This window comes from Microcoleus sp. S13C4, from assembly GCF_036700865.1.
Classification (GTDB): Bacteria; Cyanobacteriota; Cyanobacteriia; order Cyanobacteriales; family Microcoleaceae; genus Microcoleus.
In genome coordinates this window covers 1-46,933 of the sequence record NZ_JAUBPS010000052.1, presented here as the reverse complement: position 1 = coordinate 46,933, position 46,933 = coordinate 1, and the positions used below count along the sequence as shown (strand labels likewise).

Sequence of the window (46,933 nt, the reverse complement as noted above, 5' to 3'; positions counted from 1 at the left end):
AATAATTAAGTGGGGTCGTAAAATCAAAAATAAGGGCAATGCGTGTATCACAGTTTAAATGTGCAACAGCTTACCGCTAGTGATAACAATCTCAATACATAAATCTGGAACATCTTTAATAGTTGCGAAACCATAAGACAAATCTGCCTGATACTCGACTTGATTTTCGACAATCTGACTATAAGTAGCGCTGGGAAAGAATACAATTCTTCTTTGCAGAAAATACTGTCCCATTAGCAAGCCCATCAAACACCTAATCGCTTCATGCAACCTTCCCGTACCCACAATTTCTAAAACTCCCTCACAATAAAATAAGCGTACATTCGCCACGTCTTCAAAGCCAGCTTGAATAGCCTTGAATTGATGCCATGTCAAACCGCGCAAAGTGAAACGTTGTTCGGCTGCGGGAGAGGTGGTTAAATTGTCTACAGTTTGAAGCATGATTGTTTTATTGATGTTCAAAATGGTAGCGCAGGAGTGGGCGGGTTTACGACTTTACGAAATCCTTCGTTTTAGGCATTGAGAGTTAGTAAAACCCGCCCCTACGTTTAATCTTAGCTTAGTGGCTCGATTCCTGCCAAATCCAAAATTTGAGGAATTAAATCTTCTCGTTTGACGGCCATCAAGTGAACTCCTTGACAAATCTGCCGCGCTAGCTTGACTTGTTCGGCAGCAATTTTTATGCCTTCCTGCAAGGGTTCTGGAGCTTTTGCTAAACGATCGATAGTCTCTTGTGGGATGTGAACTCCTGGCACGTATTTTTTAATAAATTCAGCATTTTTAGCTGATTTAAACAAAAATATTCCTGCTAAAACTGGCTTGTTGCAGCCCGCAGCAACGTGGTGCATAAACTTATCCAAAACTTCAAAATCTGTAATTAATTGACTCTGGAAAAACTGTGCTCCAGCCTCTACTTTTTTCTCAAATCGACTTTGCAAACCAGACCAACTGGGGGATTGCGGATCGACTGCTGCACCGACAAATAAATCGGTAACTCCGTCTGTTAAAGGTTTGTCATTCCAGTCTTGGCCGCCGTTCATTTTTTGAATAACTTGCAACAGCCGAACTGATTCCAAATCGAATACACTTTTTGCTTTAGGATGGTCGCCCGCTTTGACGGGATCGCCTGTAAGTGCCAAGATATTATGAATGCCTAAAGCGTGGGCTCCCATGAGATCAGCTTGCAGGCCAATTTGATTGCGATCGCGACAAGCAACTTGACAAATGGGCTCAATTCCGTGCTGCACTAAAATCGCCGAAACTGCTAGCGGGCACATTCGCAGCACTGCGCGACTCCCGTCGGTGACATTAATGGCGTGCACTCTGTTTTTGAGGCGTTCAGCCATTTGAATTGTGTGAGTTATGTCGCCACCTTTTGGGGGGGCAACTTCGGCGGTAATTATAAATTCTCCGGGGGTGGTGCAGGCTGTGCGAAAACGGTTCATGATTATTTGTCTGTTATTGGTTATTTGTTATTTGACAGTTGACAGTTGAGAGTTGACAGTTGGTAGTTGTTAGTGAGCAGTTGGCAGTGGTCATTGTTAACCAATAACCCATAACAACTAACAACTCACAACTCACAACTAAACAGGTAAAGAATAACCGAAAGCTGTCTTAACCTTAGTTAGAGTTTGATTAGCAATAGCTTCTGCTTGTTCTCTTCCGCGACGTAGTACAGACTCTAAATATCCCGGATCGTCCATTATTTCTTTGTATTTATCCTGAATTGGCTTGAGGGCATTAATTGCCGTCTCTGTCAGCAGGGGTTTAAAATCTCCCCAACCCATGTTTTCACACTCGGTTGCTACTTCTTCCTTAGATTTGCCGGAAAGCAGGAGATAAAGTGTCAGCAAATTTCTAGCTTCGGGGCGATCGGGGTCGTCAAAAGTCAAACCCCGCACGGCATCTGTTTTGCAGCGCTTGATTTTTTTGGCGATCGTATCTGGCGAATCCAGTAAATTAATTCGACTTTGTTCGGAAGGGTCAGATTTCGACATTTTGCGCGTGCCATCTGTCAAACTCATTACCCTCGCACCGTCAGTCCGAATTAACGGTTCGGGAAGTTTCAATACTGGCTTTTCGGGTGTGCCGAATTGATGATTTAATCGGATGACAATATCGCGGGTGAGTTCCAAATGCTGTTTTTGGTCTTCTCCCACTGGCACTTTGTCGGCATCGTAAAGCAAAATGTCTGCTGCCATTAAGACGGGATAATTTAGCAAACCGGCGTTGACATTTTCACCTTGTTTAACTGCTTTTTCTTTAAACTGAATCATATCTTCGAGCCAGTTAATCGGCGTAATGCAGTTGAGCAGCCATGCTAGTTCTGTGTGCGCCGAGACGTGGGATTGCACGAAAATAGTAGAATATTCTAAATCGATCCCGCAAGCTAAATAGAGCGCGGCAATCGTGTAAGTGTCGGAGGCTAGAGTTGCTGGATTGTGCGGGGCGGTAATTGCGTGCAAATCGACTACGCAGAAGTAATTTTCGTACTGACTTTGACCTTCTACCCAGTTGCGAATGGCACCGAGATAATTGCCGAGGTGAAGATTGCCCGTTGGCTGAACTCCAGAAAGAACGCGCTGTTTGCCCATGAGGAAAGAATAGAATTGAACTCACAGTTCTATATTGACACGTTATTTCAATTTCAGAGCCTCTAATTTTCTGGCGCTTGACTGTTGACTGTTGACTGTTGACTGCTGACAACTAACAACGGGCAACTGACAACTGACAACTGGCTAATTACCAATCTGTCAGCAACCTTGCTTTGCGTAGAACAAATGTCAGAACAGTTTCTTCGCCGGTAATAATATCGGCTCTGCCTTCCATTCCCGATTGAATCGAATACTGGCGGGGGACATTAGCTTGCGGGTTGCCGAAGAATTGGCTGTTGGCGGATTTGAGTTTTGTTAAATAAGTTTGTTCGGGCTTAATTGCCACTTCGTAATAAGCTGTGCCTAAATTATTAGTGGGATTTTGAGTGGCGATCGCATCTGGGGCGATTTCGCTGACAGTTCCTTTTAATGTGCCGTAATCGGGGAAAGGCAAAGCCGAAATTCTGATCTGTACGGGTTGGCCGATTTGGATGCGGGCGATGTCTTGGGATGTTACCTTGGCTTTGACTACCAGGGGTACGTCGCTGGGGACGATTTGGGCGATCGCGCTGCCGGCTTGTACGGTTTGACCAGTATTTTGTACTTCCAATCTGAGAATTGTACCATCAGCAGGCGCGCGGATTACGCTATTTTCGAGTTTTAAGTCAATTTGATTTAGTTCTTTTTTAGCTTGAATCAATTGTTGTTGAATGGACGATTGCTTGACGAGCAAAACCCGCCGACTTCGGCCGAGTCTTTCGGCGACATCCGGCAGCGATGTGGCGAATTTTACTAAAGCGGATTCGATTAATTCTTGTTGGGCGGAACTTTCACTTTGGATGCTTTTAAATTGGGCGCTGGCCAAAATTTGATTTTCTAAGTCGCGCAGTTGCTGGTTGATTTGCTGTGCTGCTGTTTGAGACTGATTAATTATTTCTTGTAACTGCTTTTTTTGAGCGCCCAAACGGGAAGCGTCTACAACTGCGATCGCATCTCCTTCTTTTACTGTCTGATTCTCGCTGACAGCAATGCTTTCGACGGTTCCTTCGGTGGCTGCTTGCACGACGCGCACTTCTCCCGCCGGACGGACGATCGCGTCTGCTTTGACTGTAGCGCTGTATTTGGTGACGCTAGCGAAGGCGATCGCCCCGCCAAAGGTGGCCACCATCAAAATTCCCCCCAAAGTTGTCCAGCGGCTGACAGGGGGCAAAAACTGGTCGTTATCAAAGGTTTCAGCGGGGGTGGGTTCGGGAGTGCGATACATAGCGGCAAGGGGGAGAGGGGAAGGCTTTGGAGTTTGGAGTTTTGAGTTGGGGGAGAGGGAGAGATCGATCGCTTATTTCTTTTGTCACCTTTACGATCCGCTTTCCGGAAACCAAGAATAGGTTTAGAAGTCTAAATCAAAATTCACAGGGTCAAGGTAAAAATCCGCACAGCTTTGCCGTTACCACCCACAAACTTCGCCAAATATCAAGACTGGTGAGGCCAGCGGGCAACACTTATCAAAATATGGCGTTTCAGCAATGAGTTTTTGCGCTGTTACCGGGTTTTTCATGTATGCGTAGGTAGTAAGTAAGTACATAGGTATTAATAGGAGTTCTTTATGTCAGAAAATCAACAAAATTCACTCTTCACCGAAGTAACCGATCAAGAATCTGCTACTGTCAGCGGTGGCAGCATTAGCATGGGTATCAGCGGCGCTAACAGCAACAGCGAGACCGATAACAGCAGCAGCTATGGCGTCAATATGCTGTTTTTCCGGCCGCAACCTAGCCAGCTTTATCTGTACGATCCGAGCCGCGATCGCCCTTACCCAACCCTAGTGGTTTAGATAGCTGAGTCAGGTTGTGCGATCAAGTAAATTTTGAAAATTTCTCCGTAATATTCCGGAGATCCCACCGCACTACCAGAAGTATTAGTCAGTATTTACACGAAGCCCTAGAAATTAGATAAGATTTCTAGTTTCCCTTCAATTTTATTAAGTTAAACGGAGTCCAATCATGAAAGAAACAAAGGACAATTCACTGTTTTCTGAACTCACTTCTGAAGAATCAGCTAGCGTCAACGGCGCTTACTATTATTCCGAACGATCCGATTCTTCGAGATACAACTGTTACCATCCCACGCGTCACATTGTCTACCGCCGCAATTGTGATGGTACTTTCAGAGCAGTAACTCGCTACTGGTAAAGTTTAGTGCTACTGGTAAAGTTTAGTGCTGTCAATTGAGATCGCTCTATTGATATGAATTAATAAAGCACCCATAAACTTATGGGTGCTTTGTTCTGATTGGCTACTCGGTGAGGAGTAATGTTCATTAGGCTCTACTCATTATTCATTTTGCCAAATGTTAAAGAACATTCCTTTTATCCCAGAAATGCCTTTCTTCGGACAAGTAAACAGGTTGATGAAATATCAGGTTGTTCTCCAGCAGAGCGAAGAAGATTGCGGTGCAGCTTGTCTGGCTTCGATCGCTAAATTTTATGGACAGAATTTTACAATTAGCCGCTTGCGAGAATTTGTCGGTACTGGACAACAAGGGACGAGCTTACTTGGCTTGAAACAAGGAGCTGAGGCGATCGGCTTTAATGCTCGATCGGTGCGAGCAGCCGCTGCAATTTTAGACAAGCTCGATGATGCCCCTCTACCGATGATTATTCACTGGAACGGCTATCACTGGGCTGTTTTGTACGGCAAACAGGGCAACAAATATGCGATCGGCGATCCGGCGGTCGGTATGCGCTATGTTTCTAAAGCAGAATTAGCAGCAGCTTGGACAGATTGGCTGTGCTTGCTAGTAGAACCCGATGCTGAGCGGTTTTTTGTGGCCGCAGAGGGTCAACCGCCCGCCAATTCGTTACAAAAATGGATGCGCCGGATTGGGATTTATCGCCCGATTTTAATGGAAGCATTTTTGCTGAATGCAGTGTTGGGTTTGCTGTCAATTGCTTCGCCTTTTCTCGTTCAACTGCTCACCGACGACATTCTGGTGCGGGGCGACAGACAACTCCTGGCAAGCGTGGCGATCGCAGTTATAGTTATGAACCTTTTTAGCAGCAGTTTAGGATTGGTACAGTCGAACTTAATTGCTCAGTTTTCCCAGCGTTTAGAATTGGGATTGGTGATGGAATTTGCGCGCAAATTCCTGCGATTGCCGTTGAGTTTTTACGAAACCAGACGCAGTGGCGAAATTGTCAGTAGATTACAAGATATCCAAGAAATAAATAAATTAGTTTCTCAAGTCGCTATCAGCTTGCCCAGTCAATTTTTTATAGCTGTAGTTTCTTTTATTTTTATGTTATTTTACAGCAAAGAACTGACGTTAGCAGCTACAGTGATTGCTCTGTTAATGACTGCCTCTACCGTGGTATTTCTGCCCGCATTGCAGCAAAAAACGCGCAGTTTATTGGTGTTGGAAGCAGAAACTCAAGGCGTTTTAGTAGAAACTTTTAAAGGGGCGCTGACTGTTAAAACTACTAGCAGCGGTCAGCAACTTTGGGAAGAATTTCAAACCCGCTTCGGCCGGTTAGCAAAGCTCACTTTCCGCACTACACAAATTGGCATTGTCAACAATATATTTTCTGGTTTTGTTGCCTCGGCTGGCAGCATTACTCTGCTGTGGCTGGGTAGCGGTTTGGTAATTGACAAGGTATTGAGTATCGGTCAGTTGCTAGCGTTTATTAGTATGAATCAAAACGTTACTACTTGGGTGAATTCCTTAGTAGGATTTTCTGACGAAATGACTCGCGTCCAGACAGCAACTCAACGGCTATCAGAAGTTATCGACGCTGAACCGGAAACTAAAGACGATACGAAGAAACCTTTCGTAACAATTCAGAGTCAGGACAATATTATTTGTAAGGCAGTGAATTTTCATTATCCAGGCAGACTCGATTTGCTGGAGAACTTTTCTGTCACGTTTCCCGGCGGTCAAGCAATTGCTTTAATTGGCTATTCGGGATGCGGAAAAAGTACGCTAGCTAAAGTAATTTCTGGTCTGTATCCCCTGCAATCTGGTAATATTAGAATTGGTGGTTACAACTTGCAGGATTTGTCTCTCGACAGCCTCAGACAGCAGGTGGTTTTGGTTCCTCAAGAAGCGCATTTTTGGAGCCGATCGATTCTCGAAAATTTTCGTTTGGGTAGTCCAGATATTAGCTTTGAACAGATTGTTAAAGTTTGCAAAATTGCGGGTGCGGATGAATTTATCAGCCAATTGCCTGATAAATATCAAACTGTTTTAGGGGAGTTTGGAGCGAATATTTCTGGCGGACAAAGACAAAGATTGGCGATCGCCCGCGCCCTTCTCAACAACCCCCCCGTATTGATTTTAGACGAATCTACCGCAGGGCTTGACCCCGCAAGCGAAGCGGAAGTTTTAGAACAATTGTTGATGTATCGGCACGGGAAAACGACGATTTTTATCAGTCACAGACCGCGAGTGATCGATCGCGCCGATTGGATTATCATGTTAGAACGCGGTCGGTTGAAATTGCAAGGGTCTGCTGCAAAATTGCGATCGATTCCCGGAGATCATTTAGAGTTTTTGCATCCTTGAGCGAGTTAATAAAACAACAGGTTGAAATCTGTCGCTACAGAAACAAAACCCGCCTGCGTGGTTCGACACCGAGTCAATCGATTGTAGATTGTAGATTTTAGATTAAAGAATTGAAGCATTGACCCCACGGATAAATTCGGGGGCTCCTTTATCGGATACAGGTTTTTTATTTCTCCGTCCTGAGTCTGCGAAGGAATGAATCCGGGGGCTTGTATCCTGGATGCTTTCGGTCAACAGTCAACAGTCAACAGTCAACAATCATTTCGCTCGTCCAACCGGAATGGATATCACTCATGACTAATAACTTCTCTAAGATTCTTGAGCTAAAGTACATCGATCGCACAATCCGAAAAACTCCAAAGTGTGATAATAAATTTTGAAAGAATGAGATTGTTGTAGTTGGCTTTCTAAGTGGTGGACGGGGCATTCGTCGATCGTAATGGAGGTGCCACATTCCAGACAAGTTAGGTGATGTTGGTCTTGGTGGGCGGCACCGTAGAGAGACTCGCCACTAGCGAGGGTTCTGACGTGAACGAACCCCTCTCGCTTTAAACCGTCGAGGGAGCGGTAAACGGTTGCTAAGCCCATGCTGTGGTCGCTGTTACGCAGTTCTAAGTAGATATCTTGCGCTGAGAGCGATCGATTCAAGTGCTTGAGCAAGTGTAAAATACGCTCCTGACTGCGGGTGTGGTTGGTTCTCATAATTTTTTTCTCGAATCTGCTGGAATCACATCTGTCCCTATTTCTAGGCTATCTTACTTGGGCGAACCAAATGGCGATCGGCGCGCAGCTCGGTTGTAGAATACAATGGGGCTAACTTTCACATCACCTACCGCAACATTCCCGTGACTCAGAAATATCTTGCCCAAATCTATGTTACCCTCCGCCCTTCTGTTTTAGATCCCGCCGGAACAGCCGTACAGTCTGGTTTGCAACACATGGGATACGACAATGTTGAGGGCGTTCGCATCGGGAAGTATGTTGAATTGACGCTGACTGCTGCTGGTGAGTCGGAGGCGCACGAACAACTCGATCGCGTTTGCGACCAACTTTTGGCCAATCCAGTGATTGAAAATTATCGTTTTGATTTGACTGAAATTCCTGTTGCTGTGGAGACAGCGGCGGCATAAATGCGATCGCCCCTAGGGTGTTTTTAAACCCGGAGATCCCCCCTAACCCCCCTTATTAAGGGGGGGACAAGAGCATTCAAAGTGTTTGTTAAAAACGCGGGGACAAGAGCATTCAAAGTCTTCGTTAAAAGCACAACAACTCGGAACACTCAAAGTCCCCCTTCTTAAGGGGGATTTAGGGGGCTCTAGACTTCGATACAAGAGAGAAAAACATAAGATTTTAGTCTTATGTTGACACCTCTTCCTTCTTCCCTCTTCCTTCTTCCTTCTTCCTTCTTCCTTCAGCTTATGAAATTTGGAGTTATTGTTTTTCCGGGTTCAAATTGCGATCGCGATGTGGTGTGGGTGACTCAAGGGTTACTCCACCAACCAACTCGCATGATTTGGCACGAAGATACCGATATTTCGGATATTGATATCATTGTAATTCCCGGTGGTTTCAGTTACGGAGATTATTTGCGGTGCGGCGCGATCGCCCGTTTTTCTCCGGCGATGCGGGCTACTGCGGAACACGCGAAAAAAGGCAAACTTGTATTAGGCATCTGCAACGGTTTTCAGGTGTTGACTGAAGCGGGTTTGTTGCCCGGTGCTCTGGTACGGAATGCGGGATTGAATTTTATTTGCGATCGCGCTTCTTTGAAAGTCGAACGCGGTAATACTCGTTGGACTGCGGCTTATACTACGGGTGAAATCATCGATTTGCCGATCGCCCATGGTGAAGGCAACTATTATGCTGATGCGGATACATTAGCAGAACTAGAAGATCACAATCAAGTGTTGTTTCGCTACTGCACTCCGGCGGGCAAAATTAGCGATGCTGGGAATCCCAACGGTTCGTTAAATAATATTGCCGGTATTTGCAATCGCCAAGGCAATGTGTTAGGAATGATGCCGCATCCAGAACGCGCATCCGATCCGATGCTGGGCGAAACCGATGGGGTGAAATTGTTTCAAAGCTTGCTGATGGCAAGTGTTGCTGCTGTTTTGTAGTTGCAATATTTGAGTTATTGCATTTGCAATAACCGCCAGGGTTTAAAACCCCTGTCTCATAGCGCAAGTCCTCGCAATGAGGACTAAAAACCTTTTGATATCAACTAACTTTTCAGTCGGTTTCAACCGGCTTTCACTATGAGGCGGGGGTTTTAACCCCCGACGGACTAAACGCAAGCGTGCAAGATATAATTACTACCAACTTTTGAAAAGAAGAATATTTATTTTATGCCACTAATTGACTTAGCTAATTTTAAAACTAGGGTTATTGGATGCAGTGCCGTGATGGCTATTGGACAAGTTATTTCAAATGCGATCGCCAATCCGGCAACTCAAGCAGCAGCGGGTATGATGGGCGGCCCGATCGCACTTGGGGGAGTTTCTATTTTAGCAGCGATTGCTGGTAGTATCGCTGAGACTATGGCCGCTGATGAACTGGCAAATCGGATGACGGAAGGGTTGAGCAAAAATCCGAGGATTCTCGATAATCACGATTTGATTAAGGCGGCGGGTGAGGCGATCGGCTATATTTTGAGAGAGGTTGCGAAGTCAGATAAATTAATTGCGATCGCCGAAACCAAAAATTTGCCTTATCCAGAAACAACACTCAGTCAATTAGCCGAGAAAACTCCTGAATACTGGCTGGATATTAACACGAATACAGCCGACTTGTCAAGGGGTTTAAATATTTCCGAAGACCAGTTAACCAAGATTTTTTCTGCGGATGCCGAGGAGTTCGATCGAGTTACCGGATTGACAACGGCAGATTGGGCAAGTTTCCTCAACGAATTCGCGGCCAGCGAGGGGAAATCCTTCGATGCGGAAATTGTGGAATTTGTGGCGGACAAGCTGTACGCAACTTTCCCGAAAGCGTACCGCGAAGTGCTGAAACTGGATGCGGCGAAGGGAGGAGAAAAGTTTGCCGCGATGCTGTTGAATCTGCACCAAATTGCTTTGGCAGAACTCAAAAATTTGGGGCTGCAAAATGGGGAAATACTGCAAAAGTTGGAGGCCGTGGCGACTGGGCAGCAGATTTGTCAAGTGATGGGGAAATTGGAATCCATAGAAATTGGCATCCGATCCGATTTGGCGCAAGTTCAGAATTGGCTGGAACGATTTGTTGATACTTCCGCACCCCGATTGCCGCTTCCCTACGAGTGCGAAACGATTATTCAAGACCGCACTCAAGACTTTACGGGCCGCCGATTTGTGTTTGAAGCAATTATCGATTTTTTGGAGAAAAAGCCCAAAGGATATTTTGTTTTAGAAGCCGATCCTGGTGTGGGTAAAAGTTCAATTATGGCAAAGTTAGTGCTGCTGATGCAGAGGCGCTGTGTTGTCCATTTTAACTCGCAATCTCAAGGTACTGTTAAGGCAAAGCAATTTCTGGAAAATGCCTGCACTCAGTTAATTCAAGCCTTTAAACTGGATTACCCAACATTGCCAGAAAATGCGACTACAGATGGCAATTTTCTCAGTCGATTGTTGGGGGAAGTCAGTGCTAAATTGGGCGGAAAAAAGTTAGTTTTTGTTGTGGATGCCCTCGATGAAGTCGATATGAGCGATCATGGGCGTGGCAGCAATGTCCTCTATTTGCCAGATGCTTTGCCGGATAATGTTTATTTTATTGTCTCGAAGCGACCGGAATCTCTGCCTTTGCCAAATCATCAGGTTTTCGATTTGATGCAGTACAGTGCAAAAAGTTTGGCGGATGTCAAGCTTTATATTGACAAACGCACCAGCAACAGCGCGTCAATTCAGAGTTGGATTAATCGTCAAAGTTTGCAGCGAGAACAGTTTGTGGCCGCGGTGGCGGAAAAAAGCCAGAATAACTTTATGTACCTGCGCTATGTGCTGAATGATATCGATAGCGGCAAGTACAGCGATGTGAGTTTGAAAGATTTGCCGAGGGAGTTGGAAGGATATTATGAGAAGCATTGGGCGCGGATGGAAATGGCGGTTAGAGATAGAGAATTGCGCCGCCGGAAGTTGAAGGTGATTTATTTGTTGACTAAAGTTCGCAAACCGGTTTCCTGCGATATTTTGGCGGATTTTGCTGAGGAAGATGCTTTAGATTTGCAGGAAGTTCTGGATGATTGGGAACAGTTTCTGCGCCGTAGCAGCGACACTCCCCCAGATTACAGTATCTATCACGCGAGTTTCCAAAGATTTCTGCATCGTAAGGATGTAGTGCAGAAAGCTGGGGTGTCGCTGCGGGATATCGAAACGGCGATTTCTGATAATTTGTGGGAGGATTTGTACGGCGATGGGTAAGTTTAAAGAACGGTTGAAGAAACTGTCGCCGAAAAAGCGGCTTTATGCTTTGGAAACTCTGCCGGGCCATTTGGCGGAGAGTGTTCAAGGGGAACGGCTGCATCAGTTGTTGACGGATTTTGATTTTATTGAGGCGAAGTTGGATGCGTTGCGGGTTCAAGCGTTAATTGAGGATTACGATTTGGCGAGAATTTCTGATTTGTTGCTGTTGGAGGGGCAAACGGAAACGCTGAATTTGATTCAAGGGGCAATTCGCAAGTCGGCGCACGTTTTGAAAAGGGATAAAACGCAACTGCCCGGCCAATTATTGGGGAGGTTGCTAGATTCTGAAATACCTGAGATTCAGGGGATCGTGGAACAAGCCAAGCAGTGGAAAGATAGTCTTTGGCTGCGGCCTTTGAGGGCTAATTTAGAACGGCCGGGAGAAGGATGTCTGCGAACCCTCACCGGTCATACTAACTCGGTAAATGCAGTCGCGATCGCACCCGACGGCAAGAGAGCGATTTCCGCTTCAGACGATAACACCCTGAAAATCTGGGACACCGAGACAGGTACCGAAGTTAGAACCCTCATCGGTCATACTAGGGGGGTACTAGCAGTGGCGATCGCACCAGACGGCAAGAGAGCGATTTCCGCTTCATGGGATAACACCCTGAAAATCTGGGACACCGAGACAGGTACGGAAGTTAGAACCCTCACCGGTCATACTAACTGGGTACTAGCAGTGGCGATCGCACCAGACGGCAAGAGAGCGATTTCCGCTTCATGGGATAAAACCCTGAAAATCAGGGACACCGAGACAGATAAAGAAGTTATAACCCTCACCGGTCATACTGACTTGGTATATGCAGTGGCGATCGCACCAGACGGCAAGAGAGCGATTTCCGCTTCAGGGGATAACACCCTGAAAATCAGGGACACCGAGACAGGTACGGAAGTTAGAACCCTCACCGGTCATACTAGCAGGATACATGCAGTGGCGATCGCACCAGACGGCCTCACAGCGATTTCCGCTTCTGGGGATAACACCCTGAAAATCTGGGACACCGAGACAGGTACCGAAGTTAGAACCCTCACCGGTCATACTAGCGCGGTACTAGCAGTGGCGATCGCACCAGACGGCAAGAGAGCGATTTCCGCTTCAGACGATAAAACCCTGAAAATCTGGGACATCGAGACAGGTACCGAAGTTAGAACCCTCACCGATCATACTAGCGCGGTACTAGCAGTGGCGATCGCACCAGACGGCAAGAGAGCGATTTCCGCTTCATGGGATAACACGCTGAAAATCTGGGGCACCGAGACAGGTACGGAAGTTAGAACCCTCATCGGTCATACTGACTTGGTAAATGCAGTGGCGATCGCACCAGACGGCAAGAGAGCGATTTCCGCTTCAGACGATAACACCCTGAACATCTGGGACACCGATACAGATAAAGAAGTTAGAACCCTCACCGGTCATACTAGCAGGGTATATGCAGTGGCGATCGCACCCGACGGCAAAACTGCGATTTCCGCTTCATGGGATAACACCCTGAAAATCTGGGACACCGAGACAGGTACGGAAGTTAGAACCCTCACCGGTCATACTAGCAGGGTATATGCAGTGGCGATCGCACCAGACGGCAAGAGAGCGATTTCCGCTTCATGGGATAACACCCTGAAAATCTGGGACACCGAGACAGGTACGGAAGTTAGAACCCTCATCGGTCATACTAGCAGGGTATATGCAGTGGCGATCGCGCCAGACGGCAAGAGAGCGATTTCCGCTTCAGAGGATAAAACCCTGAAAATCTGGGACACCGAGACAGGTACCGAAGTTAGAACCCTCACGGGTCATACTGACTCGGTATTGGTAGTGGCGATCGCACCCGACGGCCTCACAGCGATTTCCGCTTCATGGGATAACACCCTGAAAATCAGGGATTTGCTTAGTGGCAAAGAAGTTGCTAGTTTCAGCGGAGATGCTGAGTTTAATTGCTGTACGATCGCCGCTGATGGGGTGACAGTTGTAGCGGGCGATTGGTCAGGCCGGGTGCATTTCCTGCGATTGGAGGGAGTTAGTGGCGGGCGATAATCGGATTTTTGGGTCGATTCGGGCGATCTAATTTTTTGTGTACGGGACTTACGCACTCCCACCAAAGAAACCGGGTTTTTACCGAATCGGTGGGCTGCAAAGCGTCTTGTCGTCAAAAACCAGGTTTCTCGGCCTCCATCCTAAGTCCTAATGTAGCGAGTTTTAGGGCGATCGAATTTGAGAGAAATGTGCGATCTGGTTTTTGTGTTGATTGGGGCGATCGAATTTTTGTGGATGGGCGATCGGGTTTTTTGTTGATCGGGTGATCGAATTTGAGAGAAATTTGCGATCGAATTCGATTTATTAGTCCGTTAGTTTGTCCACACAGGGAAGGCCAGTTGGTTGGCCCGCGAGTCCGCCAGGGGTTTCAACCCCCGGCGGACACTGCCACAAACTTATCACAATATTGTACCCATATCGAAATCCCCGACTTCTTCAAGAAATCGGTAATCTAATCATCCTCATCCAATCCCAGCGGCACAAAATATTGACTGTAAACCACACTATCCGATGCCCAAAGCGGCCGCCAATAAACATTTTGCATCACCGCCTTCTCCCCATCATCATCAGTAGGCCACTGAAAACTGACGATCGCAATATTGCTATATCCCACAATCTCATCACCCTCTTGCAGCCAGCGATTGCGCCACAACAGCGATATAAAATTCCACAACCTACGCCGCACAGACAATTCTTTATTTTTATGCGATCTATTTGACGGAGTTCCCTTTTCTAGCAGCAAAAACATCCGAGCTCTTTGCCGTTTCATCCAGTCAATCCGATAGCCCCAATCCGGCAGAGATTGTCTATTCCTGAGAGCAGCAGCCATAGCTTTCTTTCTGCTACTCCTGGGAATTTTCATTAATTCCAGCGGCTCATTCCATCCCAAACATTCGTGTGATCGCTCAGGAAACAGCGACTTAATCTTAGTATGAATTAAATGCGTTTTCCACTCCTCATTGATAAAAGCACTAGCAGTCAACTGCGCCAACACAGAATAGTGACAATTTGATTTATAAGTGGCCATATTCAAAGGCTCAATATTCCGCCTAGAATCGCCAAAATGACAATCAGACCAATAACTCAGCCGCACAGCAGCAGCATAATGAATATCCCCGCTCAACACAATTACCCGATCGCGCTGCTGAAAAAACTCCGACAACAGCTTCACAAAAGCTAACTCATGAAAATTCCAAGCATCCCCCGCATCACTATTAAAAACCTTCCCCTGTTCCACATCCCGTTTTTGAACCGCATCAATAATCCACAAACCCACCAAATTTGTCGGCACAACCACCAGCGTCGCCTCAATCTCAAACTCCCCAGTTTTATTCAGCAAATTAGTTTCATGCAAAGGCTGCTGAATTTGCTCCTCAAAACCTTTGTGAGTCAAAAGCATCGGCGGATCGATCGCGCTTTTCACCGGATACCCCCGCCAACTCCGCGTATCCAGCACAATCACCTCGTGCTTAAAACTTCTCACAGTAAAATGCCAATTCAAAACCTCACTTACACCCTCGCCATCCCGATCCAAAATAAAAACATCTTCATCTAATTTCAACTTAGGCAAATGAGTTTTCGGATCGAGCCCTGGAATTCCCAAATACGAAGCGGCATCCTCCCAAGCAGAAACATCTTTTCCCGCAGACTCCGACCATTTTTCAGCAGCCTTTAATAATTTATCTCCCGGTTTTTCGCGATCGAACTGTGCGGGCGTATTTCCCCAAGCCTGAAACACAGCGTAAGCCAGCAAAGCATTCTGCACCACCCGCCGGCCCAGCGGCTTTCCCAGCACCCGGTAACACCACTCTCGATTCAAATACAAATCGTCGCTAACATCATGGTCATCGCAAATCATATAACTAGGAATATTTGCTAGCGCCCTCCTCACCCTCCACAAATTGCGAGCAAAACCGTCAAGTTCAACAACTTCTCTATCCCAAACTTTTGCCTGCTTAGAATTTGGACAAATATCCTTACCCTTCGGAAAACGCTCGCACCAAAGTACAGGCGACCAAACTAACAAATACATCGCATAATATTCGCCCAAGCTAAACAAGTGACTTTTAGCCTTGTCCGGTTTATTCACCAACATCCCCGTAAAGCCGCCAAAATCTCTGGCAATATCGCTGCGAGTCCCCGGTTTTAACTCAATTGGTTTTTTGGACTGATATTCAGCATCAGACGGTTTCTGAAGAGGTGACTCTCTAAAAATTTCCCTCTCTTGGGCAACTACATTTTCGTTTTCCGAATTTTTAGGTATACTGATACACAAATTCTTTTTAATTTGGGCATCATCCATCAGGGGTAGACTCTCTTCCCAGCCCAACAGTGTATCGCCAGCATCAGTCAAAGCCCACAGCATCGCATCGGCAACGTCGTCGCCGTAAATTTGGTCGCCGGTTAAAAACAGTTGGTGGGGCCTGCTATTTGCCGTACCTGCAAACTGTTCGATCGAATTATCCAAGATTGGCAGCGCATCTCTGCCATCTCCGTGGGGCTTGCGACAAGAACCGTGAACTATACGCAAATAGTTTAAATCCTTCGGCGGCAGCGCAAAAGTCGGCAACTGGTGAGCGAAATAACTAATCGTCTCCGGCCCCAAAGCCGACAAATTAGGGGAGGCAGGCCACAGGCAAGAAATGAGATTTTCTTTCTCATTTTCTGGGACTTCCACCCCCGAGGGTGACGCGCGACTCCCAGCAAACTCGATGTCATAAGCATAAATTTGCCCGTATGTCAAGACATTGTTGTTAATTGGTTTAGCAGTCACCGCCACTACGTGCAGGTATTTGCCGAGCTGCACGGTAGAGTTCGCACCTTGGAGTAAGGGCCGATCGACAATTTCGCCGGTTCCGCCCTCTGTCGAATAAACCTTGAGTTCCACTTGGCGGGGGGCTTTCAGAGCTAGCCAAACTGTCACTGCCTGAGTTTCAGTCCGGCGCAAAATCGGGCCCGCAAGGATCAGCGGCAAGTGATGAATTCGATGACTTAAGGGAGTCCACGACATAGGATTTAAAACATAAAAATTAAATAAGGGCGCTCTAGCAATCAGATTTTAAGCGATCGAGCATCTGTCACCCGGTTAATTAATGCTAAGTCTGCCAACCCAAGTCTCCAAAATTGTAACAATTCATTAAGTAAAATTAATAATCATGCTACAAGAAGAAAAATTACAGCATTTCGTCAATTCAGCCCCTCAGTTGCCAGCAATTAAATCATCAGAAACCGCTGGACGGCCCAACAGCCGGCCCCTCTACTCCTCACCTTTAGATCAGGCGATCGACCGCCACCCCCTCACCGTGGCTCCAGAAACCCCGATCGCCCAAGTGTTGGCTCTCATGAACCCGATGCGCGTCTCCTGTCAGCTTTGTGGTGAAAAACAAAACGCTGTTGCTAGCGCAGCCAAGCGCAGTTGCGTCTTAGTGGTGGAAGATAATCGGCCGATCGGCATTTTTACAGAACGAGATATCGTCAAGCTAACTACCGTCGCAGCTTGTGCGGTAGGACTGACAATTGCTGACGTAATGACTCGATCGCCCATTACCCTCAAACAATCCGAGTCTCAAGATATTTTCACAGCTATATTCACCTTGCGCCAGCATCAGATTCGGCATTTGCCCGTAGTGGACGAGGACTCGCGACTTCTGGGCATCATCACCCGCGAAGCCATTCACGAAGCCCTGCAACCGGTTAACTTGCTAACCAATTTGCGCTGTGCAGCAGATGTCATGACCAAAGAAGTCATTTCGGCCCCAAAAACTGCCTCAGCCCTCGATTTAGCCGAACTCATGGTCAAGCATCGAGTTAGTTGCGTCGTCATTGTCCAAGAGCAAATTCAGCATCCCGAGCTGGCGATCGCGCCAATAGAAAATTACCAAATTCCGATCGGCATTGTCACCGAGCGCGATATTGTGCAGTTTCACGCCCTCGAATTAAACCTATCCCAAATATCGGCAACAGAGGCCATGAGTGCGCCTTTATTTTGCATATCTCCCGCCGATTCCCTCTGGAGTGCCCACCAGTCCATGCAGCGGCACGGTGTCCGCCGTTTGGTAGTAGTTGGCAGTCACGGAGAACTGTTGGGCATTGTCTCTGTGACAAGTTTGCCGCAAGTTTTTAACCAATCAGAAATGTACGGGACGATCGAGCTTTTGCAGCAAGCAGTTGACGATCGAGCCGCCCAATTGCAGAAAGCCAACGAACTTTTGCAGCAAGAAATTTTAGAGAGGCAGCGAGCCCAAGAAGCCCTGCGCCAAGCTCATGACGACTTAAAAAAACAAGTTGAAGAACGCACCGCTCAACTTTTAGAATCAAATGAATTGTTGAGACGGGATATTATCAAGCGCCAGCGAGTCGAAGAAGCGCTGCGGCGAAAGCAAGCTTGCTTGAAAAATCAAGCACAGCAATTAGAGCAAACGGTGCGAAAGTTGCAGCAAACTCAAACTCAATTAGTGCAAACCGAAAAAATGTCTTCTTTGGGACAAATGATTGCCGGTATCGCTCACGAAATTAACAATCCTGTTAATTTTATCTACGGCAACCTTTCCCACGCCAGCCACTACATCAAAGAATTGCTCCAACTTTTGGAACTTTACCAGCAGCACTATCCCGAACCAGTCTCGGAAATTCGGAAAGCAGCAGCAGATATCGAAGTCGAGTTTTTGGTCGAAGACTTATCTAAGATCCTGTCTTCTATGCAAGTAGGAACCGAGCGCATCCGCCAAATAGTTGTGTCGATGCGTAATTTTTCGCGATCGGATCAATCTAACATCAAGCTCGTTGACATTCACGAGGGACTCGAAACCACTTTGTTGATTTTGCAGCATCGGCTCAAAGCTCACGGCGCACATCCAGCTATTGACATTATTAAAAAATACGGTAATTTGCCCCTGATCCAGTGCTGTGGCGGTCAGATCAATCAGGTGTTTATGAATATTATCGGCAATGCTATTGATGCTTTGGATGAAGAAATCCAGAAAGGGGAATGGGCGACGAGAGAGGGGAAAAATTCACCTCCGTCAAATCCTAGTTCTCCATTGACTGTTCCCACAATTACAATTCGTACTGAAGTTGTTGATGGCGATTTTGTGGCGATCCGCATTTCCGACAACGGGCGGGGCATACCGGAGGAGATTCGCCGCCAATTATTTGACCCGTTTTTTACTACCAAACCAGTCGGCAAGGGCACTGGGTTGGGACTGTCGATTTCTTACCATTTAGTCGTCGAACAGCACGGGGGGCGGCTCAACTGCGTTTCGGAAGCTGGACGGGGCAGTGAGTTTGCGATCGAAATTCCGATCGTCAGTTGTCATTAGTCAGCAGTCAGAGGATTTTAGATTTTAGATTTTAGATTTTAGATTGAACAATTTAAGGATGGGAAATGACTCATGAAGCCCGGGGTTTGGATCACGGGTCTACAGTTGCATTCTTTTTTTCAACTGGTATCAGTAGTCAGGGGAAGACATCATATTCTCCCAATTCCCCACTCTCCCCATCCACTCTCCTCCTCCACTCTCCGTCTTCCCGACTCACTCCCCCACTCTGCAACTCCCCCCCACTTCCTAAAAATTTACAATTTTTTACAAAACACCAGAAGCCCAAGCAAAGTCAATCTTTCCCAATCTAAAATCTAAAATCTAAAATCTAAAATCCCATAACTTTGCCCTCCCCTGACCCAACTGATCCGAACTCCCTTCGAGTTGGCCTCATCCACTAGCGCCTTTATGACCGTTCCAGTTACCCGCACAAGCCATCAACTGCCTGCATCCTAGCCCCAAAGCCAAAAGCCCAGATTGTTTGAAAAGTTAATTTTTGTTTTATTTTTGTACCTCTTTATATTAAGAAAGTATTCTAAAACTGATTAAAAATCTAAAAAAATTCTAAAAATAGATTTTTAGCTTAAAAAACCAGTTAAGATTCCCAGAGGTGCAAAATAAACAAATTTACTAGCATTTTCATTTATAGGCCCCCTTTCTTTTCATCGCAAGTTAGCTAATAATGCTTTCAACGAGGTGACTAAGGGCGGACTCCAAAATTGGCCTAGCCCAAAGAAGGATACAAGCCCCAAACAAAAGTCGTCGAGATCGAAAAATTTTAGCCATTAGAGAGAACTTGCAGATTCATCTGTTGAGTCAATCTAAAATCTCAAATCTGAAATCTCACAGCGACTGACAGTAAGGGCATTGCAATTGGGCTATTGCAATTGGGCTATGGCAGTTGGGCGATCGAAAAACAACATGAAACCCCAGCCCTCATCGTTTTGATAGAAACCTATAGGAGAACAAAGAGTGAAACTCGCAGTTTACGGAAAAGGTGGAATTGGCAAATCGACAACAAGCTGCAACATCTCCGTTGCCCTAGCCAAGCGCGGCAAGAAAGTTTTGCAAATCGGTTGCGATCCAAAGCACGACAGCACATTTACCCTCACTGGCTTCTTAATCCCCACAATTATTGACACCCTTCAGCAAAAGGACTATCACTACGAAGACGTTTGGCCCGAAGATGTCATCTACAAAGGCTACGGCGGCGTTGACTGCGTAGAAGCGGGTGGCCCTCCCGCAGGAGCTGGCTGCGGCGGCTATGTAGTCGGTGAAACCGTCAAACTGCTCAAAGAACTCAATGCCTTCGACGAATACGACATCATCCTGTTCGACGTGCTCGGTGACGTAGTGTGCGGCGGTTTTGCAGCCCCCTTGAACTACGCCGATTACTGCATGATTGTTACCGACAACGGGTTCGACGCTTTATTTGCAGCCAACCGCATCGCCGCCTCAGTCCGCGAAAAAGCTCGCACTCACCCGTTGCGGCTCGCCGGTTTAATTGGCAACCGCACCTCAAAGCGCGACTTGATCGACAAGTACATTGACTCTGTACCGATGCCGGTGCTGGAAGTGCTGCCCCTGATTGAAGACATCCGAGTTTCTCGCGTCAAAGGCAAAACATTGTTTGAGATGGCCGAAAGCGATCCTTCCCTCAACTACGTCTGCGATTACTACCTCAACATCGCTGACCAGATTTTGGCAATGCCCGAAGGAGTAGTGCCCAACGACACGCCCGATCGCGAATTATTCGCCTTACTTTCAGATTTTTATCTAAATCCAGTGCAACCGGTGGTCAAGAAGGAGGAAGATGAGCTAGACCTGATGATGGTTTAATAGGTCTAGCGATCAGGATGAGGATAAAGAGGTTATGGCTTTTTTTGATACTTTTTCAGTTGCTCTCAAACAGAAGTGGTTGGACTACTACCAGGTAAATCGGGCTTGGCTGCTCCTGCACATGACGGCTGAGAACACGGTCGCCACACCCGACGGCGGGAAAAGGCCTGTTTCTTACCTCATCCTGGGAATTGCGGCTGCCCTGGAGCCGGAACTCCAGCAATTAATGCTGCCCTTCTCAAAACTTAAGCCGGATGCAGACAGCCTGATCGAAGTGTTGGGGCTAAATTTTGACCCGGACATCGCGCTGGGTATGCCCTCAAATATCGCGCCGCAGACGGCCGGCAAATCTCCAACATCCGCAGCCACTCAAACTGCAACTACTGCACCCGCAGCAGCTCCAACTGCCACTGCTGCACCCGCAGCAGCTCCAACTGCCACTGCTGCACCCGCAGCAGCTCCAACTGCCACTGCTGCACCCGCAGCCAAATCTAATAAATTGGGCGGTGCTGCCTTAGCAGCAGCCGGAGTAGTCGCCGGAGCCGCTGGTATGGCAGCAGCAGCGTCAGCACTGAGCACCGAGGATGAATCCTTCGATGAGTTTGAGGAAGAAGCGGTCTCCGATTTCGACATGGACGATGACGAGGAAGAAGCGGTCTCCGATTTCGACATGGACGATGACGAGGAAGAAGCTGTCTCCGATTTCGACATGGACGATGACGAGGAAGAAGCCTCGGCTTTGGACGGTCTAGGTATCGAGGACGATGAGGAAGACGCCGTATCGGACTTCGATATGGGCGACGATGAGGAAGACGCCGTATCGGACTTTGATCTGGGCGACGATGAGGAAGACGCCGTATCGGACTTTGATCTGGGTGATGACGAGGAAGAAGAAGCCTTAGCTTTGGGCGGTCTCGACCTCGGCGATGATGACGAAGAAGCCTCGGCTTTGGGCGGTCTCGACCTCGGCGATGATGACGAAGAAGCCTCGGCTTTGGGCGGTCTTGACCTCGGCGATGATGACGAAGAAGCTTCACAATTTGGGACTTTGACCTCTGGGGATCTCGAATCGGGAATATCCGATCCGTTTGGGGAAGAAGATGCAGAGTTTGTCGCCGAAGAAATACCCGATCCTTTTGGGACAGCGACCTCAGATGACCTAGATATGGATCTGGGCGACTTGGACGATGACGGTATTGACGATTTCTCTGTATCTGATGACGATGACCTCGACGATCTCGGACTCGACGATCTGGGGGAAGCAACTACCGGAGATCCGGATGAAGATGATTTAGATGCTCTAGGTCTCGGTGATTTGGATTCCGACGATGAGGATGAAGAAATTTCCGGCTTTTTATCTGATTTTAAGTGAGGTTGTTGCGATCGCCCGCATCTGTTCTAGTCTTGAAGTTGGCCGCTCTATTGGTGAGTTGTGAGTTGCGAGTTGTTAATTTTTAATTAGCTCCGACTCACAACTGCCAAAAGGCTTTTTGCCACGAGCGAGTTGAAGAAAACTAAATCCCTGCTGTGAGGGATTATAAGCCCTCGCGCAGAATTTTTTAGCCCAAATTTTGGATGCTGCGGCTGCGGAAATATTGAGTTTGTTGCATCTATTTTTCAGAGGAATTAGCCCAAAATCAGGTATTTCTATTTATTGTTCGCTGCGAAAGCGCGATCGCAAAAAACAGATTTTTTTTTCGCTCATGTGCCTGTTCGCGTTTGAGAGGAAAAACAACCTATTTCTCTCAAACGCGATCGCAGTCAGGCGATCGCAAAATCCAGGTGTTTCCTCGCTCCGCCGCAAGTCCTGTTTCAGACTAAAAACAATTTAAAGGGAGAAGATTTGAGATATGACTGCTATTACTACTAATGAACCGGAAGCTTTAAACTTTGAATGCGAAACAGGCAATTATCACACATTTTGTCCGATTAGCTGCGTAGCTTGGCTTTATCAAAAAATTGAAGATAGCTTTTTCTTGGTCATCGGTACCAAGACTTGCGGCTATTTCTTGCAAAACGCAATGGGCGTGATGATTTTTGCTGAGCCTCGCTATGCGATGGCTGAGTTGGAAGAGGGCGATATTTCCGCTCAGTTAAACGATTATGATGAGTTGAAGCGGCTGTGCTTGCAAATTAAGCGCGATCGTAACCCCAGTGTAATTGTCTGGATCGGCACTTGCACCACCGAAATCATCAAAATGGATTTGGAAGGGTTAGCACCGAAGCTGGAAGCCGAAATTGGCATTCCCATCGTCACAGCCCGCGCTAACGGCTTGGATTACGCCTTTACTCAAGGAGAAGATACCGTTTTAGCAGCGATGGCTGCTAAATGCCCTGAGAAAGCGCCCGTGATGGAATCTCAGAAACAAGAACGAAATGCTATCTCTCAACTGCTGAATTTCGGCAAGAAAAAAGAGGAAGTTGCAGCAGATGAATCGGAATATGTCAAGCACACACCGCTGGTACTTTTCGGTTCTTTGCCCGACCCGGTTGTTACTCAGCTAACCTTAGAATTGAAGAAGCAAGGAATCAAAGTGTCCGGTTGGCTTCCTTCCAAGCGATACACAGAATTGCCAGTATTGGAAGAAGGCTATTATGTATCGGGCATGAATCCCTTCTTGTCGCGGACTGCTTCTACGTTGATGCGCCGCCGCAAGTGTAAGTTAATTGGTGCTCCATTCCCGATCGGCCCTGACGGAACTCGCGCTTGGATTGAAAAGATTTGCTCAGTGTTAGGAATTGAACCAAAAGGTTTGGACGAACGGGAAGCGCAAATTTGGGCTGGTTTGGAAGATTACCTGCAAATAATTCGCGGTAAATCTGTCTTCTTTATGGGAGACAATTTGCTGGAAATTTCTTTAGCACGTTTCTTGATTCGCTGCGGCATGACTTGCCCGGAAATCGGTATTCCTTATATGGACAAGCGCTATCAAGCAGCGGAATTGGCGTTGTTAGAAAAGACTTGTCACGAGATGGGAGTTCCTACTCCTCGGATTGTGGAAAAACCAGACAATTACAATCAGCTTCAGCGGATTTACGAGCAGAATATTGACTTGGTGATTACTGGTATGGCTCACGCTAATCCTTTGGAAGCGCGGGGGATTAATACTAAGTGGTCTGTTGAGTTTACTTTTGCTCAGATTCACGGCTTTGGTAATGCGCGGGATATTTTGGAGTTGGTGACTCGTCCGCTGCGCCGGAATAATTCGCTGAAGGATTTGGGTTGGGGTGATTTGGTGAAGAAAGAAGCTAAGGTTTAATCGTTTTTAGTAAGAGAGTAAGGTGGGCGTTGCTCACCTTATTTTTTTAGGAACCGCTGATGTAGGCGGATTGACGCTTCGGAACGCGGATGAAGTGTGCGATCGATCTTTTAATTAGAAGATGAAAGTCAACTTTAAGTCTCTAGATTATTACTTGAGCCTGAAATATGCTATCAGTTTTTATCCAGAATCTGAAGGTTATACAGCCATAATAAAAGACCTTCCGGGTTGTATGTCTGTGGGGAAACTTTGTCGGAAGCGAGGGAGAACATTGAGGAAGCTAGGGAATTGTGGGTAGAGACTGCTTATGAGTGCGGCGATGAGATTCCTTTACCTACGGCTGATGTTTAGCATAAAGGACGATCGAGTTTGAGGGAGGGTTAAAGGGCGATCGCTCTTTTATTTTTTTATGAACCGCTGATACAGGCAGATTAACGCAGATTAACGCGGATGAAGAGTGCGATCGCTTTTTTATTTAATCGTCGCGGGTTACAAAATGTTGTGTATGCTCTCAACAACTTGCTCAATAAAATCAACCGCTTCATTAACTAATAGTTCATCAATAGGCCAGCGATCGCCTATTGGGTAGGAAGGATCTATGTCTGCTTCATGTGCTATCTTATTTCGGCGATCGACAATCAAAATTAGTTGTTGTTTTATATCTCGCTCGGACCTAACCATGTTAGTAGAAACTTCTTCCCACAACTTTTTATCGCAAATCAGCCGGATAGCATCAGCTATAGCATTTGGCTGCTGAAAACTTTTGTAGCTGTGGCGCTGTCTAATTTCATCTTCTAGCCAGGAATCAATATTTTGTCCTGCGTTTATACCAGTGCGAGCGCTACCCAATGAAATTTGAAACCGCGAGAATGCAGGAGGTTCAGGACGCTGCCCTCGATGAATTTCTAACATTCCTATCCTGACAACTTCGTGGATATAGTAGTCTAAAGCGCTAACCGCTAGAACAAGTGCAGCTCTGAGCATATCTGAAAGATCGAGAACACTACTAGCTTGAGCTTTTAGAGAATTATGCACAGCAATCAGAGCCCGAACGCGAGCAATACTGATGCGAAATAGATCAATTGCTGACTGCATGGCACGTTAAACCAATAATTCTGTCTGCCAGTTTGGAAAAAGCTTCTATGAAGGGTTTTTGTGCTTCTTGAGTGCCTGTTAAAACTATACCAACCTGCTCTATTTGCTCTGGCGTAAGAGCAAAAACAGGTGTTTGATGCTCTTGAGACTTACCAATCAGACTGTTAAAATCAGAAATTTTTGCAAGGCAGAAATCACTGCCGATGTCTTGAGATTCGTACATTTCTTTAGCCAGCAACATACTATTTGCTCGCAAAGATGGTACTAATCTATTAGAAACAGCTTCTTGAATTCTATCTATCCAATTCTGAAAAGCAGCGGCGGGTTCTTGACGTATTATTCGATAGTTTTGAACTATAGTCCCAAGCAAGCGCGGTGTAACTTTGGGAAATGGATAGGCGGCATCTTTCAAAATCCTCATTTCTGAAGCTTTTTGAGCCCAAGCATACCATTTTGGCAAAATTGTTGCCAAAGAATCGATCGCCATTACTGAAAAGAAGTCAGGACTTGTGGGAAGTATAAAAAAATCACTGGTCATCAGCAGGTTCTGATTAATTGAGCTTAAACTTGGACTCATATCAATCAAAATATAATCGGCCTCAAATTTATCTGCTGTTTTTTGCAAAAGAAAAGAAATTGAACCAGGTAAGTTTTGAAGTGCTTGAATTGAACCACTTAGCTCTTGTGCAATGCCTAATTGTACCTCGTATTCAGCAAGTCCAACATGACCGGGCAACAAAAACAGACCCTCGCACCTTTCTACTGGCAAACAATCTACAGCCTCAATTAGCTTAGGCCTTGATTCAAATGCAGGTGTTAAGCCTGATTTAATATTCTGGTTTTTTTGATATAATTCCTCTAGCTCTTCCTTAGTTGAAAACCCCAGAACCATTCCTGTGAGGTTGCATTGCGGATCGGCATCCACTATGATTACTTTTTTTCCCTTGGTGGCTAACATCCATCCTAGATTAAATGTAGTGGTTGTTTTGCTAACGCCGCCCTTGTGATTAAATAGAGCTATTTTCTGAACCATCTTTTTTTATACTTTTGGGGAAGTCAGTACCTGAGCTATAACTAAGGCTATGACTATTATACAGTCAGGGATGAAAGGGCGCACTTTTCCCCAACTTTTCCAGAATCTCAGGCCGCACGCCCGTAACACGATCGCACAAAACGCCGCCTATAATCAAAACTAGCCAGAAATTCTCATCTATTGAGGAACCGCCATGAGTCAAGACAAGGAAAAAATTAGCTATTCAGAGAAAACAGAACGTCTCAGAGTTATCGGTCAGTTTATCAAAACTGTCACACCGATGATTTGGACGATCGTAATTCTAGTAGTCATCATTCCCCTATTAGGTAACTTTCTAATTTCCCAGTCACTAACAAATACCGGAACCACAGCAGTTGTAGTCTCGCCACCGCACGATTTTAGCAAAGTCAACCAAGACATTAAAAACGCTATCCAACAATCCCATATAACTGCCGAAACTTTCGCGTCAAAAGAATTGGACAAATGGGAAACCGAAGTAATTGCAAGAGTTGATAACAGTTTTCTAGATTGGTACTTTGATTACTTCAATCAAAAAAAGATGGAGTTTACCGTACCTTTTAATTTCGTGAAATCTGCCGTACTCAACAGATTTGATATGACAGCAGCTTCTCAAACTGTTTCCGAAAAATTAACCGAAGACTTTCAAAGAGAATTTGCTAACCGCGTTCTGGTTCCCAAAAACGCCCAACTGCGATTTCAATTAATCACTCAAGATACTGCTAACTTGTACATAGCCGAAGTTAGCAAGAATGTGAAAGTAGTTCAAAACAATTATAATATACCGCAAGTACACTGGGACAAATATCTGAACGATATTGCCACCACAATTAGCGACAAAGGAAACGTCTCTAATTTATCATTAAAAGTATTAGTTGGGGGCAGTGGCTACTTAATTGCTAAACCCTTAATTTTGGGAGTAGCAGCTAAAGTTGGTAGTAAAGTTACCGCAAAAGTTGCCAGCAAAGCCGCCGCCAAGGTAGCCACAAAAACAGGCGGTACAGTGGCTAGTCAGTTGGGAGTAAGTTTAATCGACCCTATTGTCGGCATCGGGATTATCATTTGGGATTTGTGGGATTACAATCACACAGTCAAAGTAGAAAGACCGATTTTGCGGGAACATATTTTAGAATACTTAAAAGATGTCAAAAAGTCCCTGCTCACAAATCCTGAAAGCGGGATTATGGCTGCCATTTATCAGTTGGAAAGCGGTATTTTGAAGTCGCTCCAATCTTAATAAGTTCGTAGAGAGGACGGAAGTCCTCTCCCTTAGTTTTGAATCAATAAGCACTAAAATTCTTACTACAAACCTCAAAATTTATGTCCTCAAAAACAGTTTTAACCTCGTAAACACTACCACCATTAACGCCAGAATAGTCGTATATCCCAACCCCCTCAAAAACCCCATAAACGGATTGGTTGAAGTCATCTCAATAATCACCGGTTCCAATTTACTTAAAACCAGAATGGGCCAGATAACATTCGCAAATCCTGCATAGCCAATCATCGGATTTACCCCGTTATCAATAAACAACTGCAAAAACCATTTTCTTTGAAACACATCGATAATTATAGTCAACCCAATCAACAGCAAAATAGCCATTCCCGCCGTTAGAAACAAGTAACTTATCGTCGCTGAATCTTTCTTGATGCCACCTTCATAAGGTTCAAACAGCAAACCCAAAACCAGCCAATAAAACCCCCATTTGTAAAGGCGGTTCAAGAAATTTTCCGTGACATTCCCTGGCTTTCTCAACAAAACCAAAGCGCACAAACACAGCATCACCGTCACTAATGCAGTCTGCCACACCCATCTAGCTTGCAGTCCAATTAACAATACTAAATTGACAGCTAACATCAAAACCATAAGGCTAAAATAGCGCCAACTTTTCCAGCTAGCATAACTCGCCTCTTCCGGCGAACAATACTCTATCCACCGACCCAGCAAATCGCCCACAATCGTACCGGGAATCACCACAAACAAATACTTTAAATAATCAAATTGAAACAGCCAAGGTGCAGGAGAGTACAGCGAAACTAAATTAATCCAACCGTCAGTATGAGAAGACAGCCGCGCCGCCAACAGCAAGCCCAAAAATCCCACTCGCAACCACGTATTTGAACGAGTAAACAGCCAAATTAGCGAGCCGAAAACCGCCATATTTGCTAGTACAATCAAAATAATATCGCTACGGCTAACTAAAAATCCTATACCGTTGGGATATTTGATGTGAGATACGAAGCCAATCCCCGCACTCCAAGCAGCAAGGGTTAAGGATCTCCGCCGCCACACAGACCACCTAGACGGCCAGCGAACATACATCAAAAATAATATTAAAAATCCCAACAATGCCATCCACCACTTCTGCGGGATGGATGCGTCTGGGTTAATTATAGTCGGGCGAATGTGCTGGAGAAATATCGCAAATGACGCTAACAAAAAGCCTCTTTGCAAAATAGATAAAATCACTTTTTTTGTATCCCATCCCTTGGCGATGCGGCGCGACAAAGCTAGCGGTATCGCAGCCCCCATTGCAAACAAAAAGAAGGGGAAAACTAAATCAACCCAGGTTAATCCCGGCAGTTTGTTATTAAAAATGTGGTCGGGCGGTGGCAGTTGAGCGTGATACATCCACGCCGGCAATGTTTTCCGGGCTATTGTACCGGATAAAACCATTGCTAAAACTGCTAGTCCGCGCAGGGCATCCAGCGCGTCTGCGCGTTGGGAAACCGCAGCAACTGCTAAACTATTTTCTTGTTTCACCATGTCTTTTACCTCTGATGTTTGGGATTCTAATTTATATCAAGTACGGTTGGTTTACCGCAAGATATCGGCCGGGGCGGGTTTACTGGAGTTTTTGCGCTTTTTGATAGATAATTGTGAACCTAACCCCCAGCGGAATAACGGTTAATTTACTACGGCACAGGATATTACTACACATCTTTTTTCTTCACAAATAATAGAAGATCTCCGGCTTATTTGCCAATTAATTTGTGGAGCCAGCTTCCTGAAGCTAGGTTGCTGAGTCTTTTTGCGGAGTGTTTTTTATTGACTGTTAACCTGGAAATTCGGTATTTATTGGGTGGAAAAAACCGCAGTTTTAATTTTAAACTGTCGTACAAGTATCCTGATGAGAAATATTTGGCAACGTATTTGTCAACTTGTTTGTTGACAGCGCCAAACGGGTAGGCTATGTGTGAGGCGACTGTTCGATTTTGGTCTAAATCTTGGGTGCATTTCCTCAGTCTAATTTGATCTTCAGATAATTCTCGGTCTAATGCTGTCAGAGAAATTTTTGTTAAATTTTCGTGATTCAGTCCGTGGGATTGAATATCATAAAAACCTTTTTGCATTCCGTCTCTCAAGTCTTGACAAGTTACCTTTTTTATGAGCGAGTCCTGATGGCCCAAGAAGCCGGAGTTGATAAATACAACTACTTTGGTTTTTTTGCCGTATTTATTTTCGAGAGTTTCTAAAATCGGCAGTAAGTGCGTATAAATGCTTTTATTTCCGTCGTCAAAAGTAATCATGACTTTTGGGCGATCGCGATATTCACTCGGCACCAGTTTTTTAGGATTCGCTATGAAATACTCGTAAAGCTCTTGGGATGACAAAAACCAATAGTTATGGCTAACTAAATAATCTAAAAAAGGTTCCAAATTTTGCTGGCTGTAGTCGCCAGGAAATTCTCTACGCGGCGGTATTTCCTGGGAATTCCGAAGGTCAACAATATCGTGAAAGCCGAAAATCGGAATTTCTACTGTGATAATTTCTAGGATTACTTGATAAGTGATGAAAGTTAGGAGGAAGGCGAGTATAAAGCTAATAATGCGTTTTTTTCTGGGCGTCATACCGGGTTTAAAATACTCCGGCCATTTGTTCACTAAATAATTTACCATTGACAATTACAACCTCATGAAGTAAAAAGTTCGGGTGGGAATAAGAGGGTTTTTCTGGCTGATCTGCTGGGAGCATCTAGATTGTCGATCGCCCGCGTTTTCCCTAAAGATAAGCTGGCTCAACTTTAGCATGATAAAATTTTCTCGATCGCACTTATCCCGCAACCCCCGTTGACACGACAGAAGTGGTGGAGGAGTGGCAATCGTCCGCTGGCTAAAAAATCATCATTTGAGATAGATTAGGCAGTATGGGCGATCGACAGCAGCAATTCCGACAGCACCCTCCAACCCCTAAACTGCCCCCTGTTCAAAGGTTCCAAAAAGTCCAACTTCATCTTTGCACTTTCAAGGCGAAGTTGAAGTCAATTTTCTCAGCAGCAGTGAACAATACCTCTCCCCGCCAGCAATTTTTGTGATCGCTCCTAGCGCCTGGTTAATGACTGTTTTTCCTTTACTGCTTCTGTTGCTGCAAGTTGTTAATCAGGCCACTACTTCTATCAACACCCGCTACACATTTGCTGTAATTCCGGGGTTATTTTACGGTACAATCCTGTGGTGGTCGCAACATCAAGATAAATTCAAACCCAGGTTCCACCGCTTCTGGATTGGGTGTAGCGGTCTGTCAATACTGCTTACGTACACTTCCAATCCGAATCGAGCTTTGTATTTCATCTCTCCTTATTCTTTTCAACCTTGAGTTTATCAATCTTTGCCGGCTCAACTCGGACACGCAGCTAATGTCAAAAAAGTCTTAAGTTTGATTCCCCAAGATGCTAGCATTTCTACCAGCGGTTATATCGTTTCCCACCTTTCGGGCCGCCGGAACATCATCCGTTTAGAAGTGATACAGATGAAAGACGAAGAGAGAAAAGTAGTCAATGTCGATTATGCGTTGTTAGATTTGTGGCAGTTGCAGCCAAACAATTTAAAAGTTCCCGTTGACAGAGGTAGAGTTCTGGCGGGAGTGCGTTTTACCGATGAAGCTCGACGGCGAGGTTTGTACGGAATTGCTAAAGTATTGGACGGAGTTGTTTTAGTTCAAAAAGGCATAACTTCTAAGCCGGAAGTTTTGTCGGCTTGGTTGAAATTGCGACAAGAAATCGAACCGTTGATGAAATAGTCGAAAGTCAATGATCGAGTCGGCAGTTGCGATCGCCCCCAGAGAGTAAAATCAAGTAAATTTGCCAGTACTGGTCAATCAACCCCCGTTACTCGACTAGATTTTGATTAAAGGTTTGCTATACTCCAGAAATAGACACATATTAACCTTTGGAAAATCAATAGGCCGGAGCTATGACATCCTATGCAACCTCTACAGCAAGAGCCGAGATGAGTGAGATCCGGCGCTTGAAAAACATACTGCCCCCTGAACTCCAAAGTTGGGTAACAGTAGAAAAAACAATAGAAGTTAATCCTACCCTGATCCGCAGCGAAGAAATAGGCAAAGACCAGGTAGAAATCCAAATAGACCTGATCCGCTGGGAACAGCTAGCAATGGATCAGCGGAACCTCCTATTTTGGCACGAAGTCGCCAGAATCCAAAACGACACCATCGCCAGAGACGGTTGGGAAATGGCAGCCCTCGCCATTGGTTTAGGCGGCGCCGTCGGTGAACTTTGGGTGCAAGACGGCTTGCTGCTGTTACTAGCCCTATCCCTGTGCGGCGTCTCCGGCTGGAGACTTTACCAAAAAAACAACGGAGAGAAAAGTCTAAAAGAAGCAGTAGACGCCGACGAAAAAGCCCTCGCCCTGGCAACCCGCTTCGGCTACACTCTCCCAAACGCCTACAAAAGCCTCGGCAGCGCCTTAAAAACCTTAATCGAGCAAACCTCCAAAAAACAGCAGCGGGCTAAATACGAAGCTCGTCTCCAGGCTCTCAAACGCAACGCAGCCAAAGCCAAAGCCAAAGTCCAACCTATCACCCGCGAAACCTCCCAGTCAGAAAACGTGTACAATTCTTAACCTCATCCCCCGACGCTAGTTACGGGGGTTTTCCAGTTAACCGTTAACTGTTGACTTGTGTGTTAGCTGTTAACTGTTAACTGCGATGGCTAGCGGGTGCAAGACAGGCACAAAAATTATTAACGACAAGATTAATCGGCCTGAATCCACAAAAATCTTGATTCCGATGTCAAAGTTTGCCAGCGACTGCGTTCAAAAATCTGTGGGCCAAAACTGGCACGGGTAGACTTAAGTCTATTTTTGCCTTTGATATCATTCTCGGCGGGCGAGTTTGAAGGCGTTTTTGTAAAGTTTGTATAAAGCTAGCCTTTTGTTAACCATAATATTTGGTAAAGGTGGAGCTGCTAGGACAGAATAGGCTAAAGACATCAGCTTGAAATTTGAAACCAGGACTTCATGGTCAGTCACACCCCAGAGGCAGATTTTCGGGTAACGTACTCGGACGAGATTCCCTCAGTTCACATACCCGTGCGCTTGAGCGTACTTGAAGCCGTAAACTTCAAGACAACCTGCCAGCAACTTTTTTCGGGCAGCACCGTTCCCAGCAAGATTGTCCTAGACTTCAGTCAGACGACATTCATCGACAGTAGCGGGATCGGTGCTTTAGTCAGCAATCTGAAATTTGCCAAACAGCGGGATAGCGACTTGGTGCTCCGGAGCCTCAAGCCACAGGTGATGGCAGTATTTGCTCTCACCAGCCTAGATCAAGTGCTGACGATCGAGCAGCCCTCTGCAACCTCAACTCCCATAGAGACCAACCCCTCGGACAATCACCTACCGATGACCCACCCCTCAGTGCAATCGTGGGTGAAGCGGCTGATAGATGTCGTTGGAGCAATCGTCGGTTTGATGATTACAGGAATTTTGCTCGTACCCATAGCTGCAGCAATCACTATCAACGATCCAGGCCCGATATTTTTCGGTCAAACCCGCTGTGGCTGGATGGGCAGACAATTTAGGATTTGGAAATTTCGATCGATGTGTACCAACGCCGAAGCAATGAAAGCCCAAATCCAAAACCAGGCTTCTGGCGCATTTTTCAAAAATGACAACGACCCGCGGATTACCAAAGTCGGGCGCATCTTACGCAAAACCAGTCTCGACGAACTGCCGCAGTTTTGGAACGTGCTCAAAGGCGAAATGAGTCTAGTCGGCACTAGACCGCCTACCCCAGACGAAGTTGAGCGCTACGAAGTCCCTCAGTGGCAGCGTTTGGATGTCAAACCAGGGATGACAGGAGAATGGCAAGTCAACGGTCGCTCTCAAGTCCGCGATTTTGAAGATGTCATCCGTTTAGATTTAAAATACCAACAAAACTGGAGCCTGGTGTATGACCTCAAACTAATTGTCAAAACTGTAACAGTCCTGTTTAACAAAAATAGTGGCGCTGTGTAGGAACCCTCAACAACCCACCGCTGAACTTTGAGGTGCTGTTGCCGACGGGGGACGGAAACTCGAACTCGATACTTAGTCAAGCAGACGATCGCTAGCGATACCTACGTTAGCATTAAGTGTTAAAATTCACACGCCCAGAAAATGCACAGCTAGTTGCCAGCTCTGCAATCAGAGCATTAATAATTAGCAATTGGCGAGTTCGAGGTCATACTCGAATGATCCCAGCAGGATTTTCGAGGACGAGAAGAACTCACCTGTGTTTAGAAAAGTACCGACTGCTAAAACGATCGAAGCTTAAATCACTTCCTCGCAAGCTGACTCGGGAATTTTCCCTATTTAAACGCCCTACCGAGGCGGGTTACAGTATCAAAAGTCTCTCATTTGCTGTGCGAGTAAATGGTGCGAAAGGAATGCTCACCTTGAGGCAAAACGGGCTTCTTCAACTCAAGCTTGACTTAACTAATATGTTGCCAAGACCTTGCCCTCCTTTTTCTCTCCCTCCGGCGCTGAGTACAGCGGTGGTGGGGGCCGACCAGGGGGAAGAAAGATGAAAGACAAGCAACCAAAGGCCGAGCCGCACCTTCAGGTCGAAACAGACCTGAATGCTTTAACATCCGTTTTGGAATGGTTGGAGAATATCGTTTTGCCCCTGCTGCCAGCGGATTTCTGGTGGCAGTGCCGGCTGATAATCAACGAAGGCTTTACAAACGCTGTCCGCCACGCTCACCAAAACTTGCCCCCCACGACGCCCATAGACATTGAGGTAAAAGTGTTTGCCGATTACTTAGAAATTAGGATTTGGGACAGGGGTCAACCCTTCAACTTAGAAGCAAAGTTGCACTCGATCATGCAAGAGCAGCGCGATCCTTTGGACAGAGAAGGAGAAAGGGGACTGGTGTTCATGTACAAGCTCACAGACGATCTTCGCTATATCCGTACCGACGATCGCCGCAACTGCCTGGTAATGCGAAAAAACATTACATGAGGGCGCGATACCCGCCCGGTAAGGGCGGCTTCTTTCCCAAGGAGTGGAAGATCCCCTCGCCCCCTATTGTCCTACCCGGAATCCAACCACATCCTCTGCAATTCTGCGGGTGCAGGCTCGATGCACGCGGCTGCAGGACAATTTGCTTCAAAATAAATATTATGCGTATTCTAATTTATTCCTATAACTATTATCCAGAGCCGATCGGTATTGCCCCCCTGATGACAGAACTAGCGCAAGGCCTAGTCAAGCGCGGCCACCAAGTCCGAGTCGTCACAGGAATGCCTAACTATCCGCAGCGCCGGATTTATCCGCAATATGAGGGCAAATTTTACCTCACAGAAGAACACAACGGCGTCACAATTCAGCGCAGCTATCTGCGCGTCAACGGCCCCCACCCCAGCCTCCTAGACCGACTTGTGCTAGACGGCAGTTTTGTCCTCTCCAGCGCCGTCCAAGCCTTCAGAGGCTGGCGTCCCGACGTGATTTTCTCGACAATGCCCCCTTTACCGATTTGCGTCCCAGTCGCCTTTTACGGCCGGATTCGCGCTTGCCCGATCGTCCTCAACGTTCAGGATATCGTCTCAGAAGCAGCCGTGCGCGTCGGCTTGGTCAAAAAAAACGGACTGCTAGTTCGCATTGCTGACGCTTTGGAAAAATTGGCCTACTGCACAGCCAGCCAAGTAAGCGTCATCGACAGCGGTTTTGTCAAAAAATTGCACTCTCAGGGAGTACCCCCCGAAAAAATAGTTTGCGTTCCCAATTGGGTTGATGTCAATTTCATTCGCCCCTTACCCAAGGAAAATAACTCATTTCGAGAAACTCACAAACTCAAGGGCAAATTTGTCGTTCTCTATGCTGGCAATATTGCCCTCACTCAAGGGTTGCAAACAGTTGTCCAAGCAGCAGCTCGTTTGAAACACATAACCGAAATCGCTTTTGTAATTGTGGGGGAATCAACAGCACTAGCGCGCTTGCAACAAGATTGCGAAACTTACAAAGCTAATAATGTAATGCTGCTACCATTTGAACCGCGAGAAAAATTGCCCGAATTGTTAGCTGCTGCTGATGTTAGTTTAGTCGTACAAAAGCGCCGCGTTACTAACTTCAATATGCCTTCAAAAATTCAAGTAATTCTCGCCAGCGGTCGGGCAATTTTGGCGTCGGTTCCAGAAACTGGTACGGCCCAGAAAGCAGTGCAGCAAAGCGGTGGCGGGGTGGTGGTAGCGCCGGAAGATTCGCAGGCTTTGGCTGATGCTGTTGAGGATTTGTACTTGCACCCTGCTAAGGTGGATGCGTTGGGCGAGCAAGGCAGAAATTATGCTGTGGAAAATTACGGATTTGAGGAAGCTTTGAATCATTATGAAGCTTTATTTGCGACGGTGGCAGCGAGTCATTCTGAGAAAATATTGGCGCCACTCCCAAAATAAGATAACCGCTTGGAATCGTGCCTACTTACAGCGCCAAAAAATGTTTGTATTCGCAGTACAGAAATAACGTTCGTTAAGATAAATACAAAAAAATGAAATACTGATGGTTGAGCTATTTAAGTCCCCAATATACGAGAACAGGAACTGTCCCCGCAGCGATCCAAACAGCCCTGACTACCCCGATTAAAAGTAAAATAGTGATGAGGGAATTTTTTTTTGACTTCCCGTTACAGCAATTTTGATTAAGATTAAAAAAAATCAGTTTAATTAACAAAATATCATAAAAATTCCCAGAGAAGCTAGCAGTGGCTTAACGACAAGATAACCTTTGAGGGCACTGACTAAAAATAGAAAAAATGAGATAATTACCAAAAATAGCAAGTCCATTAGACTAATTGTTCAGGTAGCTACTGTTTTAAATATTCAAGCAGTTATCAGAAAAGATAACCTATCTCCCAAACAGTCGATCGCCCGGAAGCACCGGAGATGTCACGACACCGCCGTTACGCGACACAGCAGTCCATTAAAAGAAAACGCTAAAATAGTAGCTCCTACAATTTTGGAGTTAATATTTGACACTTGCACCGCCCCAGCGCGAAAACGTCCTAGCTTGGCTCTGTGACCGCGTTCCTGCTGCCCGGATCACACATATCCTCGGAGTCGAACAGACAGCAGGTGACTTGGCTCGCCATTACGGCCTCGACGAAGCAAAAGCCCGATCGGCCGGTTTGTTGCACGATTTGGCAAAATACTTCAAACCTCCACTGCTCCTGCAAATGGCCCAGAAGGAAGGTTTAGAGTTAGACTCAGTGTTGGAAGCACACCCGCATTTGCTGCACGCAGACGCAAGCGCGATCGTCGCCAGAGACGAATTCGGGGTGGTCGATCGAGAAATTTTGGACGCAATCGCCAATCACACCCTCGGCAGACCAAACATGAGTCAGCTCAGTTGTACCGTATTTGTAGCAGATAGCATAGAGCCGAGCCGCGGCAACACAGCCCAACTAGAAGCTCTGCGCGAGGCAAGCTTGCAAAATCTTTATGCAGCCGTGTGGCAAAGTAGCGATTATTCTCTTAAATATTTGCTAGAAACTCGCTGCTACATCCACCCCCGCACCGTACTTACGCGGAATTGGGCGCTGCAAATGGCCCGCGAATCGCCGGAAACAGGAAATTCGACAGAAAAGTCGATCAAACAAATCACAAGTTAAAAGTAAAATTTACCAGCAATCCTGTCCTTACTTTTGGCTTCAGCCTAACTCCTATTTCCAGCCTCAAACTGGCAACAACCGATCGCGAAAGCGCACCCATTCCCTCGAACCCTATCAATTAGGAACTTAAACACTTAATGTCAGATCTAACCCAACTCGAATACTCCAGAGCCCAGTCTACAGCAACGGACAGCACATCCCAAGACGAAGCCCGTGGCCTGATCATGACCGTTGCCCAAGCAGCCGATGACCGCAAAGCAGTAGATATTGTATTGCTCCGGGTGTCAGAAGTATGCTTTTTGGCAGACTACTTTGCGATCGTCACCGGATTTTCCAACGTCCAGGTACGAGCCATCTCGCAAGCAATAGCAGACCAAGTGGAAGAAGAGTGGCAACGCTTGCCACTGCGTACACAAGGGCTATCAGACGCTAGTTGGATCGTCATGGACTACGGCGACGCCATTATTCACATTTTGAAGCCTCAAGAGCGGGAGTTCTACAATTTAGAAGCGTTCTGGGGACACGCCGAACGCATTGACTTTTCCCCCGCGCCGTGAGGATGGCTAATGTGAAAAACGTTTCTGCTTCTATTTGTCCCGTTCCGCAAGAACAGCGACCCATCAATGAATACCAAGAACTTAAAGAATCCTGGTTTTTTAGCTGGGTAACACTCAATTGGCCCGGATACCTGGCAAAACTAGCTTGGGTTTGGGCTTGGAGTTGCTTGGTATCGGGGCCGATAGCTGCTTCTAGCTTTGCTCCTGTCAAGTATCCAGCTCAGTTTGTCCTCAGCGGTGCCGCAGGTGCCGGTTTTATTCTAGGATTAGCTTTGCTGCGGCTCTACTTGGGTTGGTTCTACGTGCGATCGCGCCTTTCAAATCCCACGGTCGTCTACGAAGAGTCTGGTTGGTACGATTGTCAATCTTGGCCTAAAACTCCCGAAGTTTTGCTTCAAGACCAGTTGATTGTCAACTACCAACTAGAACCAATTCTCAGGCGTCTGCGGCAGACATTTTATGGTTTGACAGTATTGCTGGTAGCCGGGGGACTAACTTGGAGTTGTTTGTAATCGCGAATGGAAGGGAGTTTTGAGTTTTGAGATTGCCGCGCACAGCCAACAGGGCACACGGGGTGCATGAGTGAGAAACGATCGCAGAAAGATTAACTTTATAACTCGTAACTGGCAGCTCGCAATTCAAAACTTCCACCGGCCCCAATCTAAAATCTAAAATCTAAAATCTAAAATTGATATGACAAGGGGAAAACGAACCCAAGCTCCCGAACTTGAAGTTACACTGCTGCGCGAAGGTATTGTGGAATCAAGGCACCGCGCCCAGGCCGCTGTCTGCGACAACCGCGGGCGCGTTCTGTCTGTTGCTGGTAACTCGGAAACGGCATCATTTGTCCGTTCTTCACTCAAGCCTTTTCAAGCTTTGGCGGTGACGGCGACTGGGACTTTAGAACGCTACGAATTGACCGATCGAGATTTAGCGATTATTTGCAGTTCCCATCAAGGTACGATCGAGCAATCGCGCCAGGTATTTAACGTCCTGTGGCGCTGCGACATTGACCCCTCTAAACTTCAATGCCCCATTCCCGAAGGCAAAAAGAGCGCCCTGCAATACAACTGCTCCGGCAAACACGCCGGAATGCTGGCTGTCTGTCAGCAACTGCACTGGCCTATGGAAACTTATTTGCGCCGCAAACATCCCGTCCAGCAGCTTATTTTGGGCAAAGTGGCTGACTTGCTGGCAATGCCTGCCGAAGAGTTTATCAGCGCTCGTGACGACTGTGGCGCTCCTACCTATCTGTTGCAGTTGGGGCAAATGGCGTCTTTGTACGCTCAGTTAGCCTCCGGCACCAATGTGGATATGGAGCGGATTGTCCGCGCTATGACTCATCACCCAATGATGGTTGCCGGTGAGGGCAAATTTGACACGGAACTGATGCGCTTGACTCAAGGGGAATTGGTGAGCAAGTCCGGCGCCGAAGGGGTGCAGTGCATTGGCCGCGTTGGCGAAGGCATGGGCTTGGCAATTAAGGTGACGGATGGGGGAAAACGCGCTCAATTTGCTGTGGCGATTCACTTGCTCAAACAGTTGGGGTGGATTACTCCGACGATCGCCGAAACTCTTTCGGAAACTTACCTCACTCTCAGCGACTTCAAGCGCTTGGAGGTAATCGGGGAAGTTTCGATGCTTTAGGGCGATCGAGACTCTGAGCCGATTTCAGCAACCCCTCCCACAATCTAAAATTTTTTTGATTTAGGGGTTGCAATTTTCAGAAAGATATGTTTATATTAGTAAAGAGACAAAAAGCGACGCGGGATAGAGCAGCCTGGTAGCTCGTCGGGCTCATAACCCGAAGGTCAGTGGTTCAAATCCACTTCCCGCCACCAAATTTAACCGAACCCTGTAATCGTAAAGGTTTCAGGGTTTTGTTTTTGGAAACCACTAGAGAGAGACAAAGCGACGCGGGATAGAGCAGCCTGGTAGCTCGTCGGGCTCATAACCCGAAGGTCAGTGGTTCAAATCCACTTCCCGCCACCAAATTCGATAAGACAAGCCCCGGCAGCCTAAAAGTTGCTGGGGTTTGTTTTATACCGTCTGTTTGATGCCGAGTGCGATCGTCTCTGCGACAGATTGAAAGCAGTTTATTTTAGGCGGCAACAAAAATGAGGACACAGCAGTGCTATGTCCCTACTGTATATTTGTATTTTTCTAATTGGGACAAAATAAGACCTACCCTCAACCTAAACACTCAACCCTATACTTTTCGACGACCGTTTGTGCAAGCTTTCTTTGTCAAAAATCTCCAATCCGATATCCATATTTTTCAACTCAGGATTTTAAATTGCTAAATCGGCTGAGCTTCCAGCCAATCAAAAATCAGGTTTAATTGTTCCAGCGTAACTAACCCGTACTGCCACAAAACCATCGGCAGTTCGCTGGCATCTTGTTCACCGTGTCGGAGAGCAACGGCGATGGCAGAATTCGATATTGCCAACTCTCCCCGCAAATAATCGATCAGTTGAGTTTTTCCCATCACCTTAACCGCCAGTTTTATGCGCTATTGTAAAGATATGTAGCTAATCGGTCTGTATCGGAAGTTTAATTGGTCTAATCGTATGTTCACAATAGAGAACCTTGTGTGATGGAAACCGCACAAAACTTGTGATAAAACTCTGATAAAAAAGCGATCGCAGTCACAATAACTGCGAGACTCAAAAATTGGATTCCGCGATCGCTCGTTTGCTTCAAATGAATTGATTTAAAAGTGCTAAAGTCCTAGCTGAAGCTGAACTCCCGCTTCTGTACCGCTGTCGGTTTGTTTTGGAGGTAGAGGATTTCCTTGACGCTGGGCGTCCGAAGGAGTAGTAATAAATTCCAATGGGCCATCGATTTTGAGGCGAAATGTGTCGCCCAAGCTGCTTTCCCTTCTAGCAGAATTAGACGCCGTTTCTGGTTGACCAATCAAGTTTTGGTAGTCCGAGTCTAAGGTTCTGTCCTCCACAGTCCTCAACGAGTCCCCAGATAAAGTCGTTTCCGAATATTGGGGCGCTGGTTGCAGTCTTTGTTGGGCGAGAACCGCCGGGGTCAAACCGATAAAAATGGAGCTCAGTCCGAGAGCAGTGCCAAGAGTAGCCATAACTGCGTTCATCATCCATGCCTCCGCTAGTTGCATCCTACTATGCTGATTTTACCTAGCCGGAATTAAGTTGCACTCTATCAAAAGTAGCTGCTTGTGGAGATATCAATTAAAGTTCCTGTTAAAACTTATAACTTTCGATCGCGCTATCGGTCAAAGAGAACTGACGTTGCAACCGGGTTGAAACGCCAGAATACGTCATTTCAGGCCTGAGTCAACCCAAAACTCGATTGGTTTGATTAGCGGGCGTCAGGAGTGGAAAAATAGTTAGTGCTGGACGCAGGGGTGGCTATCCATCGGTTTTTTTTCACGAAAATAGTTCGTTGCAGACCGCCGAAACGCTAAAAACACCCAGTTTCAGATACCAGTCTAAAAAAAGAATGCAACAGCAGGCAAGTTCTAAACCCTTACAGAATCTCTTTTTCCCAATTATTTAATTCTTTAATCTCAAAATCTATAATAATATGAGCGTGTAGATTAAGTCCAAGATTGATACTGCATTCATCTCGCTCGCCAATGTTCCCAAAGCTCGCGATCGCGCTAAGATGACGGGGGCCGTCGTTAAAAACTCAGTTGCCAGCGGCAGATTCCGAGTTATTAACAGCACTTTGCCTACTAAAACCATCTCAACTTCAAAACCTGCGCTCATCAAGTTGTACTTGACCGGAATGTTGTAGGTTCATAATAGTTCTGCTTTACCATGCCAATCAAATATCTGACCGACTCGATTTTAAAAATGTCGGGAAAAGTGCCAATTCGCATCGTCCTTGTTGTGCCTTTTGCCCTCCAGACTTTCGCTGCGGTAGGGTTGACGGGGTGGCTGTCACTCCGGAATGGGCGCATAGCCGTCAACGATGTTGCCGCACAACTGCGGGCAGAAGTCACATCGCGTATCCAGCAACATATTAATAGTTATATTGAAACGCCACACCAAATCAATCAGCTCAATCTCGATGCTATCCGTCTCGGCATTGTGAACGAGCAGGATAGTGATAGTTTGCAACGCTACTTCTACAAACAAATCAAAATTTTTGATAAAATTAGCTACATTCAATTCGCATCCGAAAAAAAAGATTTTATTGGAGTTGAACGCCTCGACGACGGCAAGTTGCAAATTCAGATTTCCAATCAATCTACTGGCTATAATTTACATAGCTACGCGCTGTCAGAGTTCGAGAAACCAACCAAGCTATTAAAAACTACTCTCAACTACGACCCCCGCGTCCGACCTTGGTACATAGCTCCGGTGCGCGCAGGCAAACCGACTTGGAGTAAAATCTATAATTATTTTGATGCTCCCAAACTAGCGATTACGGCTGCTCAACCAGTTTATGGCGAGGATGGTAAACTTATTGGCATCCTGGGTTCTGACTTGGCACTTGCCCAGCTCAATCAATTCTTGGAAACTCTAAAAATTGGCAAATCAGGACAGACTTTTATTGTAGAAAGGTCGGGACAATTGGTGGCAAATTCTACTCGGGAACCGCCATTTATTGTTAGCAACGGTGTTGCAAAACGGATTGTGGCAGCCAGCAGCAAGAATGTTCTAATTCGATCTACCGCCCGCTATTTGACAGAACGCTTCGGGGATTTGCACAAAATTGACAGATCTCGCCAGTTAGATTTTACGATCGACGGTCAACGGCAATTTCTACAGGTGACGCCGCTTTTAGACAGCAGGGGCCTCGATTGGTTGATTGTGGTGACGGTTCCTGAAGCCGATTTTATGGAAAGGATTCATGCCAACACTCGGTATACTGTGGTGATGTGTCTGGGTGCTTTGGTGCTGGCAACGGCGATTGGCGCTCTGACTTCTAGGTGGATTGTGGTACCGATTCGGCGTCTGAGCAAGGCTGCGGATGCTTTGTCGCGGGGAGAATGGGACGGGATGGCAGTAGATCCCGGCTTGATGGCGTCTGTAGAGCGGGAGGATGAGGTGGGTGTCCTGGCTCGCTCTTTTAATGTGATGGCCGGTCAATTGGAAGAGTCGTTTACTACTCTCGAAGATCGGGTAGAATCTGCGATCGCCGACAAAAATCAATTAATTATTTCTCTGAAAAACTCGCAGCAAAAACTGGCTCTGCATCTTCACCAAACTCCTTTGGGAGCAATTGAATGGGATCTAAACTTTGAAGTAGCGGAATGGAATTTGTCAGCGGAAAGAATTTTTGGATACAACCGCTTGGAAGCTATGGGACGCCACGGAGTCGATCTCATAGTTCCTGAAAGTGCTAAGGAGTATGTCACGCAACTATCTATAACTTTGCTCACTAATCAAGGAGGAGTTAGTAGCATTAACGAAAACATCAGAAAAGACGGCAAAATTATTCTGTGCGAGTGGTACAATACGACTTTGGTTGATGCTGACGGCAGCATTATCGGGGTGGCATCGCTGATTCAGGATGTGACGGAATTTCACAGTGCTGTGGAGAAGTTGCGGGCTAGCGAGGAGCGGTTTCGCCAGTTGGCAGAAAATATTCATGAGGTATTTTGGATTAGAGAACCCAATCAAAAGCAGCTAGTTTATGTGAGCCCTGCTTGCGAAAAAATATGGAATTTGAGCTGTCAGAGTTTGCAGTCAGAACCGGAGGCTTTTTGGGATGCTATTCACCCGGAGGATCTCGATCGCGTCAAGGGTGCTTTTGAGAAACAGGTGCGGGGCGATTATGATGAGGAGTATCGGGTAGTGCGATCCCCTACGGGGGCTAAGCCAACGGACGGTTCAGTTTGCTGGGTGCGCGATCGGGCTTTTCCAGTCCGCAACCAAACGGGAGAAATTTACCGCATCGTCGGTATTGCCGAAGATATTACCCAGCGCAAATTAGCAGAAGAATTCCAAAAAGTCGCTCAAACCGCTCAAGCTGCAAACCAAGCCAAAAGCGCCTTTTTAGCTAATATGAGCCACGAATTGCGAACTCCCCTCAACGCGATTATTGGTTACAGCGATATTCTCAAAGAAGACGCCGAGGATTTAGGCTGCGAAGATTTTATCCCCGACTTGCAAAAAATTCAAACAGCGGGCAAACACTTGCTATCTTTAATTAGCGACATTCTCGATATTTCTAAGATTGAAGCGGGGCGGATGGAACTTTACTTAGAAACTTTCAACCCGGTTAATTTAATTGAGGAGGTAGTTTCTACTGTCAAACCCTTGGTAGATAAAAATTTTAATAAGTTTGAAGTTGATTGTGGTAGCGACTTGGGAATGATGTATGCTGACATTACCAAAACTCGTCAAATATTGCTCAACCTGCTGAGCAATGCAGCCAAATTTACGGAACATGGCACTATTAGCCTCTGTATTGAAAGAGTTAAACATGACAGTTTAACCACTCAAGAAATAGCAGAACCTTCCGACTCAATAATTTTTCGCGTAGCTGATACGGGCATTGGGATTCCCCCCGAACAATTGCAGCATTTATTTCAAGCATTTATGCAGGGCGACGCATCAACTACGCGCAAGTATGGCGGCACGGGTTTGGGATTGACTATTAGCCGTCACTTTTGCGTGATGATGGGTGGCGATATGCACGTTGAAAGCGAGTTAGGTTGCGGTTCGGTTTTTACTGTGTGCTTGCCGGCGCGGGTTTAATTATTGGTCAGGAGTTAGTCTTGCTGTCCGGGACGCAATTATTACACAAGAAACCAGCTTTCTTGACAAAAAACCTACGCTTTCAGATGAATTCGGGGCAATAAACTAAGGTGATGATACCATGCACCATAAGTCCTAATCCTAGGTAATTTGCCGTTTCGGCCGCCCCAAAAGTTGAGCTGTTAATACGCCGCCAACAAAGCCAAAGAAATGCGCTTGCCAGGAAACTCCCGGCTGCGAGGGCAAAACTCCCCAAATTAAACTGCCGTAGAAGAAACCGACAATTAAAGATAACAAAATAGAGGTAAAGCTGCGTTCAAAATAGCCCCGCAGCAGCAAAAAGCCGAAGTAACCAAAGATTAATCCGCTAGCACCAATGTGAACGGAATTAGGCGCACCGGTTAGCCAAACTCCGAATCCACTGACTAGCACAGTGACGGCACTCACGATAAAAAAGTCGCTAATTTCTCGCAGCATAATCAACCAACCCAATGTCACAAAAGGGAGGGTATTGGCGGCTAAGTGAGCAAAACTGCCGTGCAGAAAAGGCATCAACAGGATTCCTTGAAGTCCGTCGAGGCTGCGGGGCCGGACTCCGTAGGCATTCAGCCGGCCTTGGAACAGGAATACATCGACAATTTCGATAATCCAGAGGAGAGAGACGCAGCCGCCGAGAATGGCGGCGTGGCTTTGCAATTCGCGGGTGATAGTTTTGGTTTCTGGGTTACTCATGGGTGGTGAGGGCGGTGATACCGATTATTTCTAATTGTAGGAGTTTATGAGCGATCGCGAGCAAAGATAGTTGGGGCGAGGTTTCAGGGTTTTTTGCAGCAGAGCTTATTTAAAAATATTATAACTTTCATTAAAAGTTCCGCATTTACACGTATAGGATAATTCAGCTCAATGCGTCACAATTGTAATTGAACTACAAAAGGAGAGTCAACCGAAAGTTGAAGCTAGAACGTAGAAGACAAAATTTTTACCCTATCAATCAATCGTTGGGCTTGAAATGAGGAGACTTTTTAGACCGCACACCGTCTTAAAAAAAATCAGGAACTACTTTTCTCGCCCTAAGTCATTAATTTAAGAAGTTCAATCCGGTAAAGCAAAACGAGATGCTGTAGATACTGATTGTAGATAATATCGCACAAGCTCTACAGAGAGTTCTTGGCACCTCGTTATAAAAGAGGAACAGAGCAAAATGAACGTATTCGAGCATACAGTCTCCTACCGAACTCTGCCAAATTGGGTAGGATTTGGCAAACAAGAAACCGCCGTTAATGTCGCTACAAATTCTCAACCTTACGGTCAAAAGCCACACTTTGACCCCTTGCATCCGCTAAAACAATGGCTTGATAACACTGCAATTAAAAGTCAAAAGTTGGCTCGGTTGCTGTGTAAGTTTATTCCCAGCCAGTGTCCGTTTGAGCGAGAAGTCAAAATTGGCGATCGCACTTTATTATCCATTCCGCCGCTGTGCAAGTTAAATCCGCTTTACGAGCAAGTGGTTGGGCTGCGCTTTCGTGCTTTGTGTTATTTGGCTGACGAGTGTGGCGAAGATGTAACTCCTTATTGTTAATTCTGCAAAAACTTAAAATTTTCACTGTCTTTTCACCCTCCCTTATCCTTGTTGGGGAGGTTTTTTTTATTTTGAGATTATTCGGCGCTGGAAACCTGTTAACCTCAAACTCAAAGGTGGCGAAGCGCCGGTCATTTGAGTTCGAGGTTAAATTACACAAACTTTCATCTGCCTCAGCAGAAAAGCCAGATATTCTGTTAGATCCCCGGCTTTTTGAAGAAGTCGGGGCTTGAAAGACCGATCGCATTTAAATACTAAAGGGAGCGAATCACTCGTTGTTCGAGAATGCGTTTGCCTTTGTTATAAATACTAAGGCTAGCTCCTGTAACAATGTAATCGTAGGCACCATTTTTGGCCACGTAACCAGTCCCCTCTTCAGTTCGAGCACGCAGGGCGATCGTGCTGCCGTTACTCTTTTTAACGCCGTAGTAATATAGTTGATGAGCGTGGTTGTAGCACAGATATATCCGAAAGTTGCTGGTCTCGAAATAGTTTGCCAGTGTCTGTCTTTGGCGAACACAAAAATCTCTCACCTGTTTTTGGGGAGTGGATACATGAGCTATTTGTATGGTTTCAATCGGAGACTGAGTGCGAGACGCTGTTGATGCAGTGCTTGTGTTCGATTGTCCTAGAGCAAAGGTTGCCGCTGGATTGCTGGCAAATAGCATTAAACCAAGTAAGCTGGTTTGTGTGAGTCTTGCTGTGAAGTTCATAAGTCATTCCTTTAAAATATGTTGATGCGTCTAATCTAGGTAAGTTGGATTGATTAGGGCGATCGAACAGTACAGTTTTCCCAATCGGCCTCAAGGAGGAAATCCTTGGATGCAATTTCCGTTTCCCCTGAGAGCGGGTACTATTCTCAATAAGCTTTTAGGGGCAGGCTAGAAGCCCGCCCCACAATAGGATTGAATGTATAATCGAAAGCTCGTTACTGAGAATGATATTTTTTTGTGAGTTTCCCTGCAACTGATACCATTTTTTTAAAGATGTGATAGAGATAAAGAATGTAAAATCCAAGACCATCCAGTGAGAAAACCAATGACGCG

The 46,933-nt window shown here is 46.2% G+C and carries 37 protein-coding genes, 2 tRNA genes and 1 pseudogene; 25 read left to right on the top strand and 15 right to left on the bottom strand.

Features of this window, described 5'->3' with window-relative positions:
• Positions 1-54: 54 nt before the first annotated feature.
• The 4 genes from QT996_RS20330 to QT996_RS20315 form a co-directional block, all read right to left on the bottom strand.
• On the bottom strand, positions 55-441 hold the full coding sequence (locus QT996_RS20330) for a hypothetical protein (protein WP_333048564.1): 387 nt from the start codon (positions 439-441) through the stop codon (positions 55-57).
• Between the two features lie 113 nt (positions 442-554).
• Positions 555-1,445, bottom strand: a complete 891-nt coding sequence (locus QT996_RS20325) for a methylenetetrahydrofolate reductase (RefSeq protein WP_333048563.1) — start codon at positions 1,443-1,445, stop codon at positions 555-557.
• A 138-nt stretch (positions 1,446-1,583) separates the two neighbouring features.
• Entirely contained in the window at positions 1,584-2,594 is a 1,011-nt protein-coding gene (trpS, locus tag QT996_RS20320; protein WP_006634695.1) for a tryptophan--tRNA ligase, read from the bottom strand.
• A 148-nt stretch (positions 2,595-2,742) separates the two neighbouring features.
• Positions 2,743-3,858, bottom strand: coding sequence for an HlyD family efflux transporter periplasmic adaptor subunit (locus tag QT996_RS20315; protein ID WP_333048562.1), 1,116 nt, complete (start codon positions 3,856-3,858; stop codon positions 2,743-2,745).
• 339 nt (positions 3,859-4,197) lie between these two features.
• Between QT996_RS20315 and QT996_RS20310 the strand changes: the two genes are divergently transcribed.
• The 3 genes from QT996_RS20310 to QT996_RS20300 all read left to right on the top strand — a co-directional run bounded on the left by QT996_RS20310 (position 4,198) and on the right by QT996_RS20300 (position 7,151).
• Complete coding sequence (locus QT996_RS20310) at positions 4,198-4,425, top strand: secretion protein HlyD (protein ID WP_333048561.1); 228 nt, start codon at positions 4,198-4,200, stop codon at positions 4,423-4,425.
• A gap of 169 nt (positions 4,426-4,594) precedes the next feature.
• Positions 4,595-4,783 (top strand): hypothetical protein, encoded by a 189-nt coding sequence (locus QT996_RS20305; RefSeq protein WP_333048560.1) that lies wholly within the window; start codon positions 4,595-4,597, stop codon positions 4,781-4,783.
• A 157-nt stretch (positions 4,784-4,940) separates the two neighbouring features.
• Complete coding sequence (locus QT996_RS20300; RefSeq protein ID WP_333048559.1) at positions 4,941-7,151, top strand: peptidase domain-containing ABC transporter; 2,211 nt, start codon at positions 4,941-4,943, stop codon at positions 7,149-7,151.
• 309 nt (positions 7,152-7,460) lie between these two features.
• Here QT996_RS20300 and QT996_RS20295 read toward each other — a convergent pair whose 3' ends face one another.
• Positions 7,461-7,853 (bottom strand): Fur family transcriptional regulator, encoded by a 393-nt coding sequence (locus QT996_RS20295; RefSeq protein WP_333048558.1) that lies wholly within the window; start codon positions 7,851-7,853, stop codon positions 7,461-7,463.
• 143 nt (positions 7,854-7,996) lie between these two features.
• Between QT996_RS20295 and purS the strand changes: the two genes are divergently transcribed.
• The 4 genes from purS (at position 7,997) to QT996_RS20275 (ending at position 13,622) form a co-directional block, all read left to right on the top strand.
• Positions 7,997-8,281: a phosphoribosylformylglycinamidine synthase subunit PurS gene (purS, locus tag QT996_RS20290; protein WP_333048557.1), complete on the top strand. Its 285-nt coding sequence runs from the start codon at positions 7,997-7,999 to the stop codon at positions 8,279-8,281.
• 288 nt (positions 8,282-8,569) lie between these two features.
• Positions 8,570-9,271 (top strand): phosphoribosylformylglycinamidine synthase subunit PurQ, encoded by a 702-nt coding sequence (gene purQ / locus QT996_RS20285; RefSeq protein WP_333048556.1) that lies wholly within the window; start codon positions 8,570-8,572, stop codon positions 9,269-9,271.
• A gap of 228 nt (positions 9,272-9,499) precedes the next feature.
• The gene (locus tag QT996_RS20280) at positions 9,500-11,545 is read left to right on the top strand and encodes an ATP-binding protein (protein ID WP_333048555.1); all 2,046 of its coding nucleotides are present in this window, start codon (positions 9,500-9,502) and stop codon (positions 11,543-11,545) included.
• Positions 11,538-13,622, top strand: a complete 2,085-nt coding sequence (locus QT996_RS20275; protein ID WP_333048554.1) for a hypothetical protein — start codon at positions 11,538-11,540, stop codon at positions 13,620-13,622. Before QT996_RS20280 ends, QT996_RS20275 begins: the two co-directional genes overlap by 8 nt.
• A 451-nt stretch (positions 13,623-14,073) precedes the next feature.
• On the opposite strand, the gene QT996_RS20270 is transcribed toward QT996_RS20275, so the two are convergent.
• A complete protein-coding gene (locus tag QT996_RS20270) occupies positions 14,074-16,632 on the bottom strand; it encodes a PhoD-like phosphatase (RefSeq protein WP_333048553.1) in 2,559 nt (852 codons plus the stop codon).
• Between the two features lie 145 nt (positions 16,633-16,777).
• Between QT996_RS20270 and QT996_RS20265 the strand changes: the two genes are divergently transcribed.
• From QT996_RS20265 to QT996_RS20250, 4 genes are all read left to right on the top strand, one after another.
• Entirely contained in the window at positions 16,778-18,940 is a 2,163-nt protein-coding gene (locus QT996_RS20265) for a CBS domain-containing protein (protein WP_333048552.1), read from the top strand.
• Positions 18,941-19,912: 972 nt separating this feature from the next.
• Positions 19,913-20,779 (top strand): ferredoxin:protochlorophyllide reductase (ATP-dependent) iron-sulfur ATP-binding protein, encoded by an 867-nt coding sequence (gene bchL / locus QT996_RS20260; RefSeq protein WP_006634709.1) that lies wholly within the window; start codon positions 19,913-19,915, stop codon positions 20,777-20,779.
• 34 nt (positions 20,780-20,813) lie between these two features.
• Positions 20,814-22,151, top strand: coding sequence for a DUF5331 domain-containing protein (locus tag QT996_RS20255; RefSeq protein ID WP_333048551.1), 1,338 nt, complete (start codon positions 20,814-20,816; stop codon positions 22,149-22,151).
• Positions 22,152-22,629: 478 nt separating this feature from the next.
• A complete protein-coding gene (locus QT996_RS20250) occupies positions 22,630-24,039 on the top strand; it encodes a ferredoxin:protochlorophyllide reductase (ATP-dependent) subunit N (RefSeq protein WP_333048550.1) in 1,410 nt (469 codons plus the stop codon).
• A 489-nt stretch (positions 24,040-24,528) separates the two neighbouring features.
• On the opposite strand, the gene QT996_RS20245 is transcribed toward QT996_RS20250, so the two are convergent.
• Complete coding sequence (locus QT996_RS20245; RefSeq protein ID WP_333048549.1) at positions 24,529-25,134, bottom strand: HEPN domain-containing protein; 606 nt, start codon at positions 25,132-25,134, stop codon at positions 24,529-24,531.
• Positions 25,118-26,167: an AAA family ATPase gene (locus QT996_RS20240; RefSeq protein WP_333048548.1), complete on the bottom strand. Its 1,050-nt coding sequence runs from the start codon at positions 26,165-26,167 to the stop codon at positions 25,118-25,120. Before QT996_RS20240 ends, QT996_RS20245 begins: the two co-directional genes overlap by 17 nt.
• 193 nt (positions 26,168-26,360) lie before the next feature.
• Here QT996_RS20240 and QT996_RS20235 point away from each other — a divergent pair, with 193 nt between their 5' ends.
• The gene (locus QT996_RS20235) at positions 26,361-27,422 is read left to right on the top strand and encodes a hypothetical protein (protein ID WP_333048547.1); all 1,062 of its coding nucleotides are present in this window, start codon (positions 26,361-26,363) and stop codon (positions 27,420-27,422) included.
• Positions 27,423-27,503: 81 nt separating this feature from the next.
• Here QT996_RS20235 and QT996_RS20230 read toward each other — a convergent pair whose 3' ends face one another.
• Positions 27,504-28,952, bottom strand: coding sequence for a DUF5009 domain-containing protein (locus QT996_RS20230; protein ID WP_333048546.1), 1,449 nt, complete (start codon positions 28,950-28,952; stop codon positions 27,504-27,506).
• A 209-nt stretch (positions 28,953-29,161) separates the two neighbouring features.
• Complete coding sequence (locus QT996_RS20225) at positions 29,162-30,037, bottom strand: polysaccharide deacetylase family protein (protein WP_333048545.1); 876 nt, start codon at positions 30,035-30,037, stop codon at positions 29,162-29,164.
• A 385-nt stretch (positions 30,038-30,422) separates the two neighbouring features.
• On the opposite strand from QT996_RS20225, the pseudogene QT996_RS20220 reads away from it, so the two are divergent.
• The 11 genes and pseudogenes from QT996_RS20220 (at position 30,423) to QT996_RS20170 (ending at position 39,617) form a co-directional block, all read left to right on the top strand.
• Positions 30,423-31,205 (top strand): annotated as a pseudogene (locus QT996_RS20220) (DUF2079 domain-containing protein).
• A 173-nt stretch (positions 31,206-31,378) separates the two neighbouring features.
• Positions 31,379-32,047: a DUF3318 domain-containing protein gene (locus tag QT996_RS20215; RefSeq protein WP_333048544.1), complete on the top strand. Its 669-nt coding sequence runs from the start codon at positions 31,379-31,381 to the stop codon at positions 32,045-32,047.
• Between the two features lie 396 nt (positions 32,048-32,443).
• Positions 32,444-33,442 (top strand): sugar transferase, encoded by a 999-nt coding sequence (locus QT996_RS20210; RefSeq protein ID WP_333048543.1) that lies wholly within the window; start codon positions 32,444-32,446, stop codon positions 33,440-33,442.
• Positions 33,443-33,989: 547 nt separating this feature from the next.
• A complete protein-coding gene (locus QT996_RS20205) occupies positions 33,990-34,427 on the top strand; it encodes an ATP-binding protein (RefSeq protein WP_333048542.1) in 438 nt (145 codons plus the stop codon).
• Between the two features lie 161 nt (positions 34,428-34,588).
• Positions 34,589-35,857 (top strand): WcaI family glycosyltransferase, encoded by a 1,269-nt coding sequence (locus QT996_RS20200; RefSeq protein WP_333048541.1) that lies wholly within the window; start codon positions 34,589-34,591, stop codon positions 35,855-35,857.
• A 572-nt stretch (positions 35,858-36,429) separates the two neighbouring features.
• Entirely contained in the window at positions 36,430-37,068 is a 639-nt protein-coding gene (gene yqeK / locus QT996_RS20195) for a bis(5'-nucleosyl)-tetraphosphatase (symmetrical) YqeK (RefSeq protein WP_333048540.1), read from the top strand.
• 137 nt (positions 37,069-37,205) lie between these two features.
• A complete protein-coding gene (gene rsfS / locus QT996_RS20190; RefSeq protein WP_333048539.1) occupies positions 37,206-37,625 on the top strand; it encodes a ribosome silencing factor in 420 nt (139 codons plus the stop codon).
• A 2-nt stretch (positions 37,626-37,627) separates the two neighbouring features.
• The gene (locus QT996_RS20185; protein WP_333048538.1) at positions 37,628-38,137 is read left to right on the top strand and encodes a CGLD27 family protein; all 510 of its coding nucleotides are present in this window, start codon (positions 37,628-37,630) and stop codon (positions 38,135-38,137) included.
• Between the two features lie 181 nt (positions 38,138-38,318).
• Positions 38,319-39,272, top strand: coding sequence for an asparaginase (locus tag QT996_RS20180; RefSeq protein WP_333048537.1), 954 nt, complete (start codon positions 38,319-38,321; stop codon positions 39,270-39,272).
• A 117-nt stretch (positions 39,273-39,389) separates the two neighbouring features.
• Positions 39,390-39,466, top strand: a tRNA-Met gene (locus tag QT996_RS20175).
• Between the two features lie 74 nt (positions 39,467-39,540).
• A tRNA-Met gene (locus QT996_RS20170) sits at positions 39,541-39,617 on the top strand.
• A 307-nt stretch (positions 39,618-39,924) separates the two neighbouring features.
• Here the strand turns inward: QT996_RS20170 and QT996_RS20165 are convergent.
• The 3 genes from QT996_RS20165 to QT996_RS20155 form a co-directional block, all read right to left on the bottom strand.
• Positions 39,925-40,113: a DUF2949 domain-containing protein gene (locus tag QT996_RS20165; RefSeq protein WP_333048536.1), complete on the bottom strand. Its 189-nt coding sequence runs from the start codon at positions 40,111-40,113 to the stop codon at positions 39,925-39,927.
• Between the two features lie 234 nt (positions 40,114-40,347).
• Complete coding sequence (locus QT996_RS20160; protein WP_333048535.1) at positions 40,348-40,731, bottom strand: hypothetical protein; 384 nt, start codon at positions 40,729-40,731, stop codon at positions 40,348-40,350.
• A gap of 439 nt (positions 40,732-41,170) precedes the next feature.
• On the bottom strand, positions 41,171-41,365 hold the full coding sequence (locus QT996_RS20155) for a hypothetical protein (RefSeq protein WP_333048534.1): 195 nt from the start codon (positions 41,363-41,365) through the stop codon (positions 41,171-41,173).
• A 51-nt stretch (positions 41,366-41,416) separates the two neighbouring features.
• On the opposite strand from QT996_RS20155, the gene QT996_RS20150 reads away from it, so the two are divergent.
• Positions 41,417-44,308 carry a PAS domain S-box protein gene (locus tag QT996_RS20150; protein ID WP_333048533.1) on the top strand — a complete coding sequence of 964 codons (2,892 nt, stop codon included), beginning with the start codon at positions 41,417-41,419 and terminating at the stop codon, positions 44,306-44,308.
• A 141-nt stretch (positions 44,309-44,449) separates the two neighbouring features.
• Here the strand turns inward: QT996_RS20150 and QT996_RS20145 are convergent, their stop codons facing one another.
• On the bottom strand, positions 44,450-45,040 hold the full coding sequence (locus tag QT996_RS20145) for a rhomboid family intramembrane serine protease (protein ID WP_333048532.1): 591 nt from the start codon (positions 45,038-45,040) through the stop codon (positions 44,450-44,452).
• Between the two features lie 469 nt (positions 45,041-45,509).
• Here QT996_RS20145 and QT996_RS20140 point away from each other — a divergent pair, with 469 nt between their 5' ends.
• Complete coding sequence (locus tag QT996_RS20140; protein WP_333048531.1) at positions 45,510-45,887, top strand: Mo-dependent nitrogenase C-terminal domain-containing protein; 378 nt, start codon at positions 45,510-45,512, stop codon at positions 45,885-45,887.
• A gap of 254 nt (positions 45,888-46,141) precedes the next feature.
• Here QT996_RS20140 and QT996_RS20135 read toward each other — a convergent pair whose 3' ends face one another.
• Positions 46,142-46,600 (bottom strand): hypothetical protein, encoded by a 459-nt coding sequence (locus tag QT996_RS20135; protein WP_333048530.1) that lies wholly within the window; start codon positions 46,598-46,600, stop codon positions 46,142-46,144.
• Positions 46,601-46,933 lie beyond the last annotated feature (333 nt).

What these genes read in the sequence shown, in the direction of transcription:
- QT996_RS20330 (WP_333048564.1), bottom strand. Translation starts at nt 441, where the DNA reads ATGCTTCAAACTGTAGACAATTTAACCACCTCTCCCGCAGCCGAACAA.
- QT996_RS20325 (WP_333048563.1), bottom strand. Translation starts at nt 1,445, where the DNA reads ATGAACCGTTTTCGCACAGCCTGCACCACCCCCGGAGAATTTATAATT.
- trpS (WP_006634695.1), bottom strand. Translation starts at nt 2,594, where the DNA reads ATGGGCAAACAGCGCGTTCTTTCTGGAGTTCAGCCAACGGGCAATCTT.
- QT996_RS20315 (WP_333048562.1), bottom strand. Translation starts at nt 3,858, where the DNA reads ATGTATCGCACTCCCGAACCCACCCCCGCTGAAACCTTTGATAACGAC.
- QT996_RS20310 (WP_333048561.1), top strand. Translation starts at nt 4,198, where the DNA reads ATGTCAGAAAATCAACAAAATTCACTCTTCACCGAAGTAACCGATCAA.
- QT996_RS20305 (WP_333048560.1), top strand. Translation starts at nt 4,595, where the DNA reads ATGAAAGAAACAAAGGACAATTCACTGTTTTCTGAACTCACTTCTGAA.
- QT996_RS20300 (WP_333048559.1), top strand. Translation starts at nt 4,941, where the DNA reads ATGTTAAAGAACATTCCTTTTATCCCAGAAATGCCTTTCTTCGGACAA.
- QT996_RS20295 (WP_333048558.1), bottom strand. Translation starts at nt 7,853, where the DNA reads ATGAGAACCAACCACACCCGCAGTCAGGAGCGTATTTTACACTTGCTC.
- purQ (WP_333048556.1), top strand. Translation starts at nt 8,570, where the DNA reads ATGAAATTTGGAGTTATTGTTTTTCCGGGTTCAAATTGCGATCGCGAT.
- QT996_RS20280 (WP_333048555.1), top strand. Translation starts at nt 9,500, where the DNA reads ATGCCACTAATTGACTTAGCTAATTTTAAAACTAGGGTTATTGGATGC.
- QT996_RS20275 (WP_333048554.1), top strand. Translation starts at nt 11,538, where the DNA reads ATGGGTAAGTTTAAAGAACGGTTGAAGAAACTGTCGCCGAAAAAGCGG.
- QT996_RS20270 (WP_333048553.1), bottom strand. Translation starts at nt 16,632, where the DNA reads ATGTCGTGGACTCCCTTAAGTCATCGAATTCATCACTTGCCGCTGATC.
- QT996_RS20265 (WP_333048552.1), top strand. Translation starts at nt 16,778, where the DNA reads ATGCTACAAGAAGAAAAATTACAGCATTTCGTCAATTCAGCCCCTCAG.
- QT996_RS20255 (WP_333048551.1), top strand. Translation starts at nt 20,814, where the DNA reads ATGGCTTTTTTTGATACTTTTTCAGTTGCTCTCAAACAGAAGTGGTTG.
- QT996_RS20250 (WP_333048550.1), top strand. Translation starts at nt 22,630, where the DNA reads ATGACTGCTATTACTACTAATGAACCGGAAGCTTTAAACTTTGAATGC.
- QT996_RS20245 (WP_333048549.1), bottom strand. Translation starts at nt 25,134, where the DNA reads ATGCAGTCAGCAATTGATCTATTTCGCATCAGTATTGCTCGCGTTCGG.
- QT996_RS20240 (WP_333048548.1), bottom strand. Translation starts at nt 26,167, where the DNA reads ATGGTTCAGAAAATAGCTCTATTTAATCACAAGGGCGGCGTTAGCAAA.
- QT996_RS20235 (WP_333048547.1), top strand. Translation starts at nt 26,361, where the DNA reads ATGAGTCAAGACAAGGAAAAAATTAGCTATTCAGAGAAAACAGAACGT.
- QT996_RS20230 (WP_333048546.1), bottom strand. Translation starts at nt 28,952, where the DNA reads ATGGTGAAACAAGAAAATAGTTTAGCAGTTGCTGCGGTTTCCCAACGC.
- QT996_RS20225 (WP_333048545.1), bottom strand. Translation starts at nt 30,037, where the DNA reads ATGACGCCCAGAAAAAAACGCATTATTAGCTTTATACTCGCCTTCCTC.
- QT996_RS20215 (WP_333048544.1), top strand. Translation starts at nt 31,379, where the DNA reads ATGACATCCTATGCAACCTCTACAGCAAGAGCCGAGATGAGTGAGATC.
- QT996_RS20210 (WP_333048543.1), top strand. Translation starts at nt 32,444, where the DNA reads ATGGTCAGTCACACCCCAGAGGCAGATTTTCGGGTAACGTACTCGGAC.
- QT996_RS20205 (WP_333048542.1), top strand. Translation starts at nt 33,990, where the DNA reads ATGAAAGACAAGCAACCAAAGGCCGAGCCGCACCTTCAGGTCGAAACA.
- QT996_RS20200 (WP_333048541.1), top strand. Translation starts at nt 34,589, where the DNA reads ATGCGTATTCTAATTTATTCCTATAACTATTATCCAGAGCCGATCGGT.
- rsfS (WP_333048539.1), top strand. Translation starts at nt 37,206, where the DNA reads ATGTCAGATCTAACCCAACTCGAATACTCCAGAGCCCAGTCTACAGCA.
- QT996_RS20185 (WP_333048538.1), top strand. Translation starts at nt 37,628, where the DNA reads ATGGCTAATGTGAAAAACGTTTCTGCTTCTATTTGTCCCGTTCCGCAA.
- QT996_RS20180 (WP_333048537.1), top strand. Translation starts at nt 38,319, where the DNA reads ATGACAAGGGGAAAACGAACCCAAGCTCCCGAACTTGAAGTTACACTG.
- QT996_RS20165 (WP_333048536.1), bottom strand. Translation starts at nt 40,113, where the DNA reads ATGGGAAAAACTCAACTGATCGATTATTTGCGGGGAGAGTTGGCAATA.
- QT996_RS20160 (WP_333048535.1), bottom strand. Translation starts at nt 40,731, where the DNA reads ATGATGAACGCAGTTATGGCTACTCTTGGCACTGCTCTCGGACTGAGC.
- QT996_RS20155 (WP_333048534.1), bottom strand. Translation starts at nt 41,365, where the DNA reads ATGAGCGCAGGTTTTGAAGTTGAGATGGTTTTAGTAGGCAAAGTGCTG.
- QT996_RS20150 (WP_333048533.1), top strand. Translation starts at nt 41,417, where the DNA reads ATGCCAATCAAATATCTGACCGACTCGATTTTAAAAATGTCGGGAAAA.
- QT996_RS20145 (WP_333048532.1), bottom strand. Translation starts at nt 45,040, where the DNA reads ATGAGTAACCCAGAAACCAAAACTATCACCCGCGAATTGCAAAGCCAC.
- QT996_RS20140 (WP_333048531.1), top strand. Translation starts at nt 45,510, where the DNA reads ATGAACGTATTCGAGCATACAGTCTCCTACCGAACTCTGCCAAATTGG.
- QT996_RS20135 (WP_333048530.1), bottom strand. Translation starts at nt 46,600, where the DNA reads ATGAACTTCACAGCAAGACTCACACAAACCAGCTTACTTGGTTTAATG.